Origin of the sequence: Capilliphycus salinus ALCB114379 (assembly GCF_047276495.1) — a bacterium.
In the GTDB taxonomy this organism is placed as follows: domain Bacteria; phylum Cyanobacteriota; class Cyanobacteriia; order Cyanobacteriales; family Microcoleaceae; genus Capilliphycus; species Capilliphycus salinus.
Genome location: NZ_CP178543.1, coordinates 115,343 through 173,013 on the forward strand (window position 1 = coordinate 115,343; position 57,671 = coordinate 173,013).

47 protein-coding genes (1 of these 47 cut by a window edge) are annotated in these 57,671 nt (G+C 42.5%); 18 read left to right on the plus strand and 29 right to left on the minus strand.

The window, feature by feature from the left end; translation table 11 throughout:
* Positions 1-44 precede the first annotated feature (44 nt).
* The 3 genes from ACL6C3_RS00565 to ACL6C3_RS00575 all read right to left on the minus strand — a co-directional run bounded on the left by ACL6C3_RS00565 (position 45) and on the right by ACL6C3_RS00575 (position 2,775).
* The gene (locus ACL6C3_RS00565) at positions 45-938 is read right to left on the minus strand and encodes an OmpA family protein (RefSeq protein ID WP_413164351.1); all 894 of its coding nucleotides are present in this window, start codon (positions 936-938) and stop codon (positions 45-47) included.
* Positions 939-1,111: 173 nt separating this feature from the next.
* Complete coding sequence (locus ACL6C3_RS00570) at positions 1,112-2,173, minus strand: DUF4335 domain-containing protein (RefSeq protein ID WP_413164353.1); 1,062 nt, start codon at positions 2,171-2,173, stop codon at positions 1,112-1,114.
* Positions 2,170-2,775, minus strand: coding sequence for a DUF3038 domain-containing protein (locus ACL6C3_RS00575; protein ID WP_413164354.1), 606 nt, complete (start codon positions 2,773-2,775; stop codon positions 2,170-2,172). The genes ACL6C3_RS00570 and ACL6C3_RS00575 overlap by 4 nt, the downstream gene beginning before the upstream one ends.
* A 330-nt stretch (positions 2,776-3,105) precedes the next feature.
* On the opposite strand from ACL6C3_RS00575, the gene ACL6C3_RS00580 reads away from it, so the two are divergent.
* The 3 genes from ACL6C3_RS00580 (at position 3,106) to ACL6C3_RS00590 (ending at position 5,104) form a co-directional block, all read left to right on the plus strand.
* Positions 3,106-3,621, plus strand: coding sequence for an adenine phosphoribosyltransferase (locus ACL6C3_RS00580; RefSeq protein ID WP_413164356.1), 516 nt, complete (start codon positions 3,106-3,108; stop codon positions 3,619-3,621).
* Between the two features lie 74 nt (positions 3,622-3,695).
* A complete protein-coding gene (locus ACL6C3_RS00585) occupies positions 3,696-4,748 on the plus strand; it encodes an ABC transporter permease (RefSeq protein ID WP_413164358.1) in 1,053 nt (350 codons plus the stop codon).
* Positions 4,749-4,819: 71 nt separating this feature from the next.
* A complete protein-coding gene (locus tag ACL6C3_RS00590) occupies positions 4,820-5,104 on the plus strand; it encodes a hypothetical protein (RefSeq protein WP_413164359.1) in 285 nt (94 codons plus the stop codon).
* Positions 5,105-5,164: 60 nt separating this feature from the next.
* On the opposite strand, the gene ACL6C3_RS00595 is transcribed toward ACL6C3_RS00590, so the two are convergent.
* A complete protein-coding gene (locus ACL6C3_RS00595) occupies positions 5,165-6,382 on the minus strand; it encodes a DUF790 family protein (RefSeq protein WP_413164361.1) in 1,218 nt (405 codons plus the stop codon).
* A 354-nt stretch (positions 6,383-6,736) separates the two neighbouring features.
* Here ACL6C3_RS00595 and hpsE point away from each other — a divergent pair, with 354 nt between their 5' ends.
* Genes hpsE through ACL6C3_RS00610 form a run of 3 tightly spaced genes read left to right on the plus strand, consistent with a single transcriptional unit; the run spans position 6,737 to position 9,663 of the window.
* Complete coding sequence (gene hpsE, locus ACL6C3_RS00600) at positions 6,737-7,684, plus strand: hormogonium polysaccharide biosynthesis glycosyltransferase HpsE (RefSeq protein WP_413164362.1); 948 nt, start codon at positions 6,737-6,739, stop codon at positions 7,682-7,684.
* Positions 7,685-7,708: 24 nt separating this feature from the next.
* The gene (locus tag ACL6C3_RS00605) at positions 7,709-8,743 is read left to right on the plus strand and encodes a hypothetical protein (protein WP_413164363.1); all 1,035 of its coding nucleotides are present in this window, start codon (positions 7,709-7,711) and stop codon (positions 8,741-8,743) included.
* Complete coding sequence (locus ACL6C3_RS00610) at positions 8,740-9,663, plus strand: polysaccharide pyruvyl transferase family protein (RefSeq protein ID WP_413164364.1); 924 nt, start codon at positions 8,740-8,742, stop codon at positions 9,661-9,663. Before ACL6C3_RS00605 ends, ACL6C3_RS00610 begins: the two co-directional genes overlap by 4 nt.
* Here the strand turns inward: ACL6C3_RS00610 and ACL6C3_RS00615 are convergent.
* Positions 9,609-10,802 carry an AAA-like domain-containing protein gene (locus ACL6C3_RS00615; RefSeq protein WP_413164366.1) on the minus strand — a complete coding sequence of 398 codons (1,194 nt, stop codon included), beginning with the start codon at positions 10,800-10,802 and terminating at the stop codon, positions 9,609-9,611. The two genes, ACL6C3_RS00610 and ACL6C3_RS00615, sit on opposite strands and share 55 nt — an antisense overlap.
* Before the next feature lie 26 nt (positions 10,803-10,828).
* Positions 10,829-12,871: an AAA-like domain-containing protein gene (locus ACL6C3_RS00620; RefSeq protein WP_413164367.1), complete on the minus strand. Its 2,043-nt coding sequence runs from the start codon at positions 12,869-12,871 to the stop codon at positions 10,829-10,831.
* A 747-nt stretch (positions 12,872-13,618) separates the two neighbouring features.
* Between ACL6C3_RS00620 and ACL6C3_RS00625 the strand changes: the two genes are divergently transcribed.
* Positions 13,619-18,514, plus strand: coding sequence for a GAF domain-containing protein (locus ACL6C3_RS00625; protein WP_413164368.1), 4,896 nt, complete (start codon positions 13,619-13,621; stop codon positions 18,512-18,514).
* A gap of 199 nt (positions 18,515-18,713) precedes the next feature.
* Here ACL6C3_RS00625 and ACL6C3_RS00630 read toward each other — a convergent pair whose 3' ends face one another.
* The 7 genes from ACL6C3_RS00630 to rlmD all read right to left on the minus strand — a co-directional run bounded on the left by ACL6C3_RS00630 (position 18,714) and on the right by rlmD (position 25,987).
* Positions 18,714-19,517, minus strand: coding sequence for a radical SAM protein (locus ACL6C3_RS00630; protein WP_413164370.1), 804 nt, complete (start codon positions 19,515-19,517; stop codon positions 18,714-18,716).
* A gap of 161 nt (positions 19,518-19,678) precedes the next feature.
* Positions 19,679-20,527, minus strand: coding sequence for a CPBP family intramembrane glutamic endopeptidase (locus ACL6C3_RS00635; RefSeq protein WP_413164371.1), 849 nt, complete (start codon positions 20,525-20,527; stop codon positions 19,679-19,681).
* Between the two features lie 24 nt (positions 20,528-20,551).
* A complete protein-coding gene (locus tag ACL6C3_RS00640; protein WP_413164373.1) occupies positions 20,552-20,965 on the minus strand; it encodes an AbrB family transcriptional regulator in 414 nt (137 codons plus the stop codon).
* A gap of 681 nt (positions 20,966-21,646) precedes the next feature.
* Positions 21,647-22,696: a UDP-3-O-(3-hydroxymyristoyl)glucosamine N-acyltransferase gene (lpxD, locus tag ACL6C3_RS00645; protein ID WP_413164374.1), complete on the minus strand. Its 1,050-nt coding sequence runs from the start codon at positions 22,694-22,696 to the stop codon at positions 21,647-21,649.
* A 166-nt stretch (positions 22,697-22,862) separates the two neighbouring features.
* Positions 22,863-23,336, minus strand: coding sequence for a universal stress protein (locus ACL6C3_RS00650; RefSeq protein ID WP_413164375.1), 474 nt, complete (start codon positions 23,334-23,336; stop codon positions 22,863-22,865).
* A gap of 657 nt (positions 23,337-23,993) precedes the next feature.
* The gene (locus ACL6C3_RS00655; protein WP_413164377.1) at positions 23,994-24,314 is read right to left on the minus strand and encodes a YkvA family protein; all 321 of its coding nucleotides are present in this window, start codon (positions 24,312-24,314) and stop codon (positions 23,994-23,996) included.
* A 272-nt stretch (positions 24,315-24,586) separates the two neighbouring features.
* The gene (rlmD, locus tag ACL6C3_RS00660) at positions 24,587-25,987 is read right to left on the minus strand and encodes a 23S rRNA (uracil(1939)-C(5))-methyltransferase RlmD (protein ID WP_413164379.1); all 1,401 of its coding nucleotides are present in this window, start codon (positions 25,985-25,987) and stop codon (positions 24,587-24,589) included.
* 332 nt (positions 25,988-26,319) lie between these two features.
* On the opposite strand from rlmD, the gene ACL6C3_RS00665 reads away from it, so the two are divergent.
* Positions 26,320-26,805 (plus strand): allophycocyanin, encoded by a 486-nt coding sequence (locus ACL6C3_RS00665; protein ID WP_413164380.1) that lies wholly within the window; start codon positions 26,320-26,322, stop codon positions 26,803-26,805.
* An 89-nt stretch (positions 26,806-26,894) separates the two neighbouring features.
* On the opposite strand, the gene ACL6C3_RS00670 is transcribed toward ACL6C3_RS00665, so the two are convergent.
* Positions 26,895-27,647 (minus strand): YdcF family protein, encoded by a 753-nt coding sequence (locus ACL6C3_RS00670; RefSeq protein WP_413164382.1) that lies wholly within the window; start codon positions 27,645-27,647, stop codon positions 26,895-26,897.
* Between the two features lie 166 nt (positions 27,648-27,813).
* Here ACL6C3_RS00670 and ACL6C3_RS00675 point away from each other — a divergent pair, with 166 nt between their 5' ends.
* A complete protein-coding gene (locus tag ACL6C3_RS00675) occupies positions 27,814-28,164 on the plus strand; it encodes a hypothetical protein (protein WP_413164384.1) in 351 nt (116 codons plus the stop codon).
* Between the two features lie 78 nt (positions 28,165-28,242).
* On the opposite strand, the gene ACL6C3_RS00680 is transcribed toward ACL6C3_RS00675, so the two are convergent.
* The gene (locus tag ACL6C3_RS00680; RefSeq protein ID WP_413164385.1) at positions 28,243-29,403 is read right to left on the minus strand and encodes a pyridoxal phosphate-dependent aminotransferase; all 1,161 of its coding nucleotides are present in this window, start codon (positions 29,401-29,403) and stop codon (positions 28,243-28,245) included.
* A 94-nt stretch (positions 29,404-29,497) separates the two neighbouring features.
* Between ACL6C3_RS00680 and ACL6C3_RS00685 the strand changes: the two genes are divergently transcribed.
* A complete protein-coding gene (locus tag ACL6C3_RS00685; protein ID WP_413164387.1) occupies positions 29,498-29,917 on the plus strand; it encodes a hypothetical protein in 420 nt (139 codons plus the stop codon).
* A 24-nt stretch (positions 29,918-29,941) separates the two neighbouring features.
* Here ACL6C3_RS00685 and ACL6C3_RS00690 read toward each other — a convergent pair whose 3' ends face one another.
* From ACL6C3_RS00690 to ACL6C3_RS00715, 6 genes are all read right to left on the minus strand, one after another.
* Positions 29,942-30,796 (minus strand): mechanosensitive ion channel family protein, encoded by an 855-nt coding sequence (locus ACL6C3_RS00690; RefSeq protein ID WP_413164389.1) that lies wholly within the window; start codon positions 30,794-30,796, stop codon positions 29,942-29,944.
* Positions 30,796-32,031 carry a hypothetical protein gene (locus ACL6C3_RS00695; protein WP_413164391.1) on the minus strand — a complete coding sequence of 412 codons (1,236 nt, stop codon included), beginning with the start codon at positions 32,029-32,031 and terminating at the stop codon, positions 30,796-30,798. The genes ACL6C3_RS00690 and ACL6C3_RS00695 overlap by 1 nt, the downstream gene beginning before the upstream one ends.
* Before the next feature lie 24 nt (positions 32,032-32,055).
* Positions 32,056-33,777, minus strand: coding sequence for an FAD-dependent oxidoreductase (locus ACL6C3_RS00700; protein ID WP_413164392.1), 1,722 nt, complete (start codon positions 33,775-33,777; stop codon positions 32,056-32,058).
* Positions 33,778-33,882: 105 nt separating this feature from the next.
* Positions 33,883-34,302 carry a DNA-binding protein gene (locus ACL6C3_RS00705; protein WP_413164394.1) on the minus strand — a complete coding sequence of 140 codons (420 nt, stop codon included), beginning with the start codon at positions 34,300-34,302 and terminating at the stop codon, positions 33,883-33,885.
* Positions 34,303-34,717: 415 nt separating this feature from the next.
* Positions 34,718-34,939 carry a hypothetical protein gene (locus tag ACL6C3_RS00710; RefSeq protein ID WP_413164396.1) on the minus strand — a complete coding sequence of 74 codons (222 nt, stop codon included), beginning with the start codon at positions 34,937-34,939 and terminating at the stop codon, positions 34,718-34,720.
* A 558-nt stretch (positions 34,940-35,497) separates the two neighbouring features.
* A complete protein-coding gene (locus ACL6C3_RS00715) occupies positions 35,498-36,427 on the minus strand; it encodes a tetratricopeptide repeat protein (RefSeq protein ID WP_413164397.1) in 930 nt (309 codons plus the stop codon).
* 483 nt (positions 36,428-36,910) lie between these two features.
* Between ACL6C3_RS00715 and ACL6C3_RS00720 the strand changes: the two genes are divergently transcribed.
* A complete protein-coding gene (locus ACL6C3_RS00720) occupies positions 36,911-38,008 on the plus strand; it encodes a hypothetical protein (protein ID WP_413164398.1) in 1,098 nt (365 codons plus the stop codon).
* Between the two features lie 23 nt (positions 38,009-38,031).
* Here the strand turns inward: ACL6C3_RS00720 and ACL6C3_RS00725 are convergent, their stop codons facing one another.
* Positions 38,032-39,207, minus strand: a complete 1,176-nt coding sequence (locus ACL6C3_RS00725; protein WP_413164400.1) for a homocysteine biosynthesis protein — start codon at positions 39,205-39,207, stop codon at positions 38,032-38,034.
* A gap of 551 nt (positions 39,208-39,758) precedes the next feature.
* Positions 39,759-39,953, minus strand: coding sequence for a hypothetical protein (locus ACL6C3_RS00730; protein WP_413164401.1), 195 nt, complete (start codon positions 39,951-39,953; stop codon positions 39,759-39,761).
* Positions 39,954-40,332: 379 nt separating this feature from the next.
* Between ACL6C3_RS00730 and ACL6C3_RS00735 the strand changes: the two genes are divergently transcribed.
* The 4 genes from ACL6C3_RS00735 to ACL6C3_RS00750 all read left to right on the plus strand — a co-directional run bounded on the left by ACL6C3_RS00735 (position 40,333) and on the right by ACL6C3_RS00750 (position 46,335).
* Positions 40,333-41,424, plus strand: coding sequence for an ISAs1 family transposase (locus ACL6C3_RS00735; RefSeq protein ID WP_413160293.1), 1,092 nt, complete (start codon positions 40,333-40,335; stop codon positions 41,422-41,424).
* A gap of 236 nt (positions 41,425-41,660) precedes the next feature.
* On the plus strand, positions 41,661-42,986 hold the full coding sequence (locus tag ACL6C3_RS00740; protein WP_413164402.1) for a class I SAM-dependent methyltransferase: 1,326 nt from the start codon (positions 41,661-41,663) through the stop codon (positions 42,984-42,986).
* A 106-nt stretch (positions 42,987-43,092) separates the two neighbouring features.
* The gene (locus tag ACL6C3_RS00745) at positions 43,093-43,641 is read left to right on the plus strand and encodes a type IV pilin-like G/H family protein (RefSeq protein WP_413164404.1); all 549 of its coding nucleotides are present in this window, start codon (positions 43,093-43,095) and stop codon (positions 43,639-43,641) included.
* Positions 43,642-44,100: 459 nt separating this feature from the next.
* Positions 44,101-46,335 (plus strand): O-linked N-acetylglucosamine transferase, SPINDLY family protein, encoded by a 2,235-nt coding sequence (locus ACL6C3_RS00750; protein ID WP_413164405.1) that lies wholly within the window; start codon positions 44,101-44,103, stop codon positions 46,333-46,335.
* 735 nt (positions 46,336-47,070) lie between these two features.
* On the opposite strand, the gene ACL6C3_RS00755 is transcribed toward ACL6C3_RS00750, so the two are convergent.
* The 5 genes from ACL6C3_RS00755 to ACL6C3_RS00775 all read right to left on the minus strand — a co-directional run bounded on the left by ACL6C3_RS00755 (position 47,071) and on the right by ACL6C3_RS00775 (position 52,478).
* Positions 47,071-47,457, minus strand: a complete 387-nt coding sequence (locus ACL6C3_RS00755; RefSeq protein ID WP_413164406.1) for an endonuclease domain-containing protein — start codon at positions 47,455-47,457, stop codon at positions 47,071-47,073.
* 281 nt (positions 47,458-47,738) lie between these two features.
* Positions 47,739-48,359: a Uma2 family endonuclease gene (locus ACL6C3_RS00760; RefSeq protein ID WP_413164407.1), complete on the minus strand. Its 621-nt coding sequence runs from the start codon at positions 48,357-48,359 to the stop codon at positions 47,739-47,741.
* Positions 48,360-48,497: 138 nt separating this feature from the next.
* The gene (locus tag ACL6C3_RS00765; protein ID WP_413164409.1) at positions 48,498-50,963 is read right to left on the minus strand and encodes a glycosyltransferase; all 2,466 of its coding nucleotides are present in this window, start codon (positions 50,961-50,963) and stop codon (positions 48,498-48,500) included.
* The gene (locus tag ACL6C3_RS00770) at positions 50,960-52,027 is read right to left on the minus strand and encodes a TIGR01627 domain-containing protein (RefSeq protein WP_413164410.1); all 1,068 of its coding nucleotides are present in this window, start codon (positions 52,025-52,027) and stop codon (positions 50,960-50,962) included. Before ACL6C3_RS00770 ends, ACL6C3_RS00765 begins: the two co-directional genes overlap by 4 nt.
* Positions 52,028-52,073: 46 nt before the next feature.
* Positions 52,074-52,478 (minus strand): tetratricopeptide repeat protein, encoded by a 405-nt coding sequence (locus ACL6C3_RS00775; RefSeq protein ID WP_413164411.1) that lies wholly within the window; start codon positions 52,476-52,478, stop codon positions 52,074-52,076.
* A 349-nt stretch (positions 52,479-52,827) separates the two neighbouring features.
* On the opposite strand from ACL6C3_RS00775, the gene ACL6C3_RS00780 reads away from it, so the two are divergent.
* On the plus strand, positions 52,828-53,130 hold the full coding sequence (locus ACL6C3_RS00780) for a YkvA family protein (RefSeq protein WP_040484625.1): 303 nt from the start codon (positions 52,828-52,830) through the stop codon (positions 53,128-53,130).
* A gap of 408 nt (positions 53,131-53,538) precedes the next feature.
* Positions 53,539-55,020 (plus strand): carotenoid oxygenase family protein, encoded by a 1,482-nt coding sequence (locus ACL6C3_RS00785; RefSeq protein WP_413164413.1) that lies wholly within the window; start codon positions 53,539-53,541, stop codon positions 55,018-55,020.
* Between the two features lie 132 nt (positions 55,021-55,152).
* Here the strand turns inward: ACL6C3_RS00785 and ACL6C3_RS00790 are convergent, their stop codons facing one another.
* On the minus strand, positions 55,153-56,523 hold the full coding sequence (locus ACL6C3_RS00790; protein WP_413164415.1) for a cobyrinate a,c-diamide synthase: 1,371 nt from the start codon (positions 56,521-56,523) through the stop codon (positions 55,153-55,155).
* Between the two features lie 432 nt (positions 56,524-56,955).
* Between ACL6C3_RS00790 and ACL6C3_RS00795 the strand changes: the two genes are divergently transcribed.
* Positions 56,956-57,671, plus strand: the 5' portion of a protein-coding gene (locus ACL6C3_RS00795) for a cobyrinic acid a,c-diamide synthase (RefSeq protein ID WP_413164417.1). It continues 100 nt past the right edge of the window; only the first 716 of its 816 coding nucleotides appear in the window; its start codon is at positions 56,956-56,958; its stop codon lies beyond the right edge, outside the window.

The window sequence follows — 57,671 nt, forward strand, 5'->3', positions numbered from 1 at the left end:
TCCCCTGTAAAACTGGTGACTGGTGACTGGTGACTGGTGACTGTTTAAGGTGCGATCGCGACTTCGATCCGTCGGTTAAGCTGTTTATGGGTGGGGGAATCATTGGCGACGGTGGGTTGACCTTCTCCATAACCAATTGCTACCCAATGATACTCCGAACCGATCGCCGTTGATAGATAAGCAACAATCGCTTCAGCTTGTTGTAAAGACAAACTGAGATTTTGTTGAGCGTTTCCGGTATCATCGGTATGAGCGGCGACGCGAACAGAAGCGCCTTTGTAGTTTTCCAAATCGGCGATTAAAGTATCTAAAATCACACTCGCGCCCGGACGCAAACGGTTAGTATTGGTTTCAAATAAAACATCGCTCGGAAGCGTGACCACCAAGCCTTGAGAAGCGCGAAAACCGGTTGTTGGTTTTGTCGGAGTTAAGGTTGGGGTGGGAGCGGGAGTAGAAGAATTATTAGTCGTTACGTCTTCGGTTGAGAGTTGTCGCTCCATAATTTGTAGACGTTTTTCGAGGGTTTCGCTGGGGCGACTGATTCCCAATCGAGTTTCTAAAGCGGCGGTCCGTCCGATCAGAGTATTAAGCTGTTGTTGGAGTTCTTGAAGTTGGGTTTGCAGTTGTTGACGTTCTGCTGAAGTCAGTTGAACTTGAGGGCTAACCGGAGAAGGAGAAGTTTCCGAAGCGGGGGAGACAGAAGAAGTCCCCAACTGATAACTGTTCGTTTCGGCTTCTGGAGAGAACAATTTTTCAACTAAGGGTGCTTCTGTGCGGCTACTGGGGTAAACTTGAGCGATCGCCATGCCGATCACCCAGGCGATCGCGCTGCCGACTCCCAGTAATAATAACCGAAACAGAATCGACAGCACCATCACAGAAACGGATGGGCGGGGCTTGGGGGGGCGAATAGTTTTAGGTTGGGGAGATTTAGTCATCGGTCTATTTTTGGGGGTAGAAGCAGGATCAAGACTAACCCAACTCATCCAACCGCGATCCGGTTTGGGGTAGATTGAGGCTCGTCGGTCAACCCAACAAATTTAATCAATATTTTCGGTTAGATTAACTTTCGATCCGGCTAATTGAGCAACAGGCGGGTTAAAAAATCCCCTTAGGAGTCGCCCGAGTCTTCACCGGTCGTCTTACTCCAGGGGGTAATATCTAAAATCCCATCCGGATTAAAAATCACCTGATAATCGGCCAGAGGTTCATCCGGGGTGCGACTTCCTGCGGGTTTGTACAAAAGGTCAGCCAGAGGAATTTGATCTTCTTGAGACTCGGTAATCTCATTAACGGCTTTATAACCCACAATCGCCCCATCGGAGGCGACGCTGACCCGATAAGTTAACGGTTCGGTAAACGTGGGTTCAGTCTGCCATTCTCGGTTAATTTCCTCATACAATAAAGCTTGCAGGCGTTCAATTTCCACCGGATCGTTAATCGACTCCCCAGATAAGTTGGGTTCTAAAGACTCTTCCGGGCTTTCGCTCCCCACAGGCGGATCGCCCGAACCGGTGGCGGGGGGAGTTTCGAGAGATTCAATTTCGCTTTGAGTTTGGGGAACCGGTTCGGAGGGGCGACGAACCTCAGGAACCGGAACAAAGAATAAAGCCAGCGCCGCGACTGCTACACTGGAGAAACCGATCGCCGCAGGTAAAGCCTTTTGAGCGACCGGTTTTTCAGCTTTGAGGGTTCGTTTGGAGACGGGACGCAACTGTAAGGATAACTCGGGTAAAGTCTGAGAATCGGCAAAAAATTGATCCACCGCTTCGACCAAATCAAACAGTTGTACCGTGTTTAAATCAATTTGTTGGATAGAGGGGTTGGGTTGAGAAGGCTGTGAAACGGCTCCATTTTTGGGGTCATTCACCAACAAACGATGCTTATTTTCATCGAGTCGTTGCATCTGAACAATTTCCGGCTGACCGTTGACCGACTCGGGAGAGGGAACGCCGCTGAGAAAGCCTTGAGCGTATTGGTTGACTTGTTTGACCAAACTCTCAAAAAAATCTCGTCCGCCTGTCAGGGGTTGAGGATGACCGACAAAATGACATTCGGCATTCATCAACATCGACATCTGGGGGCGTTTGTCGTTGGGGTTGCTTTTACTATCGCTTAAACCCTGCAAAATCAGCTTACAGTTGGGCAAACTGTACTGGCGTTCTATGGTCATTCTACTTCTCCGTCAAACAAACTAATCCAAAATCTCTGCATTCCGGCGGTGCCTGTACAAAACAGCAATTTTCTCAACAAGTCCATTGCCAAAGCGTCTAACTTCTCATTAGAACTGTAGGCCATTACCCCGGCTCGGCGGGGGTTCATCCGACTGCGGAAGTGGGCGCGGAAACGTTCGAGATAACTTGATAATTGTAAATGCTGTTCGAGGGGCATTTGTTTCTTTTGCATTTGTTCGTAGTCCATCAGCAGTTGACGAATACGAACCGTTAATCGCCGCCCCAAACTACAAATAATCACAACTAAGGCTTTGGCTTCGGTCAACGTTAAAGGGCGTCGCTGGCTGTTGCGGCGTAGGGGGTTCGTGCTGCGAAGTTGCCATAACACCACCCGATTTTTAATAATATCTTGGAGATCCAGTTGGGACACCAACGCCAACATATGTTCGGAACCGCCCAGATACAAGGCTTCAATCGCCAATAGCATCAGGTCAATTTGTAAACGGGTACGGCGAGGACATCCGCGATCGGAAATCGGAAAATCGGGTAAACTGTCCAAAATGATCGGGTTTGATTGGGTGCTGGTCGTTTCTACTTGCATTTAAACTTACGGTTAACGGAATTCACGACGGACGGGCAATATTGACAAGAATATAACTTTCAAGAATTTGTATCTGTTTACGGATACCCGCAATTTCTAGAGTTCATACCTTCAGACCGATTTTATAGTGATTCACTTCAGGGTCAGATTCTCCCATCTGCTCAACTGGGCATAATTAGCGAGACAATGGCGCCAACCCTGTAACCTTCTAGTGTAGGATTTTTGAGGCATCAAATCGCTTGCTCGTTGATTAGCTTACAAAAATCGAGCCGCAAAGCCCATAGTTTGAAGCTGTGGGAGTATCAACCCTAACACCTATCCTAACGATTTATGGATCTCAAGTCTTTGATTCGTGATATTCCAGATTTTCCTCAGCCCGGTATTGTCTTCCGGGATATTACAACTTTACTGTCCCATCCGGAAGGGTTGCGTTATACTGTTGACCAACTCACCGAAAAATGCGCCGCTCTCGCTCCCGATTATATTGTTGGAATGGAGTCTCGCGGTTTTTTATTCGGTGTTCCTCTGGCCTATCAGTTGGGGATTGGGTTTGTCCCGGTTCGCAAGCCGAAAAAACTCCCCGGTCCGGTCTTTGCGGTTGAATATCAGTTGGAGTATGGTAGCGATCGCCTGGAAATGCACCAAGACGCCATGTCATCTGGAAGTCGGGTGTTAATTATTGATGATTTGATTGCCACCGGGGGAACCGCCCAAGCAACCGTTCAACTGGTAGAAAAAGCGGGCTGTGAAGTGGTGGGTTTTGCTTTTGTGATCGAATTAGTGGGTTTGGCCGGACGAAAACATTTACCTGATGTGCCGATTGTGACTTTATTACAATACGAATAGTCACCCCTTGAAGATTTTTCGGATTAGCGTTGCGTGCAACGTTTTTCCGAGCCACTTTGAAATTGAGAATTGCAATGACCAGCGAAACTTTTACTCAAGTTAGAAAACGTTTGGGGAATTCTATTGTTTCGGCTTTGAACAATGAAACGTTGGCTTATATTGCCAAGCGACTTTTACAAGCGGCAATTACGTTGTTGTTAGCTTCGGCTCTTTGTTTTACCATTACTCAGCTTGCGCCGGGGAATTATTTAGATAAATATCAAGAGATGCCCCAAATTTCCCCGGAAACTATCGCCCAACTTCGAGAAGAATTTGGGTTGGATAAACCTGTTATTCAACAATATTGGATTTGGTTAAAACAAATCGTTACCGAAGGTGATTTTGGCTTTAGTTTTGAAAATCGCAGACCTGTAGCCGAGTTGCTGTGGGAGCGAGTTCCCCCAACTTTATTGCTGGCTTTTTCTTCTTTAATTGTTACTTGGGCGATTGCGATTCCGATGGGAATTATTGCCGCAGTCAATCAAAATAAACTTCTGGACCGGGTTTTACAAGTGTTTAGCTATACGGGTCAGGGATTCCCCGCTTTTATTACGGCGCTATTATTGCTTTATGTGGCTCAAAAAACCTCTCCTTTATTTCCCGTCGGGGGAATGACAAGTATTGAGTTTCCCGATCTGTCTTTGGGCGGAAAAATAGCCGATTTAGCCTGGCATATGATCTTACCTACACTTGCTTTAAGTTTAACCAGTTTTGCGGGTTTACAGCGGTTAATGCGGGGACAGTTGCTTGATGTTTTGCGTCAAGATTATATTCAAACCGCACGGGCGAAAGGACTCCCCGAAAATCGGGTGATTTATGTTCACGCTTTAAGAAATGCGGTTAATCCTTTAATTACTTTACTTGGTTTTGAATTTGCGGGTTTATTGGGGGGCGCTTTTATTACTGAAAATTTCTTTAATTGGCCCGGACTCGGCAAACTGGTTTTACAAGCGGTTCGACAGGAAGATTTGTATTTAGTTATGGCGAGTTTGATGTTGGGTGCTGTTATGTTAATTGTTGGGAATCTTTTGGCGGATTTACTTCTAAAAGTTGTCGATCCTCGAATCAAACTCGAAAATCTCAAATAGGAATTTTATCCTAAAAATAGATTGGTTTGGGTGTATTTATACCCTTTTACAAATGGAATAACTGAATTGAAATGTACTCTCAAATTTACTATCTTGTCCGTTCAAAAGTCGATGGTCAATATGTTACCGCCCGACCCAATCCTGATTCGGTTCAAAGCTTTTTATTGCTATTTCCCGAACATTATGAAGCGTTAAGTTATCTCAATAAACACGCCGGTGATGTAGCCGACCGTTTTAGTGTAGAATCAATACCAGGTTCTCAATTAAAAGGGATTTTAAAGCGTTGGGGATTTACGGGAATTGCAATGGTTCAAGATTCAACCGGACCAAGAGTTGAATTTATGGAAGTTAGTTAATTCGGCTGCGCTTTAGCCTAACAACAATCATCCCAGTTGTTGGGCTTCAGCCCTTCTTTATCAACTTTCAATCACCTCTAAAATCGATTTGGGCTGTAACTTATTTTTGAACCAAACAATACGAGCGGGAATATTATTCAGCTTAACTCCCGCTTTTTCTAGGTTTAAACGTTCGGAAATCGCCAAGATTAAATTATCGCAGTCGGAATGACGAACTTGATAGAATTTCTTTTGTAAATATTCCGGGCGCCAATAGCCCACAATTTCTAATAAAAATACACGTCCGTCGGGATGAACCAAACGAAAATCGGGAATCATTACACTTCCCGGAAGCGGAATTAAATCGACTTCTCGTTCAAGTTTCCAGTCCGTTTTTAGGGAGTTCCAACGACTCGCAAAAGACTGTTCTAACATACTATCATAGGGTTTTCCCGGTGGATAATGACTGACTAAACTACAATCAGAATTGAGACTAAAATAGCCTGTCCGCACGACTCCACTATAAGGATCGCGTTGTTGTAAGGTTGCTTTCAGACTCCAACGGGTTACATGAAGTAAGGCGGGAATCATTTTAGCTAATGCTAAACCGTAACGGGTACTGGGTTTAAATAAACTGGTTGGTCCGTCTAACGTGAGGGTAAAACCTTGTTCGGCGTCTCCTTCAATATAACTCATTAATTGAAAGAATTTCAAATAGCGAAATAAGAGTTTATATTCGCCCGGATCGTTGCGGTGGGCGTTAATTTTAATCTCGCTGGCTCGATAAAAAATACCCTGAACTTGAGATAAATTAAACCGATGTAATAAAGCTTCTGGGGTGGCTTCTTCAAATTGAGTTAGGATTCTATTTTCTTGTAAATCTGCATATAAACCCTTTTGAATTTCATCTAAAACAACTTCTCTTTTGAGTTTTTGCGATAAATTTAAAGCCAATTGTTCTAAAGTGTTTTCGGTATTTTCTGGACTGGGTAGGCTGTTAGCGGCTAAGGTAAAAACCTGTTCTCTTAATTCAATGGGTTCGAGAGGGCTGATAATTTCAAAAGTACAAAAACTGCTTTTTAACAAATGAGCAAGTCCCCGTTTGAGGCGATAATTTGGACTGTCTCCTTCAAATTCACTCAGGCGTTGGTTGAGTTCTCCCTGAGTAGAATTTACAGAGTCTTTGAAGCAGGAAATCACCTGATTTGCAATGTCTAAATTTTGAGCATCAATTTTCAAACGCAGGGGAACAATGCTTTCTCCTTGTTGGCGATGACTTAATAAATCACTCGGTAACATTTGCTGATAGTTTAGATTCTAGAAAATAGATTTAACTCAATTTTATCATCATCGAGTTAAGATTTACAGCAAACAATTCATTCTAAAAAGTCTGTAGAATATTTTAATCTAATATTTTAATCTCACCGAATCGGTAGGTTTGATGACTGCTTTACAAAAAACCTCCCCATGTAAAGTTTTGATAAAGAACGTTAGATTTGACTTTGATTTTAATCTATTATTAACTCAAACCCTGTATCTTAAAGTTATTTCATAAAAAACAATTGACTAAAATCTTGAAATATACTCTAATGTTAGTTTATAGTGTAATTCTGTAAAAATAAAACTAAAACCCTGACACTATTAGAGAGTCTTATGATTGATTTTACAGTCGTAATCTGTACTTATAATGGAGAAAATCGTTTACCCCAAGTTCTCGATCTCCTCCTCATTCAAGACCAAACTGAAAACCTGGCTTGGGAAATTTTAGTTGTTGACAACAATAGTACAGACAAAACTAAAGAAGTCGTCGAACAGTATCAGTCTAAATCTCCCCAAACTTATCCTAAAATTCGATATTGTTTTGAAAAAAAACAGGGGATAGCATTTGCTCGGCGTTTGGCGATTAACGAAGCACAAAGTCCTTTAATTGGCTTTCTAGATGATGATAACTTACCCGAAAAAGATTGGGTGTATTCGGCTTATTCCTTTGCACAATTGCATCCTCAAGCCGGCGCCTTCGGAAGTCAACTCAAGGCGTTATATGAAGTCAATCCCCCGGAAAATTTCCATCGAATCGCGTGCTTTTTAGCCGTCGTTAATCGGGGTGAAAAAGCATTCCGCTATGACTTATTAGAACGTTGGTTGTTTCCTCCGGGTGCGGGTTTAGTGATTCGGAAACAAGCTTGGTTAGACTGCGTACCCGAACAACCTTTTTTTACAGGAGTTGCAGCACAGTCTTTACAAAACAAAGGCGAAGATATTGAAATTCTATCTTATTTAAGAAAAAAAGGTTGGGAAATTTGGCACAATCCCCAAATGAAAGTTAATCATCTGATTCCGTCTAGTCGCTTAGAAAAACCCTATCTTTTGAAACTGCTTCGCGGAATTGGTTTGAGTCGGTATTACACGCGGATGCTGCAAATTTCCGCCTGGAAAAAACCGATTTTTACCGTTCTTTTTGTTGTGAATGATCTGCGAAAGTTAATTTTTCATTACGTCAAAAATCATAAAGTTCTCAATACCGATGTCGTGACTCGTTGTGAACTCGAACTTTATTGGAGTAGCTTGATTAGTCCTTTTTATTCTTTTTTTAAAACTTAGAAAACACTTAAAAACACTCAACCCATGATTCAGCCTCACATCTACTTTTACATCCCTCAAGACTTGTTTCCCCTGGAAAAACCTAAAAATTTCAATGAAAATTGGCGGGGGTTTGGTCTGGGAATTTATGCTTGGACATTGCAAACTTATCTGCGTTTAAAAGCGGATGGTTTTCCCTGTGAATTAGTCAATTATTTACCCCAGTCTGGAATTGTTTTAACTCATCGCAACTGTCTTTCTATTCAGAAATCGATTAAACCCGGACAAAATTTATTACTCATTTGTATCAAAGCCGAATCGGATTTTTATCCTTACGCTCAACTTCATGTGGTTCAAAATCCCGAAGAAACAGCGACTTTCAATCCAACATATTATATTCCGCACTGGACGCAACCGGGATTAATTCCTCGGGATTATCAACGGGGAGAACGGTTTGAAAATATCGTTTTTTTTGGTCATCTTAATAACCTCGCTCCCGAACTTTTAAGCGATGAATGGAAAAATACTCTGTCTCAACTTGGCTTAAATTGGTGTCCTATTATTAATAACAATCACTGGACAGATTATCAATCCATTGATCCTCGTTGGAATGATTACAGTCAAGCCGATGCGGTGGTTGCTATCCGCAGTTTTGGAAAAGAAAATAAATATATTAATAAGCCAGCAACGAAACTTTTTAACGCTTGGTTGGCGGGTGTACCTGCTGTTTTAGGTTATGAGTCTGCTTATCGTGCCGAGGGAATACCAAACTTTAATTATTTAGAAGTTACTTCTTTAAATGAGTTACTTTTCGCTCTAAGACAGTTAAAATCTAATCGAACAATCCGACAATATTTAATTCGGAATAGTCAATCAAAACTCAATCAAATTCACTGGGATAAAATTATTAAAAAATGGCGTTATTTTCTCGAACAAATTGCAACTGTGGCGTTTGATGAATGGTGTTCTAAACCCCGTCGAGTTCAAAATATGATTCTTGAAAGTCGCTATTTGTCTTGGATGATTAATCGAGGAAAGTCTAAAATTCTATCTTCTACATTCAAAAAAATAAGCCAATGAAACTCTTTTATTATCAACGTCGGGATGGGTTTAGTAATTTTGGAGATCAACTGAATAATTGGTTGTGGCCCCAACTGTTACCCGGATTTTTTGATGAAGACGAAACAACGGCTTTTATTGGCATTGGAACCCTGTTAAATCAAGTTTTACCCCAACGAGTTCCCCAAGCTAAACGTTTAATTATTTTTAGTACGGGAGCCGGCTATGAACAGCCTTTAAAAACGATAGATAAGAGTTGGAAAATTTACTGTGTTCGGGGAAAATTATCGGCTAAAAAGTTGGGTTTATCTCCGGATTTAGCCATTACTGACGGCGCAATTTTAACGAGGCGTTTATATCAACCTTTACCCGAAAAACGTTATCATTTTACCTATATGCCACATATTCACCACGCAACTTTTGCGGGAGAAATCTGGAAAAATATCTGTGAAAATATCGGATTTTGTTATCTCGACCCCCGCTCCTCTGTTGAGGAGGTTTTATCTACCATTAACCAAACCGAAGTTTTACTCGCCGAAGCCATGCACGGCGCAATTATTGCCGATATTTTTCGGGTTCCTTGGATTCCAATTATCACCAGTCCGAGAATTTTACCGTTTAAATGGAAAGATTGGTGTTCTTCTATTGGCGTTCAATATTACCCCTATTCTCTTTCGCCTTTTGTTGAATCTTATCCCAAATATGCCAGAGGAATTAATTCTTCTGTGAAGGCTTTTAACCACTGGAAAAATAGCTTGTGGCAATTTCCAAATTTTACTCAATTTTGGCAAGAACAACAACAACTTTATCAAATCCAACTGCTAAAAATTGCTGAAACTGGACGACAACAACTCAGTTTAGATTCCCAACTGGAACGCTTGACAGTTCAACTGGAAGAAAAGCTGGATTTGTTGAAAACAGATTGGGGTTCTAATTCTTGAGGGTTTAACTGTTGAATACCAGAGAGTTTATTTTCAACCCATTTGAGGTTAAAAACGTGGCGATAGATAAGATTTTTAACTTTTAATAATCCCCGATGTTCGACAACCAATCCACTTAATAACAGTTCTGTTTTGTCTTCAGTTTTATCGGCTTTCACATCAAAACCTTGTAAGATTTGCTGATAAATTCTGAGGAGTTTTTGAGTTTTTCGCCCGTCGTTGTATATGATGCGGTTTTCAATCGTCCGTAAATGTTCGGGTTCATCTTGAAATTCCCAATCTTTCAAAATAAAATAATGCACTATTTTTGTAATCCATAATTCTTCTTGTCCCTCGGGAATGATAAGCTGTTGATGGGGAGAGTATTGAATAATTTGCCAAACAATTTTACACAGCTTTTGGGTTAAAAAGGGTTGTCCATTGGTCCACAACAGTATTTGTTTTAAAATCCGGTGAGGTTGAAAGACTTTTCCTTCAAACGGTTGAATTAGGGGTTGAATTTCTGTCGGTTTAAACCCTGAAAGTCTGATTTCAGTCGCCCCAAAAAAAGGACTTTTAAGGCGATTTTTGACTAAATCTGAGGGCGTTGTTACCCCGAAGACAGCAAAAGCAAGGCGATTGTATTCAATAGCCGCCCGTCGCTCCGAGTAAAATTGAATTAAACTAAAAAAATCATCGACAGAAAAAGGTAAATTCAAAAGACTATCAACCTCATCGATTAAAAAAATTAGTTTATTGTCTGGAATATAAACGGTTAAAATTTCTCTAAGCAACTGATGAAGTCGCCCCACCGGTTTGAGGATTTGGTGATTTTTCCACCAGGTATTAAACTGGATTTTTTCCAGCAGATCTAGCTGCAAACAGATTTTATACAATAGCCTTTTATACCAGCATTCATGGGTAATATTGGGGTCGCTCAAACTGCTCATATCCAGAGAAATACAGCAGCATCCATCCGCTTCTAAATGACATTTTATTCTAACTAATAAAGAAGATTTTCCCATTTGACGAGCTTCAAAAACCGAACAAAATTCGCCCGATTTCAAAGCTGCATAAAGCTGAGAATCTGCGGAGCGGATCACATAACTGGGATCGTTAAATTTAAGACTACCACCAACTTGATACTGAGAGAGAAACATTAGCACCCACCAAGGATCTAAAAACGTTAACTAACGATATTAGCTTGAAACTGACTAACCGTTACTCGATTTCGTCCTTTTCTTTTAGATTGATAGAGTGCGCGTTCAGTGGCTTGTATAATCGATGTATAATTCTCATCTGCATGGGGAATTGTATTAGAAACTCCTAAACTAACCGTGACAAACTCATCGGGAAAACCCCCGAACTTTTGACTTTTAATTTCAATAGCTAAAGACCTAACTTTCTCGCGGATTCTTTCAGCAACACAGACCGATCCCGACAGGTCGGTTCGGGGGAGTAAAATCAAAAATTCTTCTCCGCCATAACGGGCGACTAAATCATCTGGACGGTTAACACATTCTCGAATTGCTCTGGCAATTTGTCGCAAACAATCATCCCCCGCCGAGTAGCCATAAATTGTATTGTAGATTTTGAAATAATCTATATCACAAATAATTAAGGAGAGATTTGTTTGGTTGCGAGATGCGCGTTGCCATTCCATTTGTAGATAGCTATTAAAGTAACGTTGATTGGCGAGTTGAGTCAACTCATCTAAATTACAAAGCTGTTGTAACTCTAGATTTTCCTTTCTTAACTGATCGGAATCTGCCGGATCTTCTATTTCACTTGTATCAGTATATGGAACCAATGTAGAGAGGGGGATCTCCCCAGAGGTGGGTAAAAGTTGTTTGGTGAAATACAGACGGTACAATGCACAACAAAACTGCATTCTATCGCCTTCTAGCTCAATCAATCCTAAACTTTTTAATCGGTGTGCCATGATCGGTTCTATACTCACCCCGAGATCGGATTGAACCATCTTTTGAACGGTGGCTTTTAATTGGGGTTCCGCTTGAATTATGGCGAGCAAATGGCGCAGATAATCGTTATAAATTCCCGCTTCTGTTGCTGCTGTTTCTAACATTTCTTCAAAGCGATCTTGCGGACTTAGCTGTAGTTCCGATTCTGAATTTGAGTCAGCCGATTGTCCAATAGATCGGTAATGGAGAGGATATTCAGGGAAAGTTAAATGATAAAATGCTAGCTGAATTAAATAAGGATGTCCTCCCACCATATTCATCAGTTGCTCAATTTTATCGCTTCCCATCCAGGTTAATCGGTATTGGCGGGCGAGTTGTTGAACTTGCTGAGAATTAAGCGGGGGTAAAGTGAGCGGTAAACCCACATTAAACGGGGACTGATGCAGCTTGAGAGACTGATAAATTTCCGTCGAGTAGGTGACAACTAAACGGAGTTTTTGCCAAAGATTAACCTGGCGAGCTTGTTCGTGCCAAAATCTCAACAACGGCAAAAAATCTCCGGCGATTTCGGGAAATTCAAACAGGCGGTCGAGTTCCGTTAACACCAAAACAATTGGGGGCTGAATTTGATTGAATAGATAACCCTGAAAATAACTGGTACAACTGACTTTGCTCCCCAATTCTTCATCCCAATACTGTTCGATCCTCGACTCCAAATTTAATTCTCGGGTCACATTAATACTGAACCAACGTAAGAACGTATTCAGATCGCTAAAAATCCGGCGATCCGCCTGTTGAAAATCGATAATTACCGTCTGATAATTGTCCGTTTCAGCCCGAGCCAGCAAATAAAAAATTAGAGAACTTTTTCCCATTTTTTGGGGCGCTCTAATCCGGATAAAACTACCCGGTTGAGTCATTTCTGTGTAGGCGAGTTCCTCAATGGGAGGTCGGGGAATATAAAAATTAGAGTTGTACAATAAAGGACGATTGGGAAATTCGACAACCGTTTTCACTAAAGATTCTGATTGCTTGTGAATCAACTGCTGTTGAGCAAGGGTCAAAGAACGGGACTCCAAAATTTGTCGAAAACTGGCTTTGCTGATTGATTCTCCCCAAGTTTCACTGAGCAATAACCATAACTCAGCGGCGACTTTACGAACTCGTTCGGCACCATAAAAGGCTTCCTTGGCAATTACTGTATAAGTTTTTCCCTCCCATGAGAGACGGAGAATGAGTTCTTGGAGAGAGGTTAAAGATTCTGACCGGGTAGCATTAAGCACCTGTATCACTTCATCAATTGTCATTGAGAAGGCACACGAAGAAATTTTACGATGGTTTAAGGTTTTGAGTATTCAAGGATCTGATACTCGATATTTCATGTTATCTGAAATCGGATAGCGGTTGTTTGTCTCAGTCTAGATCTTTTCTGGGCTTTGCGTAGCGTCTCCGAACGGGAATCACCGCTATGTAAGACTTTGAGCAACGTGGGATCGACTCCTATGATTCAATAGACAACAGTGAACAGCTTTAATCTTCTCATACCTGGCTCATAAATCTTGTAGCTGTTTCTCCCGAAATCTGAGACTGGGGCGATGAGAATGGCTACAAAACTGGCTTGACAATATTTTTTTTTTGTGATAGTCTCGCGATTATTTTCGGGGACTTAAAATAGAGTATAGTTCTTAGAAATGCTCACAAGAACAGACTTAGAAAAATTCGTTACAACTGTTTCCAAATTTCAATTAATCCCGTTACCCAATTTGGAATTAATACCCAAGTTCCTCAAAAATCTACCCCAAAAATTCGCAGGGGACTGAGATAGAGCTACAATTTAAACGGGAAAGAATAACGCTGATAAATTTCTCAAACCCATTAAGACACCGTTTGAGAAGCAGTTATCTCTAGAGTTGATGACTTCTTTAACAAAGTCTGGGTGCAGTTGTCAACTCCCGAACCCCAACCCTCAAAAAAACCTCAACCAACAGGAAAACAACATCAGGAGTGCCGATCCCCCTTGTCTTCCCCACCCGATCGTCGGTCGTTCAAATCCTATGTGGAAACTTCTAATACCCTACCTGTTTATTCCAAGTCTGAGTGATCTGAGCAGCCTTTACAACTCAAAGCCTTTTTCCCCAATCTTCTTACACGCGGGGGGCGACATTTTACTGGCTCTAACTTATTACCTGATCTTAGCCCTACTCATCTACTGGGTTCAGCAACGACCAGATTTTCCCGAGCGCCGCGCCTACATCTGGCTCGGTGTTTTTCTGTTGGCGAGCGGAACCACCAAACTCCTAGACCTGTGGACCTTCCAATTTGGCGATCGCCCTGCTCTCGAACCGATCCGCTTTTTGCTGATCTCCGCCTCCGTCTACAGCGCCTTCATTTTACTCCCCAGACTCCCAAAAGTTCTAGCATTACCCACATTAGAGCAATTTGCCACCATTAACGCCACCCTACAAGTCGAAATTCAGCAGCGCTATCTCGCCGAAGATCTCCTCAAAAAATTAGTCGCCGGAACAGCAGGCGTTACCGGAACCCAATTCTTTTCGACTTTAGTCGAACACCTAGCCACCATTCTCGCCGTCCCCAACGTTTTAATCACCCAAATCAACCCAAAAAACCCCTCTCAACTCAAAATCCTCGCTTTTTGGTCCGACGGACAACTCCACGCGATCGCCAATATACATCGAAAAGGAATGCCCTGCGAAACCGTCATCCAGACCGCCTGTCTGCAATTTTACCCCGATCGCCTGCAAGACCAATTTCCCCAAGTCCCCCTGCTAAAAACCCTAAACTCCGTCTCCTATTTGGGCGTTCCCCTCCTAGACGGAAACCAACAGGCCATCGGCACCCTGTCCATCCTCAGCGATCGCCCCCTCAGCAACGAAGCCAGCACCCAAGCAATTTTAACCCTATTCGCCGCCCGAGTCGTCGCCGAAATCCAACGTCTAGAAGCCGAAATCGCCCGAAATCAAGCCTACAACCAACTCGAAATGCGGGTTGAACAAGCCACAGCCGGACTGCGATCGCGAACCGCCGAACTCGAAACCGTCAACACCAACCTCGAACGAGAAATTCAAGATCGAGTCGCCGCCGAATTTAGCATCCTCACCAGCGGCATTCGCCTTCGCAAACAACAAGTCGGACTGCTCGAACTGGCCCAAAGTCCCCACATTTTCGAGGGAAACCTCACCCCCGCGATGAGAGAAATTACTCAAATCGCCGCCCGTACCCTCAATGTTAGCCGTTCCGGGATCTGGTTTTACAACCGAGATCAATCCGAACTTCACTGTGCCTATTTGTACCCCAACTCCACCTATTCCCCCAAAAAACCAGAACTGACCCTTTCGCGCGCCCAATGTCCGAGCTATTTTGACGCCATCAACGCCCAACGAGTCATCGGAGTTGCCAACGCCGACAGCCACGAAGACACCCAACCCCTGAGCGCCATCTATCTCCAGCCTCACGGTATGATCGCCTTACTGACCGTTCCCATTCGCTTCCAAGGCCAAATTGTCGGCATCATCAGCCTCGAAGATCGCCACAGTCGAGACTGGGCGGTAGAAGAACAAAACTTTACCAGCTACCTGGCTCAAATGACCTCTCTCGCCTTGGAAAGCCAAGAGCGCAAACAAGCCGAAGCCGCCCTGCGTTCCAGCCAACGGTGGGTGCAGCAAATTGCCGACGCCTGTCCCGGAATTTTATATCTCTACGATCTCTCCCAAAACCGCAACCTCTACGTTAACCGCACCGTTGGCGATCTTCTCGGGTACGACACCGCCGAAATTCAAGGGATGGAGCGGAATTTCTTTCAAGCTTTGATGCACCCGGAAGACTTGGCCGGATTATCCGATTATTACGCTCAAATGGCGATCGGTTGCGAAGGAGATGTGTTTGAAATTGAGTATCGCATGAAACACCGGGACGGCCATTGGTTGTGGTTGGTGAGTCGGGATACGGTGTTTACTCGCAGCGAGTCGGGACAACCCCAACAAATTCTCGGCACCGCCAACGATATTACCGAAATTAAACAAGCCGAAGCTCAACTGCGGAACTCGAAACAACTGTTGCAATTAGTGATTGATAATATCCCCCAGTTAATTTTCTGGAAAGATTGCAATTCAATTTATCTCGGATGTAACCGCAATTTTGCCCAATTGGTTGGACTCCATACCCCCGAAGAAATTGTCGGGAAAACTGATTATGATTTACCCTGGGCGAAAAAATCTCTCATCTCTCGTCGGGCGCTTGAAAATGATTTATTAGAATATCATTTAATTGAAGCCCAGTTGAACCTGGAAGGAAACCCCATCTGGCTCGATACTCATAAAATACCTCTCCACGATGTTGAGGGGAATTTTATTGGGATTCTCAGCACCTACGAAGATATTACCGAACGCAAACAAGCCGAAGAAAAACTTCGCGCCAGTCAAACCAGTCTCGCCACCGCCCAACGAGTCGCCCATGTGGGAAATTGGGAACTCGATTTTCCCTCTCAAAAGATTTCTTGGTCTGAAGAATTATTTCGGATTTTTGGTCGCGATCCCGCTCAAGGAGAACCCCGTTATCGGGAATTAATCAAATTGATTCATCCTCAAGATCGATCGCTTTGGCAACATCATGTTAGACATTTTTTAAAGTTCGGACAATTCACAGAATTTGACTGTCGAATTCTTCGACCCGATGGTTCGTTCCGTCATATTGAAGCGCGAGGACAGGGAATTTTAAATCATCAAAATCAACTGATTCGTGCGGTGGGTACGACGCTTGATATTACCGAACGAAAGCGTTCTGAGCAAGCTTTGCGAAACATGGCAGAACGAGAACGGGCTTTTTCTAAAGTCTTGCGTCGGATGCGCCAGTCTCTCGATTTACAGACTATTTTTAATAGTACCACTGCCGAACTTCAAGAAGCGCTCAATAGCGATCGGGTTGTTATTTATCAATTTTCCCCGGACTGGAGTGGAAAATTTGTGGCGGAGTCGGTTGGGGAACAATGGCGACCTTTATTGAATTCTACCGCTCCCAGTTCGACGGTTGAAAATACTGTTAATGACGATCAATGTACGGTTCAAGATTTGGTCAGCATTCAAGATACTTATCTCAAGGATACTCAAGGCGGCTTATATCGACAGGGTGTTACTTATCTGTGTGTTAATGATATTTACAAAGCCGATTTTTCTGATTGTTATATCGAATTATTAGAACAATTTCAAGCTAAGGCTTATATTACGGTTCCGATTTTTTGCGGAACTCAACTTTGGGGACTGTTGGCGACTTACCAAAATTCTAGGTTCCGAGAATGGGAAGAAGCCGAAATTCGGATGATGGTTCAAATTGGAATTCAGTTGGGGGTAGCGGTTCAACAAGCCGAACTTTTAGCCAAAACTCAACAGCAAGCTAAAGAACTTACACTCGCCAAAGAAAGCGCCGATACCGCCAACAAAGCCAAGAGCGAATTTTTAGCCAATATGAGTCACGAACTTCGTACTCCTTTAAATGCAATTCTGGGTTTTACTCAGTTGATGAACAACGATATCAATCTCTCGGAAGATGATCAGCAGTATCTTAATATTATCAGTCAATCCGGCGAATATTTGCTCCATTTGATTAACGATATTTTGGAAATGTCGAAAATAGAAGCCGGACAGGTTCTCCTCAATGAAAATAGTTTTGACTTGCACCGTTTGCTGAATAACCTTGAAGAAATGCTTCAGCTAAAAGCCAAGTCTAAAGGTTTAAAATTACTCTTTGATTGCGATACCAATGTTCCCCAATTTATTCAAACGGATGAGAAAAAATTGCGCCAGGTTTTAATTAATCTCTTGAATAATGCGATCAAGTTTACCGAGTCCGGTTCCGTCACCCTGCGAGTGCGATCGCAAAGGGGGATTTATCATAATTTTACCTGCTGTTGCGAACCCAAACACATCACCAAGCTGAGTTCTCTATCCCCCGAAAATATCCCTTCAGAACCCCCAACAAATTCCCGGGATTCTGTAGATTTAATTCCGGTTTATTTTGAGGTTGAAGATACGGGATTGGGAATTGCTTCCCACGAACTTAATCAATTATTTGAAGCGTTTACTCAAACCGAAACGGGTTTAAAATCCAGCGAAGGAACCGGGCTGGGTTTGCCCATTAGTCAGCGCTTTGTACAACTGATGGGTGGAGAAATTACCGTCTGTTCTCAACCGGGTGTCGGGAGTATTTTTGCCTTTGAAATTCAGGTTAAACAGACCGATAAAAATTCGATTCAACGGGTTGATTCTAACCGAAAAATTTCTGGTTTAGCCCCTCAACAACCGATTTATAAACTTTTAGTTGTTGAGGATAAATTTACCAATCGTTTACTTTTATTGAAGTTGCTACAGTCCGTTGGATTTGATGTTAAAGAAGCTAAAAACGGACAAGAAGCTATCACAATTTGGTCAATTTGGCAACCGGATTTAATTTTTATGGATATCAGAATGCCGGTGATGAATGGTTATGAAGCTACCCAATATATTAAATCTACACCCCAGGGAAATCAAACTATTATTGTCGCCTTAACCGCCAGCGCCTTTGAAGAAGATCGTCAAATGATTTTATCTGCGGGATGCGATGATTTTATTCGCAAACCCTTTCAAGAAGAAGAACTCTTAACCACCATTAGCCAACATTTGGGTGTAGAATATCTCTATGCAGATTCAACCGATAATTATGATTCTTCTGGATTAAAGACCAACGCTGATACCGATTTTATTTTGGATTCTCACGCTTTAAACGTTATGCCCCAAAATTGGATTAAGCAACTTCATTATACCGCTTCTCAGTGCAGCGATGTGTTAACCTATGAATTGATCCAACAAATTCCCCCAGAAAACGCACAACTCGCCCACAAATTGAGGGAATTAGTCGATAATTTCCGCTTCGATCGCATTATGGAACTTTCGGAAAATTGATAGTAAACAGTTTTGTAGGGGCGGGTTCTGACTCTATCTATATTTTCCCAGAAATATCCGGGGCGGGTTTATATTCGTTATCTGTGGGTAACAGACATTAATTGAGAACCCGCCCCTACGTTTAGGATTATTAATTAGTCGGACATGATATAACATACATTAATTGAGAACCCGCCCCAACATCACTGGTAACTATTTATTATTTTGAATAGACCGTCCTAACTGGAATACCGATCTGGGTTTGAATCTCTTCGGCTAAGGCTTGTAAAACCGCCTCAGAGACACATTTTAACTGACGAACTTCGTAGGGGCGAACATCGGCTATAGTATGATTTCCTCGCCCATCGAGTTGGCGTTTAACCGGTTTGGGACGGGTGGGAGTATTCAGTTGAATTTCTGTCGGTTTGATCGCTTTCATCTGGCGAATATATTCGGCTTTGACAGATTCATCCCAAGCTGATAAAATCATGGTTTGTATGCCCAATTCGCCTTGATACTCGGCACAAAATTGTTCAATTCCCGCCCAAAGGTTCTCAAAATTTACTTCGCGATCGGGTCGGTTTACCCGTCTTAACCCTTCTGCTGAAACCGCATCCAGTTTAACAGAAACGCGATCGGCTAAACCCAAATCCGAACGCACTTTAGCATCATTTAACAAAGTCGCATTGGTTAACACTAAAGTCGGGCGATGGGTTAATTGTTTAATCTCGGTTAAAATTTCCCCTAAATTCGCCGCTAACGTCGGTTCACCGCTTCCGCTGAGGGTAATTACATCCACATCCCAAGGCGCGAACGCTTTTAATTCTTCTAAAATTTGGGAAGTGGGAATATATTCTTTGCGATCGCTTGTGATCTGTTCAATTTCTCCGAGTTGACAATAAACGCAGTTAAACGAACAAGTCGAGACAACACCAATAGGATCAATCCCCAGCGATCGCCCATATCGCCAAGAGGAAACCGGCCCGTAAACCGTCGAAAAGGGAACAGGGGTAGAATTTGCCATAATCGCTTCTCCTAGCCGCATCATGCCTGATATGATATCCGATTAATTAATGTCTGTTATCGGGTCTGGGCGGATTTATCTAAATCTCTCAGTCGTAGTCAAGATATTGCACCAAGCCGCCCCTACATAATAATTATTGATCGGTCCGATATCATATGATTTCAATTGTAGACAAGCCACAATAGACCTGCTACCGCCAATAGCATTGTTATTCCCATCACTCCCGCTAACGGTTGATCGCCGATACCAGTCACCCATTGCGGCGCCCGACGAGTAGAAGTTAAGTTACCCAAAGTTTGTATACTGGTGATTCCCCAGATCCAACCGGCGTGTAAGCCGATGGCTAAACCGAGATTCTGATTATAAACACAGGCGAGAGTCAGTACCATCCCCATTAACCAAAGTCCGGGTAATTGGGGAATAGTCTGTTTAAACTCCCAAATTAAATGAGTCAGAGCAAAAATAACACTGGTAATTATAGCGGCAATTACAACGGTGTAATCTTGTTGCAGGTGATATTGCACAAACCCCCGGAAGACAAATTCTTCTGTTCCACTAATCCATAATGCCAGCAATAGGATAGACAACAGCGAACCCCAAGCCGACAGAATTTTAGATAAGAAGTTATCCGGGGCGAGTTGAAATTGGGGTTGGGGTTGCCAAGCGATCCAACCCAAAATCCATTCAACTCCAAAGAATACCACCAAGCTGAGGATAGAAATACTCAAGCCGGAAATAAGGGAAATTCCTGTTGAGAGTTGCCACAGCCAACCATAATCAGCAAATGACTGATTTTCGACTCTCGATAGGCGATCGATAATCAAAGGAACAATCAGATACAGTGAAGCAAGCAAGATAGGCTTTTGTTTCTCATCTAAGGGTTGAGGCGGATGCCAATTTAATAACATCGCCGTTGCGATCGCAATTGGCAACCATAACAGTCCCCAAACCCCAAAAAATAGAGTTACTTTAAAGATCGCAGGCCCGTTCACCAGTTCCGAGAGGTTCATCTTCTCTTAGCGATCGTTAAATCTTTACTCTTCTTCATCATCGACATCAACGCTACCATTTTTGTCTTCATCTTCACCGACTTGAATCAGGTGAATATGCTTGTAGCCCAACTTAATATCAAATTCATCACCGGGTTTCAATCCCATTTCTTTGGTATAGGTAGAACCGATCACGATTTGACCATTTTTGTGAACGCTGACCATGTAGGTGGGAGCGCGTCCGCGACCATCGCTGGTCCCATCTGGACTCAGAGGAATTCCCCGGGCTTTGAGAACTGCATCGTAAAAATCGGTCAGATTCACGCGGACTTGATCATCTTTTGTGACACTGTAATATCCACAGAGTCTAGCTGTTTCTCGGCGGGGAAGGTGAGAAAGTTCTTTGACTTTTTGAAGTAAAGCCTTTCCGGTCAGCGGTGCTGTTGCTGCTTTAGACATCGTTTGCCACAATCTCCTTTTGTGATTGAAAACATTAAGTCAGACCTGTGTATGTTTTAGGCTGCTACAAATAATATATACTTAAATTTATCAATTTGACAAAATTTTTTTAGGTAATCTTGTAAAGATTGTGATGATTAGGTACACTCATTGCTCAACAGAAGAAAAATTACTCGCCGTTTGGGGATTTGATCGCAAAATCGAGAGGGAAAATTCTGCCCGAGGGATCGGCTGTCCGGGCTGAGAACGGACAATTTCAGCCGGGGCTTATAGGCATCCTGACTTAATTTCTGGTGGCTCGTTCGCCCCCGACTGGCTCTATTTTAAAAAGGACAAATCCGCTATGAAGTCTGGATACTAGGGGAATTCAGCATCAATTTTTGCTCGACAGCAAGGGCGCGATCGCAATGCGCTGTTCGCTGTGACTTGCCTATATTAGCTGAGTTTGTCTTGACAACAACAGGAACCAAGACCGAGCCAATGTCAATCGGCTAAGAAAATACACTTAATTTGCTGAATTACCGATAAACAAACCCTCCGGCTTTCTTTTGGCCTTTATCTGCGCCGAACAAAAGAAAGCCCCGGACCCAAAGCGCGATCGCTCCTCGGGTTTCTAAGGTTTTGTGAACTCCTGGGGTTAAGTTAAGGATTTTGTAAAAATTGACAAGAGTGTATCAATTCCTACGGACGATCATTCAACTGACGTTGGAGTTCTTTAAAGGTTTGGTAAATTTCGGGGAGGCGCTTGCGAATTGCAGAAACTTTTAGGTAAAGTTTATTGGGAATAGCAGGAGAATCAGAAACAATCTCTCCGGCTTTTACACTGCTATGAATACCGGCTTGGGCTGTGGCGATCGCCCCGTCTCCAATTTCGGCTTGATTGGCAACTCCCACCTGACCGGCTAAAATAACCCGATTACCGACCACGACGCCCCCCGCCAAGCCGACTTGGGCTGCAAACGCACAATTTTCTCCGACCCGACAGCCGTGACCAATATGAACCAAATTGTCGAGTTTGGTATTTTTTCCGATGCGGGTTTCGCCGACGGCGGGGCGATCGATGGTGCTATTACATCCGACTTCGACGCCATCTTCTAACACCGTCACCCCCGACTGTTGCATCTTAAACCAGCCTTCTGGGGTGGGAACGAACCCAAAGCCTTCAGCACCGATCACCGCCCCGCTATGAATCACACAGCCGGCACCGATTTGAGTCCGTTCGTGAATAGTACAATTAGCGTGAAGAATGCTACCATCGCCTATTTTCACCTGAGGATAAACGGTAACATTGGGATGAATACAAACCCCATCGCCGATGGTTACACCCGCTTGAATGACCACATGGGGGCCGATATAGACTTCATTGCCAATGGTGGTATCGGGATCGATAATGGCCGAAGGGTGAATACCCGGTGTGGATCGAAAGGGTTGATAAAATAGGGCGATCGCTTCAGCGAAGACTAAACGGGGTTGAGACGTCGTGGCCCAAGCAATGCCTCGTTTTGTCGCTTCAGTTTGTAGGGCTTCATCGACGGGCAAAATTAGGGCGCTGGCGGCAGTTTTTTCGACGTGGGCGGCAAATTTCGGCCCTTCAATATAACTTAGCATTCCCCCTTGGGCGCGATCGATGGCATCGATTCCCGACAGATCCGGATCGGTTGACTCGGCGGTTGTTAGGCTATGCTGAGTGATAGAAGCACTGAGTTTTTTAACGATTTCACTAAATTTCATCGGCGACTTGATTTTATAAGAATTCACAGATCATCCCCAAAAAGAAAACCTACCGTTGTAGGTTTGCTCGGATAATGTTTTTCGGGGTGAGCCGCTCAGAGGAATTGTCTGTTAAATTGCAGCCCAAGTTCCTCGGATCGAATTTGATTCATTAACTCCGCGAAGGTTATTGTACGATTAAAACGGAACAATGAGCATGATGAAGCGTGTAATTGCTGACACTTCCTAAAATTAACTCGCTCAAGCCGGAATAACCTCGACGTCCGATAATAATCAGATCCGCATTCCATTCTTTAGCCGCTTCACAAATTTGATGACCCGGTTTACCCATCGGTTGAGAATATTCGCTGGCGACTCCGGCTTCTGTCGCTTGAGTTGCGTAGGTTGTCAGTCTTTCTAAACCCGTTTCAATGTACTCTTGCCATCGTTTTTTATAGCTTTTGATCGTTTCTAATTCTACCATCTCGTAGTAGTTTAAACCGGTTATTCCTTCGACAATGGGACTCCCCTGTTCGTCGTGAGACAGAACATGAAGTAACATTAACTCAGCTTGATAGAATTTTGCCAATGATAAGGCTTTCTCAAACAGGCTTTCACTCACGGTTGACAGATCGATAGCCACAAGGATTTTTGTAAACATCTGGCGACCTCCCATCGGTTTGACAGTGGCATTGAGGAAATAGAATGCAGAAAATCTCACCGACAGCGGGAAAACCTCGCCGTTATTGTTTTTCGGGTCAGTTTCCCTCAAAAGCGGTGATTTCCTTAACCAGAACCTCGGTTAGCGTGCTGATCAAACTCATACCATTTCTTTCTAATCATGCAACTTTTGATGATCCCCCCCAACCCCCCAATCCCCCCTTGATCCCCCCTTATTAAGGGGGGTGGGAGCGTAGGCGAAGCCGGGGAGATCAATTAGATGCAGCTTCATAAAGAATTGGTATCAGGTTACTGTCCGATGAATATAGATCCGAAAAAGCTCTCCGTTTCTGGGGGTGATTCCTAGAAACAGAATCCGTTTTTTTGTAACCCAACCGATGCTCTAGAAGTTTTACCTAGACTATTCCAATAAAATCATACTATAAACTTGAGAATTCCTTCTCTTTGTGTAAGTTTTCTTAAAACTTTTGAGAAGAAACTACAAAAGTCACGGCTGTCCGGTTTTGGGTTTCGGGTTTGTAGGGACGCTGTGAGGTACCACCCAAAAACCCGGTTTCTTATGAGTTACTGGGTTTTTTATTCTCTACTGTCCCACAGATAACGAATAGAACTCTCCCAAGTCGAGAAAATTCATCATTCATTCTAGGGTTTCGGCTTCAACATCAACAACGGTTGAACTTGAAGACGAACTTTGATTAACTTCTGTGTTGGGGTTGTCTTCGGAAGTCTGACCGGTTAAAGAACGGGTATAATCAACAAACATCTGATACACTTCGGAAAACAAAATTGTCAACAAAACCACATCATCAACTTGTCCTAAAATTGGGATGAGGTCGGGTGAGATATCCAACGGACTCAGTAAATAGACCAACGTCCCTAAAATTACCCATCCCCGATATTTGGGGTTGCGGATGACAGTGCGATAGAGGTTATACAAAGCTTGAATAGAAATACGCATGGAATCAATAAAGGCAACAGGCAAGAGGCAACAGGCAACAGTTTTGTAGGGGCGGGTTCCGAATTAATTCATAACCTCCCACAGACAACTGATATAAACCCGCCCCAGAGTCGGGGAAAATTTAATAACGGGTTGGGACTGGTTCGGAATTGATCTCTGTCTATTATCAATTATCTGTATAAACCCGCCGCGACTTCCCCATCTTCCCATGTCCGGGGCGGGTTTATCAATGTTATTGGTGGGAAAACATCGATTTTGACGGAGGCGCGCCCCTACAGTGTTAACTGTAAAAAGGCGACACATTCAACGTGAGGGGTTTGGGGAAAGAAATCAACGGGTTGAACTTGGGTTAGGTGATAAACTCCATTTTCACAAAGTATTTTCAAATCACGGGCGAGAGTTGCGGGTTTACAACTAACATAAACAATTTGAGTCGGTTGTAAGTTTAACAAACTCTCTAGAACTTGGCGATCGCATCCTTTGCGGGGCGGATCTAATAAAATAATATCAGGTTTTAGACCCAAGCGAGATAAAACCTTTTGTACGGTTCCCACTTCAAACGCGACATTATCAATCCCATTTAACCGAGCATTTTGGTAAGCTTGCTGTATGGCGGAGGCTTGTACTTCTATGCCAATCACCTGTTTTTGTGGGGTTTTTTCTGGGGACGAAGCGAGTAACTGTAATTGTTTGGCAATGGGTAGCGTTAACGTTCCGATGCCACAATAGGCGTCAATGACAATTTCCGATCCTTGTAAGTTTAACTGCTTTTGAATGACTTTCAAAACCGTCTCGGCGGCTTCTGTATTCACCTGAAAAAACGTTTCTGGGGTCAGATGAAACGTCAACCCGGCAAATTCTTCTCTGAGAAACCCTTGACCCTTGATACCCTGAGTCTTTTCTCCAAAAATCACGTTCGTTTTATCGGCGTTAATATTCAGACAAACCCCAACTAACTGAGGATATTGTTGTAACCAAGTTTCGGCCTGTTCTTCGAGTCGGGGTAAGGGACGAGTGGCGATCAGGGTTAATAAAATTTCACCGGTTCGCCGTCCGATCCGCAGCGACAGATGTCGGATAATCCCCCGATGTTCCTGTTCATTATAAATCGACCAGCCCTGCTTTTGAATATCTTGTTTAATATTCGCCAAGAAGGGATCGAGATGTTCATCTTGTACCGGACATTGGTTGAGATTAATCAGACGATGAGAGCCTTTTTGATAATATCCCGCCCGGACTTGACCTGTCGATGACCGACTCAGGGGATAGGTGGCTTTATTGCGATAATGCAGGGGCGAAGGCGAGGCTAAAATGGGGCTGACAGGCGGTTGGGGAAAGCCGCCAATATGTTCTAACGCTTCAACGACTAAATGATGTTTGGTCCTCAGTTGGGTGTCATAATCGATATGTTGCCACTGACAACCCCCGCATTTATCGGCAACAATACAAGCCGGACGAATGCGTTGGTCAGAAGGCGTCAGGAGTTGCTCCAGTTTCGCGATCGCGTATTGGCGCTTAACGTGCAGCAGACGGGCTACAATGCGATCGCCAGGAACCGTATCGGGAACGAACACCACCCGTTGTTGATGGCGTCCTAAACCGTCGCCTGTGTCGGTTAAGTCAGTAATTTCCAGTTCAAGTTGTTGACCCGGTTTCCAGTCAGTATCAGTCATGTTAAAAAGTTGGGGATAAAATAGAAGTCGTGAGGTTCACGTAGGGGCGGGTTCGGCAAAAATCTCTGTCTTCCCAGAAACAATTTATATAAACCCCCCCGAAAGTTCACGTAGGGGCGGGTTCGGCAAAAATCTCTGTCTTCCCAGAAACAATTTGTATAAACCCGCCCCGGAGTATTGCCTCTTGCAATTCGCGCCTATTTGGTCTTGCTTTTACACAAAGGGCAATAAGAATTATTACTCACCCCTTTGTTAAAATTGGCGACATCTTGGTTTGTGTATCCGAGAATCGCTAAACTACTTAATGTTATCTTGACAAATTCTAATTACAGATGACTGTAGTAAGCCAAGTTATTCTCAAAGCCGACGATGAACTCCGTTATCCTAGCACTGGTGAACTCCAAGCGATCAGTGACTTTTTAAAAACGGGGGAACAACGGGTGCGGATCGCCACCACGTTGTCTGAAAACGAAAAGAAAATTGTCGATCGCGCCAGCGGTCAACTCTGGAAAAAGCGTCCTGACTTCATTTCCCCTGGCGGTAACGCTTTCGGACAACGGGAGCGAGCCTTATGTCTGCGGGATTATGGTTGGTATCTGCGCTTAATTACTTACGGGATTCTTTCGGGAGACAAAGACCCCATTGAAAGCATTGGCTTAATTGGCGTCAAAGAGATGTACAATTCTCTCGGGGTTCCGATGCCCGGAATGGTTGAGGCAATTCGCTGTTTGAAGGATGCTTCTTTAGCACTGTTAGATGAAGGTGATGCTGGTGAAGCGGCGCCTTATTTTGACTTTATCATTCAAGCGATGTCTTAATCTTTTTCTTTTCGGTATTGCCACGCCTCGCCTGTATTGGCGGGCTAAGAAACCCGCTTTCTCTGAGAAGGCGGGTTTTTCAGGTGTAATTATTGAAAGGGTTTACAAATGGCTTCGGTGTTAATTTTACCTTGATATTCACAGGAAAATCCATCTTCACACCATTGTTTTAGATTAATATTAGGAAGTTGAACGACATTAGAACAATTGGGTTGAACAATTTGACTAATGAACGCCCAAATTAAAGCCCGAGTTACATCAAGTGCGGTTTTAATAATAGATTCTCGGTTTCCCGGAATTCCAGTTTCAGGAACGAGTTTAGGTTCTACCCAAATTCCATGAGATCCGAGAATAATTTGCGCCATCCACAGCGCCCGAGTCAGATGACTTTTAGAAGTTATTAACTGAATATGACGGGCTTTCCACCGACTCAGAAGCGGTTGAGAAAAGACAAAATTACTAAAGGTTGAATTGGCGCATTTTTCTAACCAAACCTGTTCGATAGGGGCGTTATTTCGTTGAAATAGTTTTAACGTACAGGGGTCATCAGAACCCGTTGAAATTAAAATTCGAGTGTTGGGAAACTGTACCGCCAACTCCGAGACAAAAATTTCTCGCTTGATGCTTCCACCCAAAACAAAAAAGGTATCCACAGGTTTTTGGGCGGCTGAGGGTAAAGCTATTAATTGAGGAATAAGTCGCAGTGAAGTTACAATGAGCAAAATTCCCAAAATCATCAGTAGAACTTTTTGAGAAAGTCTACGTCTGAATACTGAGGGTTTGCTTGGGTGATGGCTCATAAAAATTAAGTGAATAATGAAGCTATCTCGATTGTAATTCATCTAATATGATATCCGGTTGATTAATGCGTGTTATCGGGTCGGGGCGGGTTTATCTGAATCTCTCAGTAGTAGTCAAGATATTGCAGAACCCGCCCCTACAGAATAATTATTGATTAGTCGGATATCATATAATTTCATCTAACATTAGATTAATCTCAAAAAGACCATGAAAATCTTAAAACTTTCTATCGTTCATCCGGTTATGATTTTGTTGGGTATTGTTGGCTATGGGGCTGTTGCGGATGTGAACGCACAACCGGCTTCATACAACCGAAAAAATCCTTATCCTCAAGAGGTGACTGAGGCTTATTTGGGCGCTTGTATGCAAGGTTCAATGGCTCAAGGTTTGACCGAACAACAATCAAAATCTTTATGCAATTGTACCTTAGAACAGTTTCAAAGTCGATATACTTTTGAGGAGTTTGTTCAAGTTTCCGAGGAAATGAATCAAAGTGGTGAACCTCCCGCCGAAATTTTCGATATTGGGGTGGCTTGTGCAAGCAGTTTAACTCAGTAGTATTTTAAAAATCGGTTGATTTCATAAACTTTAAATCAACAACCCGGTTTCTTGTCTAAACCGGGTTTTTTGGGATAATCAAACTAATTGTTTTAATCCTTTTACCAATCGTTGAATTCCTTCGGTTGCGGTTTCTTTTTGTAACGCTCCGTAAGCAACCCGCAAATAACACCCCTCGGTTATTCCGAAAGTTGTACCGGGAATAACGGCAACTTTAAACTCTTGAATCAGTTTTTCAACTAATGTCATTGCGGGTAAATTTGTGTCAATCTTCAGCAACACATAAAACGCTCCGTCTGCTGAGGGAACCGTACAAAATGAATCCAGTTGACTCAGTTCTTCTAACATGATTTCTCGAACTTCTGCAATTTCTTTGATTTTCGGTTTGCAATAATTTAATCCCGCTTTTAACGCTCCTATTGCTGCATACTGAGAGATAACAGGCGGACAAATTAAAATAGTATCTTGAACTTTTTGGATGGGAAAACGTAGATGTTCGGGAATGACCATATAACCAATTCTCCAAGATGCAAACCCGTAGGCTTTGGAAAGGCTAAACAGGGAAATCGTGTGATTTTCGCTGTTATTAATAGAACCGGGTGAAAAGTGTTTAATATTGTTGTAAGTGAAATATTCGTAGGCTTCATCATTGATCTGATAAATTTCATGTTGGCGACAAATTTCGTTAACTTCTCGCAGGGCTTTTTCTGAATAAACCGCCCCGGTTGGGTTATTCGGAGAAATCGTTACAACCGCTCTTGTTTTTTCGGTAATCGCTTGTTTAATCGCTTCTGGGCGGAGTTGATAGTGTTCGTCTGTTTCTACTAAAATAGGCTGACAATTTGCCATCATAATCGCCATTTCGTGGTTGAAATAATAGGGCGTTTGCAGAATAATTTCATCCCCCGGAGAGGTCATCGCTAAAACCGCATTCATAAACCCCATATTGCTCCCTGCGGTGACAACAATACAGTTTTTATCGGTAATTAAAATCCGATTTTCGGCTTGGAGTTTGGCGGCGATAACCTCTTGTAACGGTTGAATTCCGACAACGGCTTTGTATTTATGATTGTCTGAATTTGCAAAATTAGAAATCGCTTCAAAAGCCTCAGTTGGCGGGTTATAATAAACTACACCTTGACCCAAGGATATTGTACCGGGATGGGCGTTAATCAGTTCACCAACGACGGGAATAATCGGAGATTGAACAAACTGCATTCGAGAAAATTGATGATTCATAGACCTTGATAATTTGCAGAAACTTTAATAAAATAAATTTTGAGAGAAAAGAAAATAAGAGTAAATAGACTGTTAAACTTAGATTAACTTTAACATGAAATCAATCACCCGAAAATTAACCCGATTTTTTGCAGCCGGCTGTTTGGGCGGTTTAATCAACAGTCTCGCGGTTTGGCTGTTTGGACTACTCGGAATTACCACTTCTGTTGGTGTTAGCATCGCCCCCCAATTCACCCCATCTTGGCTTTATCCTCGCATTGTTTGGGGTGGCTTGTGGGGATTTTTATTTTTTCTTCCGGGATTAACCTATAAACCTTTTTTCAAGGGATTATTATTGAGTATCGGGCCAACTTTAGTACAGTTATTTATCGTTTTTCCGTTGAAAGCCCAAAAGGGAATGATGGGTTTAGACTTGGGGAGTTTGACTCCGGTGTTTGTGATTCTTTTTAATGCTATTTGGGGAATTGTAGCGGCGTATTGGATAAACTATGTGAGCGACAGACGGAGATTTTAACGTTGGTTATTTCCGAGAAAACTATCAATCATTTTCCCAAAGTTCGGAGGATTGAGCGGACAGCATCGGATAGGAAATTCCTTGTTTGGCAAACGTTTGTTTGGCTCGTTTAATTAAGTCAGTTTTATAAATAAATTCATCCCGAGCATCAATGGGATAAGATTTGAGCTTGAAATTAGTTCCCCAAGGTTTTTCATCCATAATTACCAAAATTGGGAGCATTAATTGTGTGTATTTACTCGTATAGGCTACCTTGTACAAAATTTTCATCACTTTGTCAACATCAACGCTATGTTCAAAATAAAAATTGGCGACAACTTGAGCTTCTACATCCCCTTTATTGGAATTTGAAATGGCTTCTGTCCAGATTTTATTATGGGGAATGGAAACAACATTATCATCCGGGGTTTGTAAACGAATTCCTCGCAAACCATAATCAACAATTTCCCCATATTCATCTCCTATTTTAACCCGGTCGCCGACTTGATACGGACGTTCAAACAAAGCAATAATTCCCGCAATTACCGAACTAATATAATCCTTAAACGCAAAACCCAAAGCCACTGCAACAGTTCCGGTTAAAGCCAGAACATTGCTAGAAGAAAGCTTCAAAAATAATCGGATTAACAAAATACTGGCTAAACCCAGTAAAAACGCTCTCCAAAACGGTAAAGATTGCTTGACACTCAAACGAAATCTCAGAGGAACTTCTTCTGCTAACCAATGAATTAACTTATCGATAGCAAACATTCCCACGTAAGCAACCGCCAGAATAATAATAGCTTGAATAATTTTAGAAGTTGTAATTTCTGAAAGGAGTTCAGAAGCATCTTCTAAAGTATTGTCAGCAGCTTGAGCTAAAAAATATCCAAGTAGCATTAATCCTTTTCTCCGGCTAAAATTTGATTGTCAATTAAATCTTGTTTAAGTCGAGAATAATACCCGGGAGTTAACTGTAAGAATCCCTGTTTATGCAGAAGAATTCCTGTTTTTAATAATGCCTGTACTTGAATTCTAGCCTCCCTTTCCCCCTCTCCTAAACTCACGGCTAAAGCAGACAAACTGATTTCTCCATGTAAGCCAACGGCAGATAATAAATATTGATCCTCTTTCGTCAATTCGGGTAAGTTGGGGAGAGTTGCTCGCTTGAGAATTAAGCGTTTTTCGGGTTGATTTTCCTGGAGTTCTACGGTTGTTGAGTCTGTTTCTTCTTGCTGTTTAATATATCGCAGGGAATCTAACCAAAGATAAGCAGCAGGCTGACTTAATCCCTCAGAAATATCCGCTAAACGCTCAAAATATTGCTTTTCCTCTTTAGAAATCCAGTTTTGATCTTCATCCCATTCGTTGGCTTGATGCTCAGAATTTTCTTCATTATAATCCCCAAATTTTATCGGAAGACTTTCATAAAGGGGAGTTAACCATTGTTTTAATTGAACTGCATTCAAACTGGGTAAAGGAAAAATCTGTTCAAAGCAACTATTCACTTTATAGAGATAGTTAAAATAGTTCCAAGCCCATTGATTACAACCCACTATCCAAAATCGAGAATGATCTTTGAGAATTAAATCAAACAAGTATTCGACACTATCTAATCCCTCAACACAACGTAAAAAACATAAACTCAAATCGGGAATAATCACTAAAGATTGTGAGTTGTTGTGGTTCTGACTTTCCGCCAAGTTCTCGGAAGATTCAATTTCGCTTTGAAGCTGACTTTTAAGTGTCTCATAGTCGTCAGGACGAGTTTTCCAAGCTAGAGATTTTATCGGTAAAGCTTCATCATTAACTTCCTCTAAGGTTTGCTTAAAAATAGCTTTTGTCGGCTCAACTGGACTAAAAATAATAAACAAATGATTGGCAGAATTTTGATTTTTTTCCCAGGGCGTTAAAACCTCTGAAAGTTTCGTTTTAATTGCATTTTTATAAGCTTCTGGCAAGGATAAAGACTCTATTTTATTTTGATAATCTGCAACTTCTTCTGGGGAAAGGGAAAGATAATTCTGCTCATTAAAACGGGCTTCAAGTTCGGCAGCTTGAGCCTCTATTTTGGCTTGAGCTTTCGGAAACCAAGCCTTAACTTTTTGAATCAGATTTTCGATCTGGAAGTTCATCTGAATAATTGGTTTCAGATTCGATTACACTTTATCAAAACGGCTACCCGTATCTAAACTCACTGGCCCCGCTCCAAAATATGATATCATTAATAATGCTCCAATTAGCGCTAGATTCTTAAGAAATGCTGTTGTTTCTCCGGGGTCGGCGAGGAAGTTATGAAACACTAATGTTGTCGGAATTAAAAATAAAATTAAAATGACCGCTCCGATTCGGGTTTTGTATCCCAATATTAATGAAATTCCCCCGATCAATTGAAAGATAATATTTCCCAGTAACATTAATGTCGGCAACGGCAAGCCCCGGGCGGCAATCATTTCTTGGGTGGCGGCAAAACCAAAAATTTTAGTGATGGCTGAATACAGAAAAATACTCGATAAAAATGCCCGTCCAATTAAAGGAATATATTTCATGGGTTTAGATCCTTGACTAACAGTTGAAATCGGTTTATCATTAAGAGGAAAAGATTTAAACTCGGGATAAGGCGGAATAATCGGCTGAACAAAGCGAGACTTTTGTAAAAAATCGCGAATCCAACAATAAGCAACATTCAGACGATTGCTTTTACCCGGCAGATAATACAAGTGAATTCCCAACCAAATTAACCATCCCGAGATGCCTTGAAGTTGTAATTCGTCCTTGCTCACAACCCCCGCATTTCGGCCAATAATTGCCGCTCGACCTTTATCAATATATTCAAAAGGTTGAGGAGGTTCGCCCCGCATTTGTCGCAGAATATTATGAGCCGTTGCTTCCCCTTGTTGTAACGCTTCCGGCGCCACTCCCGCTAAGGGTTCATCGCCCAATTTTACATAAGCAACATCCCCAATGGCGTAAACATGATTACAATTGGGAATTTGCAGGGTTTGCTCTACCACAATTTTTCCTTTGCGGGCGGTGGAAAGGTTTTTAGTATCGGTGGCGGGGTTGGCTTCAACTCCAGCCGTCCAAATAGTCGTTGCTGTCGGGATTATCGTACCATTTTCTAATTCTACACCTTCTCGACTCACACGCTGAACTCGGGTCAAAAATTGCAATTTTACGCCCATTTTCTGTAAATGTTGAGCGGTATATCGACTCAGTTTTTCCGGGAAACTGACCAATAAGCGATCACGAGATTGCAGTAAAATGACTTGAGAAAGTTGTCGGAATAGGGGATATTTTTTAGCCAACAAACTGTTCATAAGTTCGCACAATCCCCCCGCCATTTCCACCCCGGTTGGTCCGCCTCCGACGACGACAAAAGTTAACAGCATTTTACGCCGTTCTTCGTTCAATTCTTGCTTGGCTTCTTCAATACAACCGAGCAAATGTTGTCGCAATTTTACCGCATCTGAAAGCGAAACTAAAGGTTTCCCGTATTCAGAAGCGCCGGGAACTCCAGAAAATTGGGGCTGACTTCCCGTCGCCAAAATTAAATAACTGTAGTCAATTTCTCCCGCTTCTGTTTGAGCAATTTGACGTTCAAAATCAATGTCATTAACTTCCGCCTGTAAAAATCGGGCTTGCGGGTAATTTTTCAAGATGCGACTCACGGGATAAATCACCTGTTGGGGTTGTAAAAAACCAGTGGCGACTTGATAAAGAAGGGGAATAAAAGTGTGATAGCAATTGCGATCAATTAACAGAACGTTCACTCCCGCACGGGCGAGAAGTCGGCCAGCGGTGATTCCACTAAACCCGGCGCCGACAATAACAACCTGAGGGCTTCGAGACACGGTAATCGGTTCGGCTCCTAACCGCATGGTTTTTTATACTGTAGCAGACTCAGAATTTTTAAAAGATCTATCTTTATATCAAGTCTGGTTGAATACCCATCATAAAAGTGTGGAGAGATCAAGAGATTTTGACTAAGAGATAATCCTGACTTCATGTAGAGTTTCAATCCAAACCCTGGCACCACAAGGGAGAGGTTTATCGGGACAATAGACGACACGACATCCTCCCGGTATTTCGACAATATGCCCATAAGTATTGGTGTTGCGCGTTTTGACGGTAATCACGGGAAGTTGTTCCTGGTGTTTTTGATTTTGCCGAATTCTTTGAGAATTAACGTGAACAATCGTTTTTGGAAGCGATCTTGGATTGCACCAACGGGGATCAGGGCCTCTTGTCCCTCGCTGAATGATGGGTTCGCCGTCAAACAGGGGAATGAGCCACATTTTCCCGGTCTTATAAGCACCTTGGACTCGGCCTGCGCTCAGGAGAACTCGCAGTCGAGCGGTAGAGATTTTTAAAATATGGGCTGCTTCTGTGGTACCGACTATCATTGGACTATAAGGGAATCGCAATAGTTTTGACAATGGTCTAAGTCAATGATAAATGATCTGCGGATCAATGGTCAAGGATCTGCTATTCGGTGGCGCGGAGTAGCGCGGTTCGACCGAAGCCTGTTCACGGTCGGTGGTACGGTTCAGGTGTCTGTTCTTCGTTGAATATACAACCGGATTTGATATTAGGAGGTTGTAAAGTTTCAGTTTAACGCGGCTAACCCCAGAAATCAATCGACAAAAAAAACCCCTACATAAAGTCGGGGTTAAACTATACGGGAAATCTTAAATTGATTAGAATGATTGGCAATAGAAAAATTGCTTTCCTAAATTTTGATAAAGTTCTCTCTATTTTGAGTCGTTGATTTCCTCAAAATTTAAAGAAATTAAACTCGGAGAATGCAAATTAAATCGATCAATCGATAACGATATATCCACCTCGGCGGATGTTGTCAAAAACTCGATTGATTTTTTTTCGGTCTTCGGGCTTAAGTTCAGGATTAGAGAACATAAAAGACAGCAGCTTTTGTTGGTCTCTTCGCGTGATTTTTCCCGTTGTTAAAATCGGATAGAGAATCGACTCTATCTCAGAACTTGGGTGTTGTGGTAAAATTCCAGACCCCTGCATTTCTTTCATCTTCCCCTCTTTCTGTTTAACTTGTACCCAGGCGATGCAGTCTCCAGTTGGTGGCTTTTGGTCAAATTTACGGAGTTATATCAATTTAAGTTAATATAACTTCAGGTGGAATTCGGACTGCGAACGCCGATTGTGAATCCGTTAATCAGGCTCTAAGCCTGTTGGAGGTGGCAACTGGCTTAATCTGGTTGATTGAGCATTGAAACTGCTTGAGCAATATGCCGCTATTCTATCGGGTTTACTCGGCTCAAGGCTACGGGGAAAATACGGATTTTGATTTGGGTATTTGACCCAATACATTAGAGAAATTACGGATGAAATTTGAGGTCGATCTCTGATAAAGTTACAGGCGGGCGATCTGTTCAAATTTTGGGCTGATTCTCAAGGGGGTTTGAGTGACGGTCAGCAAGCCAAAAAAATACACCCTTTCACGGGGAAAGAGTGCGTTGATAGTAGCTGAGTGAGTGTGATGGGTATTAGAGTTCTGTATTGACTTATCTCTGGGAAATTGCCGCTTATGCAGGTCGAGCGCTCAGTTGATAAAAATTAGTGGTAATCTTAGTTGGCCGGTTCGGGAACTTCCTCGGTATTTTCCACCGCTTCCGGTTCCGGAGTGCTTGGAGTCTCCTCTGTCGTCGGAGAAGCCGCACCTTCAACCGACTGAGGAGGAGTTGTTACCATCCCTGCGGCTTGTTGAATTTGGTCTTTATAGGGAGCGGGAGCCATATCGGAGGCTTTGGCAAATAGGGGTTCAGCTTCTTCGAGATTTCCTTGATCTTTGAGAACCAGAGCTTTGGCGAGGACGGGACGAAAATCTTCTTGATTATTGCGGATCGCTTCATCGTAAATGGCGATCGCCTCATCATAGCGTTTTTGTTCGGCGTAGACTTGTCCGAGAATCAACTGAACGGAAGTTTCATCAATACTTCCCGGTTGGGCTTGATTGGCTTGGGGAGCCGCTTTAATGGTATCTTGTAACAATCCAATGGCAGCTTCGGGGCGTTTTTGAGCCAAAAGTAAATTAACCAAACCTTGTAAAGCTTGAATTTGTCCGGGCTGTTGAGTGAGAATTTTTCGATAGGTTTGAGCCGCACCCTCAAGATCGCCCGTATATTGTTGAGACTGAGCCAGCAGAATGCTATATTCAAACTTCTCGGGATACATTTGGGAGAGCTTTTGTAACGGCTCAACCACAGCGCCGACCTCGCCCTGACCCATGCTAATTAACTCTAAGTTAGCTTCGAGAAAACCCCGCAGGGCGGTTTCATTGTCGGGTTCTCGCTGCAAAACCAACTCGTAACCTCGTGCCTGAGCCTCCAAGTCCGCCTGTCTAGCTTGAGCCGTTTGAGCGGGGCTTGGGGTAGTTTGACTGTTGGAACGGTTGGCGCCGACTATACTCCCAATAATCGGACCCATAGAAAATCCGACAAAGGCAATTACAGACAGAACCAATATGACACCAATAAACCCACGACGTTTGTCTACCATAAAAATAAAACCCCTGCGATCTCTCCAGTACCAGAGATTCGCCTCTAAAGTTGGATAAACCCATTTGTGCTTGCAGCTAATATAGTAGCAGACCCATTACTCAAATATCTGTTAATCAAGATTGATCATCAAGATTGATCCCAGATATTTGCTGACCTGAGGTTTGTTAAAAGCGTTCGGATTCGTCCGTTCGCCAAATGGATTCAGTAAAATAGGCAAATCGACAAAGCAATAACCAGCGGTAGCCTGCGACTTCAACCCGTCCACTGACAATCGTTGACAAACAACTGTTCTGTCGAGTTTCATGCCTAACTAGCCTAAACTGTAGAGAGGTCGGGGTGCAGTTTTAAACAGTCTCCAACTCTCGTCGATGGGTCACAGTTCCATGTCAAACTTCAACTCAGTGTCAGGTGACAGGGTTGTAGATCCACTGAATTTTTTAATATTCCTCAATGGGATATGTCTGTGCTGCTATCAGGTTCTATGAGTCCTTCTCCGAATCTATCCTCCCAAATGCCTAATTCCTCCCAATCTCATCCGATTCAATCGAGCGAGTCTGCCGTTGATATGTCCGAAGATCAGCCTATAAGTGCAAAGCAAACGAGTGAGAGTCCCCCATCGGATCAGACTGCCATCTCCGAAAATTCTTCTTCGGAACAACAGGTCAACGCATCCTCCGATGAAACTTCACTCTCCCATGAGGACTCCTCCGAAAGCGAGGATCAGCTTCTCAATGGTTCCAGTCGTCTGTGGCATCCGATTCCCCCTCCGAGTGAACCTCGGCAATATCGAGCAATTGGCTTGGTTCGGGGTAGATATACCGCTTCGCAAGATCAGTTTACCCAAGGAATTTTACTCACCACAGACGGAACGGTGATCGATGCGGTTCTTCTGGGTCGAGTGATGAGTTTGGTTAAAAAACATATTGACCTAGAGCAAGAGCATTTGTGGGTAGTTTATCCCCGCACTCGTCAAAAACAGGATAACTTACACGTTCAAATTATGGGGGTTTGGGAACCCGAAACCCTCAAAAAAGACGATGACGCCGAGGATTCATCCACACCGGAAACGACGGACTCCGATCAACCTTCGGAAACCGCCGAAGCCACCCCGGTAGAACCGCCAACCCCCACCCCAGTCGATCCCAACGCCTTACCGGAGATCGAACACGGTTATTTTTCCATTCGGGGCGAAGTGGTTTATCAGTCTCAGGATGAGGAAAAATACATTATTGTTAAAATTCGTCAGTCTTCTCGGAGCGACCAAGAAAAGCCCAAGTTCTTCAAACTCAAACTCGATGGCTTCGCCGGCCCGAAAGCGGTGGGACATTTCTGGGATTTACACGTTCAACTCGAACAAGACAACCTGGTGATCCAGGAAAGCCACGATATTGGCATGATTCCCGTTAAAAAAGGCAGGAAACCCTTTCAACGTCGGGGAGGCGGCCCCCCCAGAGGAGGCGGTCGAGGAAACTTTTCTCGTTCCTCTCGTCCTCCCGGTAAACCTCAAACGGCTTCGGCTCCCAGTCGCTCCGGCCCCATCTCTAAACCGGTTAAGCCCAAACCCAAAACCGAAAGTTAACCCTCTGCTTCTGTAGCCGACTCTCAATCTAGATTGATTTGAGATCCCCAGACGTCTTGCGGGAGAAAGGCTCTATCCATCGGAATTCCGGCGACGGGTTCGGTTAGGGTAAATTGTCCCAATTCGATCCACTGTTTGAGTTGTTGGGCGACCTGACGGGAACGGGCTAAACTGGCTACAGGAGCAGTCCGCACCGGTTTACCTTCGATGCTGATCCGACCTTTTTTCAGTTGAGCATAACTGACCAAACCAAAGGTCGGACGCACTCGCCGAGGGATGGAAAAATCAACGACAGGCGCGACGATATCTTTATCCTGAACCGCACAGTGAGCCACAACATCTTCGCGCAGTACGGGTAAAGGAATTCCCATTCCAATCATGATCGATGGCCCGTAGTTTCGGAAGTAACAGCCCCGCACCCAATAGGGATTCATCTGTTTGGCATCCCCGATCACCGCTAAAGTTGCCGCAGGGCCGATTGGAGTCCGGTTCGGTAGACGTTTTTGTAAGGGAAAGTGTTGCGTTCCTTCCCAGGTAATATAGCCAATTCCGCCCCCCAAGAAGATACGAGTGCCGATCCCTACAACTTCTAAGTCGGGATCGTTGAGGAGGGGTGAAATCGCCCCCGGATTGGAATAGACGGCATTTCCCAAACGGGGTTGCAACGGCCCGAGATAGGTAAACAGTTGGCGATCGCCTCCATTTACGCCAACAATAAAATTTTGATACAGGTTTCGCGGGTTAAATAAATAAAACTGATTGATTGTGTCCCGGCTGATGGTGGTTTCTAAGGTATTGCGGGGATAACAGTCCGAGACCAATCCCGTTGAACGCAGCGAAACAGGCTTTCCGGCGATTAAATCTTCGATCACGTGTCCCCCTCCGCGATCGCCGAATTCATCCCCATTCTCGGCGATTTGAGTGGCTCCCAGATACAAATCGACCGCCCCAAACCCACTGTAAGCCGGTACGCCATCGAGCCAACAGTTGCGAATATTAATCGGAGGATCGGTCTGTCCCAAATTAATGATCGCCCCGGAAGATTCCATCGGTTCAAAGGTGCCTGTGGTAATCACATCCACCTCTTGAGCAACTTGGGCGACACTGGTTTCGGCTACTCGGGCTTTGACTTCCTCTGCGGTTAAGACAACGGCAGCCTTATGGCGAATTTTATCATTAATCTCGGCGATCGTTCTCATGGTTGAATTGAGGCAATAGGCAACAGGCAGGACTGTTGTAGGGGCGGGTTCGCAATCAATCTATCATTTCCAGCCAAAAATTGATATAAACCCGCCCCTTTACAGTCACCAGTCACCCTTCGGGTTCAGCAGTCACCAGTTTTTTCAGGCAACAGGTAACAGTTTTGTAGGGGCGGGTTCGGCCTAAATCTCTGTTTTCCCTGCAAATAACTTACATAAACCCGCCCCCAACCCGTTAACAATTTTTCCCCAACAACCGGGGCGGGTTTATATGGGTTGAGTGTGGGAGATGATACATCAATTGGGAACCCGCCCCTACAGGACACCCAACAACCGGGGCGGGTTTATATGGGTTGAGTGTGGGAGATGATACATCAATTGGGAACCCGCCCCTACAGGACACCCAAAACCGGGGCGGGTTTATATCGGTTATCTGTGGGTAACAGACATCATTACACCAAGCCGCCCCTACACCCAAAACCGGGGCGGGTTTATATGGGTTGAGTGTGGGAGATGATACATCAATTGGGAACCCGCCCCTACATGAGTGTTTACTGTTCACTGTAATCGCGGGTGGCTCGCCAGGTTAAAATTATCGCGATCGCTATACTGGGAAAAAATACGGCGATTAATGTATTTGTTACCGATAACGGTATGCTGAGAGATGGCCCTACATATTTAATCAGAACCGATACTATTGCTGAAAGTAATAAGACTTTGAGGAGAAATCCGACTTTATTATCCATAAAGGAGAGGTTAAGCGGTTAAATCGGGTTGGGATAATTCTATTCGTACAGATTTTATCACTTAATCCCAATTTTCGATTTTGTTACCTCCACGAACCCCCACCAACCTCCCCAATCCCCCCGTCGATCCCCCCTTGCCCCCCTTTTTAAGGCAGGGCTGTTTCATTCTAAAATTTTGCGATCGCGAGGAGCTAAAATTGGAAGCAGTTTCACCCCTTTTTTCTTCAGAACACCTAAAATCTTAGAAAAACATAGCGATCGCCTGACTCAAACGGCTTGTTCCACTCTGATTCTTAAAGGCGGGAATTGAACAATAAAACTGGCGATCGCGCCGGATGTAAAATGATAGCAATCGCCAGTTTTTTCTTAAATTTTATCTATGGATAGTCTAATTAAAGAACTTAAAAAAGTCAAGGACTTTCGCCGCCGCCAGGGCAGAAGGCATCCATTATGGTTGGTGCTATTGATAGTAATTTTGGCAGCGATGCAGGGATACTTAGGGTATAGAGCGATGGGAGATTTTGCCAAAGCCAATCAACAGCTAATTGTTAAAAAATTTAAGATTTCATCCCCAAAAGTTCCATCTTCATCAACCATAAGACGAGTTCTGATGGGAGTAGACTGGTCAAATCTTCAGGACATTTTTAATCAATGGTCTAGTAGTCTATGTGAATCTGATGATTTGAGGGATTGGGTCTGTATTGATGGCAAAAGCTTAGGCAGCACTGTAGACAATTTTGGCAACTCTCATCAAAACTTTGTTTCATTTGTTTCCTTGTACAGTCAAGAATATCAAGTTGTATTGGGATTAAATTGCTTTGAGAACAAACGCTGTTCAGAAATTAAGCAAGTCCAAGAAATCATCGAAGATTTTCCCCTGAAGAATCAAGTATTTACTCTGGATGCTTTGCACTGCCAAAAGCAAACCGTTAAAAAAATTATTGAATCAAAAAATCACTACTTAATCACCGTCAAAAAGAATCAAAAAAAATTGTATCAAGCTCTAGAGTCTGTCGCCCACAATCAAGAGCCTTTGAGTATCAAGATAGAGCAAGATAAAAGTCATGGTCGCCAAATTCAACGCCAAGTAGCTGTCTTCAAGAGTATAGATTCCCTGAAATCTAGTTGGTATGAAATTAAAAGCTTAATCCGAGTTGAAAGATGGGGTAAAAGAGGTAAAAAGGACTATCATCAAGTCGCTTACTACATCAGTAGCGTTTGGGAAAAAGCCGATTATTTTTCTGAAAAAATAAAAGGTCATTGGCAAATTGAAAATCGCTTGCATTGGGTCAAGGATGTGATCTTCAAAGAAGATGATTCTTCTATAGCTCACTTTCAAGCACGAACGAATTTATCGATTCTTCAAACTATTGCAATTAATCTTTTTAGACTTTTAGGCTTTGTGTCAATTACAGAGGGTCAAAGATGGCTTAATAACAGGTGGTCTAGGCTTTGGATTTTGTTAGAATGAAACGGCCCTGCCTTTTTAAGGGGGGATCAAGGGGGGATCAAGGGGAGAGGTGGAGAGGGGTTGGGGGAGAGGTCGAAGGGGGAGAGGTCAACAGAGATCATATTTCACTAAAAAATGGTATCATCAAAGTTTGGCGATCGCGTAACGTGCGGTCTGGCGATCGCGTAACACAACAGATACAAGGTTAAATAATATTTCACGTTTTTCAGATTAAAAATATTGGGAGTAGGTGAATAATGCAACAAAAAGACCCCGAATTAGTTAACAAAATTCGTCAACAATTTGACTCGGCACCCTATCCGAAAATCCCCTTAGAAAAATCTCCCAAAGAAGCTTATGATATTCTCTACCTTCACAACTTAATTACGTCCTATTATTTAAGAAATCAAAAAGTTATTAATACCGAAAGCAAAGTTATATTAGATGCGGGTTGCGGGAGCGGTTATAAATCGTTAGTTCTCGCGGAAGCTAACCCGGGCGCGAAAATTGTCGGGATTGATTTATCGGAAAAATCGGTTGATTTGGCGCAAAAACGATTAGAACATTACGGCTTTACCAACTGCGAATTTCACGCTATCCCGATAGAAAATTTACCCAAACTGGGGTTAGAGTTTGACTATATTAATGCCGATGAAGTGCTGTATTTATTGCCGGATATCGTCGAAGGGTTGAAGGCGATGAAAGCGGTGTTAAAGCCGGAAGGAATTATTAGAAGTAATCTTCACAGTTACTTTCAGAGAGCGTCCTATTATCGGGCGCAAGAACTGTTTAAGTTTATGGGGTTGATGAATGAAAGTCCGGGTGAAATGGAGATAGAAGTCGCTAGAGAAACGATGAATTCTCTCAAAGACCAGGTGTTGATTAAAAGGCAAACTTGGACTGAAAGGGCGAAAGAAAGTGATGAAGCGATGCTGGCGAACCACTTATTAATGGGGGATAAAGGTTCAACTATTCCCGAACTTTTTGCGGCGTTGAGAGAGGCTGAACTCGAATTTATCAGTATGGTAAATTGGCGGTATTGGGACTTAACGGGGTTGTTTAAAGAACCGGATAATTTACCCGCATTTCTGGCGATGAGTTTACCCGAACTTTCGGTTGAGGAACAGCACCATTTATTTGAACTGCTGAACCCGGTTCACCGTTTGTTAGACTTTTGGTGCGGTCATCCGGGTGCCGCTCATCCGGTTGAACCCGTGTCGGAATGGAGCGATCGCGACTGGAACTCCGTCACCGTTCATCTACACCCCCAACTCAGACATTCTAAAGCCAAAGAAGATTTGATTCAATGCGTCCAAACCCGCAGACCGTTTGAGATCAGCAAATACGTTCAAGTCCCGACAATGGTACCGCTTCACCAAGAAAGCGACGTGGTGGCGGGTTTGCTTCCCCTCTGGGATGAACCCCAACCTTTTCTCAGTTTAGTGGAACGATGGCAAAAAATCCGAACCGTTGACCCCATCACCCTCGAACCCGTGAGTCAACAGACCGCTTTTGAGCAAGTCAAAGAACTCTTGAGCGACCTCGATCCCTTTCTGTACGTGCTTTTGGAGCGTTCCGCCTGAAAAATCAAAAAATTTTCTGGGGGGTGATATGAAACTGAAAATGACTGGGTAAGTTAGGGATACGAAAACAACAGATCCATTATCCTTCCCCTAAGGAGAAACTACTATGAAGACTGAATTTAAAGCAAAATTCTTACAACACGTTGCTAAAAGAAAAAAAGAAGAGGGTTTCACCCTAATTGAACTTCTGGTTGTTATCATTATTATCGGTATTTTGTCCGCGATCGCTTTGCCTTCTTTCCTCAACCAAGCGAACAAAGCGAAAGAGTCTGAAGCGAAACAATACCTCAGTGCAATTAACAAAGGTCAGCAAGCTTTCTACACTGAAAATGGTAAATTTACAGAGGGGATTTCATCTCTCGGTGTGGGTATCAAGACAGCAACAGAGAACTATACGTATCAATGTGAGGTAGGTGGTACTGCTATAGTTAACTGTACAGCCACACCTTTGCAGGGTTCTGCTCTTCGGGGCTATCTTGGAGCAGTTTATTTGATACAGGTTGATGACCAGGGTGGTGGAGAAGCAACATCAAGAAGCGTACTGTGTCAGTCTAAGGATACAGGTGAAGCTGTGCCTAAGTTTGGGGGACAAGATGGTAGTTTTCAAGCTGATGCTGATCCCAAGTGTGCAACTATAGATATGGAAGATGTCTAGATTCATCGTGAACGCCTTTACCGCTTTCGTGATTTGAGACAATTTTCTGGTAATGTAGGTGGGTGGCGGTTGCTACCCACTGTTTTTTTGTCAGTAGGTTGGGTTGAGGAACGAAACCCAACAATGTTTTCGGTTGTTGTTGTGTTGTTGGGTTGTTGTTGGGTTGCGCTACAACTTAACCGAACCTACTAATTCTAACAATGTTTTCGGTTGTTGTTGGGTGGTTGGGTGGTTGGGTTGCGCTAGCGCTTAACCCAACCTACTAATTGCAATAATATTTTCGGTTATTGTTGGGTTGTTGTTGGGTTGTTGTTGGGTTGCGCTAGTGCTTAACCCAACCTACTAATTGCAATAATGTTTTCGGTTGTTGTTGGGTTGTTGTTGGGTTGTTGTTGGGTTGCGCCTGCGGCTTAACCCAACCTACGGTATGATCATAAATAATGGGAACATAATATAACAATGTCTTCTTCCGACTCACAAACAATAAATTGGCAACAACAAGCCAATCAATGTCTACTCGATGGAAATTATCTACAAGCAAGCCGTCTCTACGAAGCCGCGATAGAAACCGAACCCGATGTAAAATCCCATTACTGGAATTTGGGGTTGATGCTGCTGTTGCAGGGAGAAGAAGCCGAAGCACAGACAACTTGGCTGTTTGCAATGGCGGAGGGGGAACCGGAAGAAGTTGAACAATGGACAATCGAATTAATCCAGGTTTTAAAAAAGGAAGCTCAACGGCGAGAATATTTAGAAGATTGGGCTGTTGCTTGGGCAATTCGGCAACATATTCGAGAGATCGATCCCACAGATATCAATAATCTATTAAATTTAATTGCATTGAGTGTTTTACTCAAAACCTATACCGGAGAAGAACTGACTTCATTGGGAGTTTTTGAGCGGCTTCAGTCTACTTCAGAAACAGCAGAAATTGATACTCAATTGTTGTTCTTAGTTTTACAAACCGTTCTCAATTATGCCCCTCTAGATCCTCAATCCTTAGAATTCACCAAAGCTTGTTTGCCTTATGTTTCCGGTCAAAGCGAGTTGATCGATTTATTAAAAACAACCGCGAATAAAATTTCGATGACCCATCATCAGGCGGAGTTGGCAGTTGAATATGCTGAATTGGCTTTCCAGTTGCAACCGGAAAATAAAACGATTTTGTTTCTGACAACAACCCTTTATCAAAAAGCAGAAAATCTTGACAAAGGGATTGAACTTGCAAAGCATTGTTATGAGGTTTGTGAAGATTTAGCAGATAAAGTTTATGCAAATCACCTAGTTTTAAAAGGCTTAATATCTGCCGGAGGTGGATATGTGGCTGAAGTGAGTTCTATTTTAGAACGCCATCAAACGTTACTCAAGTCTTTGATAGAGTTAGACCCCACCGAACTCCCTCAAGACATGACAATGCGACTGTTTTCAACCCTATTTTTTCCGCCCTATTTACAAGATGATCCGCAGCTTAATAATAAATTACGGCAACAAGTCGCTCAAATTTGTCAAAAGAATATCGAAAGATATGCTGATACTGCGATTTCCCAATACAAACAAAAACTTGCTTCCCGTCCACCGATTATAAATACCGATAAACCTTTGCGGGTTGGTTATATTTCCTATTGTCTGCGAGATCATTCGGTTGGATGGTTGGCAAGATGGCTATTTAAGCACTATAACCGAGAAAAGTTTCAAATTTATGCTTATTTAATTAATGCAGAAGGTCGAGAAGATAGTTTGCAAAATTGGTATGTGAATCAAGTCGATCAAGCCTATCAGTTTCCTGTAGGTCATCGAGGCTTTACCGATCAAATTAGTGAAGATGAGTTAGATATTTTAGTCGATCTCGATAGCCTAACTCTAGATCTAAGTTGTGAAATTATGGCAGCCAAAACGACGCCTGTTCAGGTAACTTGGTTGGGTTGGGATGCTTCAGAAGTGCAGACGATTGACTACTATATTGCCGATCCTTATGTATTGCCAGAAAATGCTCAGGACTATTACAGCGAGAAGATTTGGCGGCTTCCACAAACTTATATTGCAGTGGATGGTTTTGAAGTGGGAACGCCAACGTTGCGACGGGATGAGTTAAAGATTCCCGGTGATGCGGTGATTTATCTCAGTTCTCAGATGGGTTATAAATACCACCCGCAAACCGCTAAAATGCAGATAGAGATTCTTAAAGAAGTCCCGAATAGCTACTTTTTGATTAAGGGTTTCAAGAAACAAGATATCGTCAAAGAGTTCTTTATTCAACTGGCAAAAGATGAGGGAATTAACCCCGATCGCTTAATTTTTTTATCGGGTGTACCAACGTCAGCCATTCATCGAGCCAATTTAGCGATCGCAGATGTGGTACTCGATACGTTCCCCTACAATGGCGCGACTACGACGTTAGAAACGCTGTGGATGGAAGTCCCAATGGTGACTCGTGTCGGTCAACAGTTTGCGAGTCGCAATAGTTATACCATGATGGTGAATGCGGGAATTAATGAGGGTATTGCTTGGACCGATGAGGAGTATGTTGAGTGGGGTATTCGTTTGGGAACCGATGAAGCGTTGAGACAGCAAGTAGCTTGGAAGTTGCGAAAATCTAAACAAACTGCTCCGTTGTGGAATGGAAAACAGTTCACCCGGGAGATGGAAAAAGCCTACGAACAAATGTGGCAAATTTATCTAGATTCTCGGGGTTGATGTTGACCTCTCCCCCAATTGTGGAGATTGCCCCCTGTATTTCTACTCCCCTCTCTCAATTTTGGGAGAGGGGTTGGGGGAGAGGGCGACAAGGATTGAGATTGCCCCCCTAGCCCAATTGTGGAGATTGCCCCCCTAGCCCCCCAATTCTGGGGGGAATAAGATATTCTAAGTTTCCTATTTTGTCAAATTCCTATTCTGCTGTATTTCTGCTCCCCTCTCTCATCTTTGGGAGAGGGGCTGGGGGAGAGGGCGAGAGAGATTTAGATTGCCCCCCTCGCCCCCCAATTCTGGGGGGAATCAGATATTTGACAGTTTCCTATGTTCCTTCAAGTCCGATTGTGCTGTATTTCTACTCCCCTCTCTCATCTTTGGGAGAGGGGCTGGGGGAGAGGGCGAGAGAGATTTAGATTGCCCCCCTCGCCCCCCAATTCTGGGGGGAATCAGATATTTGACAGTTTCCTATGTTCCTTCAAGTCCGATTGTGCTGTATTTCTACTCCCCTCTCTCATCTTTGGGAGAGGGGCTGGGGGAGAGGGCGAGAGAGATTTAGATTGCCCCCCTCGCCCCCCAATTCTGGGGGGGAACAAGACTCTTTTCAAGTCTTCAAAGTATCCACAACATTTGTGCTGTTATACTCCCCTCTCTCATGTTTGGGAGAGGGGCTAGGGGTGAGGGCGACTACTCCCCTCTCTCAATTTTGGGAGAGGGGCTGGGGGAGAGGGCGATAGGAATTTAGGGAGGCGGGGGGAAATCTGCTTGTGCTATTTGGAGAATACGAGTAGGAACAGTTTGCAGGTCGCTGAGAACTTCTTCGTTGGTAAACCTCAACACTCGATAACCAAACGATTGAAGATGCTGTGTTCGAGCCTCGTCATAGGCTGTCTGCTGAGTATGAATGTCTCCATCAACCTCAATGACTAATTTGCAGGATGGACAATAAAAGTCAACAATAAACTGTCCTACAGGATGCTGACGGCGAAACTTGAGTCCTGCCAGTTGACGACCCCGCAAGGCGCTCCATAATTGCGCTTCAGCAGGAGTTAGATTTTGCCGCAAATAACGAGCAGCCTGCTCAGTTTGCGGATTAGTTCCACGAATTCTAGGAGAATCTTTTGACATTAGTGTTGCCCTCTAAATTCCCTGACCCCGCCACCTAAATCCCCCGCCCCCTAAATCCCCCGGCTCCCGTGACCCCCGCCCCCGTGACCCCCAATTCTGGGGGTAATGGGGGTATTCTGGGGGACTTTGAAAGATGGGGGTATTTCTGGGGGACTTTGAAATTTCCCCCCAAAGTTGGGGGGATAAAGGGGGGCTAATTTAAGCTAATTTATATATATATCATAGTCGAAAAGGAGAGAGGTTTGGGGTGATTCAAGGGATTTAGGTGGATGATCTTAATACTATAACTCCCGAATTGGACTCGATGCAAACACTTGATCGCAGGTTAATTCTAACTCGGGAAAAGTGGAAGAAACAATGCGATCGCTTCCGGTAAAAGACTGGACTTGATATTCACCCTCAACCAACTGATAAACAAAAATTTTCGGCCGTTTAGGATTTCCTAAAAGGGTGCGAGAACCAATCGCCAAATAATCAACAATCCAATATTCAGGAATTCCCAAGCGTTGATATTCATCCCGTTTATCAATATAATCATCCTCCCAATTGGTAGAAACCACTTCTACAGCAAGTTGAATGGGTTCTGTTAAGGCGCCATAGGTTCGGACGTTGCTATTCCAAATTTCCGCTTTCACCATACCAACATCAGGATTTCTTCCCCGTTCTTCTCCCTCTTGAGTTATGGTTTTAATGATGATATCTTTATCAACGATATAGTCTAAATTCAGGCGATCGCTTTCTCGATCAAAACAACGAACTAGAAACCGAGCCACATTTTTATGAGCGCGAGTGGGTTCGGCTTTTACGAGTTCTCCGTTTACCAGTTCATACTGTCCGAAACCATCGGGATACTGTTCTAAAAATTCGAGAAAGGTCAGCTTGTTAGTCGCGGTTAATGTCATGGCTTTTAAAGAAAAAAGCAGTTTTCATAAGCTGTCTATAGCAGTTTTCAATCGAATGAGATACGGACGATCCCCCTAAATCCCCCTTCACAAGGGGGACTTGAAATTTTAAGGTGTACCTCACCAGCTTGAGAAACGCTATACTTCAACGGTTGGAATATTTTCGGCTTGAGATTGTTTAATCGCGTCTTGATTCTCATGTTCTAGGACAATTCGACCCTGTAAATGAGGGATTAAAGCCGACCATTGAATCTCGCTCAATTGTCCGATTAATACAATATTCGGTTCGTCAGCAACCTCTAATTCTTCCTCCATAATCAGGTTCATTACAATGCTAGAAAGACCTAAATCCGCTTCTTCGTCGGAAATATTGCTATTATCTATCAACAATGTCATTCGACTGCTATCAGGATGAGTGATTACAGATTTGATAACTTCTGCTAAATCTGAACCGAGAGATTCTTCATCTTGAGTCCAATCTGGAAAAGCGATAAAGTTGTTGGTTTGTAGTCGATATTTTTTAAATAACTCTACTGTTAATTTTTGTTTGACTAAGGCTTCGTTACCGTCTCGAATTTTGAGTAATTCATCAAACTTTTCTTCTATCAAATCAATAGAACGATCAATATCAAATTGTTTGGCTTGCTGTTGACCAGCGATAGTGATTTGTTCCCATCGTTGAGGATTATTAACCAAATTCATCAGCGTTTCAGCCAAAGCCTGAGCATTCCCCGCAGAGAATTGTAAGCCGCTCACACCTGGCTCAATTACTTCTCCTGAACCACCTGTTCCGCTTGTAATTAGGGTTAATCCGGCGGCCATCGCTTCCACTTGCGAGCGACCAAAGGGTTCTTCCCAGACAGAGGGAAAGACTAAAACATTATGAGTTGCAAATAAATCAATCAATTGAGTCCGAGATAAATATCCACAAAAATCAACTTGATTCTCTATTTCTTGTTGTTGTGCATATAATTTTAGACTTTGAAAAAAATCCGAGTTAGGAGCATCTCCGGCAATAGAACAGTGAAAATCAATATTGTTTTGATGTAGAATAGCTAAGGCTTCCAGCAAAACTTGAGGGCCTTTATAGGGTAGCACTAAACTAGCAAAAACAATCCGTAATTTATCAAAACTCGGCAAGCAACACATCTGAAATTGGCGAAGAAATACACCAGGATAAACAACGCCAATATCGTTCAAAGGATAACCTTTGCTCAAGACTTTTTGTTGACCATACTTGCTATTAGCACCCACCCAATACAAAGGAGTATCTGGTGTGTATTCTACTGCATACCCGGGCTTTTCAAATCCCAATAAATGAATAACAGGAATGGCTCGAGCGAAGAAAGGTTGAAATACTGTATTGCTCAGAAAGTCGATATTTCCGACCAAACAAAAATCCGGCTCAAAATAATTAATGGCTGCTTGAATAACTCGATCATTATGTTGTATTATTTCAGCGATTTTAGTTTGTTCCTCAAAAGGTTTAGGAGGTAATTGTTCATAAGTTCCACATAAGAGTAAATTTCGAGTAATATTATTTTCCTCGGATTTGATAACTCCTAAGTATGGTGCATCTGAAGTTAAGATATAAATATGATGTCCTCGTTTACGGAGAACATTACCAAAATCACAAATTCGACGACCATATCCTCCAAGTTCTTGGGGGGGATAGAGATTATTAATAATCAAAATTCGTTTGGGAGGAATTTTCGCTACGGGTTTTTCTCCCAAGCCTATTGAAACATCAACTTTCGTTTTATTACTTCTGAGATTAACACTGTATTGATAAGCTAGATTTGCCTTTTCTGCTTTCCCTTGCTGACGATAACATCTTTCTAGCAGCAGCCAAACCAATGTATTTAGGGGTTGAATGGTAACAAGATGTTCTAGAATATCTGTCGCTTCTTGGAATTGATTTAGCTCTACTAAAACTTTAGCCAATTGTTCGATTAAAAAACAATCACGCCTAGAGTGTCGTAAAGCTTGTTTAAATAAAGATTCTGCTTCTTGATAATCTTCAATTTTTACAGATAATAAACCCAACTGAGTTAGTGCAGTAACGTCCCCAGGATTATCTTTTAATACACGTTGAAAAGCGGAGACAGCTTTCAAAAAGTTTTGTTGGGAGAGTAACCAAGTTCCCCAATCTGTTTTATTCTTCCATTTATAGACAAGAGGATGATCGCAAACTTGGATAAATCCTCGCCTACCCAACTGAGCATCATAGGAATCACTATCTAGAGAATCACTAATCATCAATTCAGTCAGATTGATGCAAGTTAATATAAAATCTATACTGAGTGCATTTAATTCCCGTTCGGTTAATATTATTAAGTCCCAATTGAATAAGGGAAGTGTCGTTAAACTTGACTGAAATGTAACTCGACTTTGTAGCTGATTGAGAGTTGATTCATATTCAAAATTATTCTCATTTCCCGTTATTGCTGAAATCACATGAATATCAAGATTTGACCAATTTGTTGCTTGTTCAATAATTTGAGAATGAACCCTCGAACCGAATAAAACTTTAAGATTGCCACTTCTACGATGAAGTGTTTCAAGATATTCCTGCACCAAATTAGACTCTACATCTTGACTCATTTATAATTCCCCAATTCAGAACGAACAATTCGATAATGTCTCAATTTACCCACTTGAGTTATTAAGTTTTCGTTATGAAGAAAATATCCACTGTATAAACTTTCAATAACTCGATTACAGTCGTGAACAAAAACATCTGTTTCTCCCATGGTAGCAAGTTGAGATGCCATATATATACTTTTCATTCGTCCTGGAGAATGTTCGGCATATCCCCCAGGTGCATCTACAAAAATAATATCCCATTTGATTTTATCAATAAAATTGGGTAACTCCATAGACAAATTATCTATTCCCTGACTATACTGAACTAATAAGTTTAATCCTTGTTGAACGGTTGTATTATATTTAACTAAATAGGCTTCTATATTTGCTATTTCACGGGTTATTTCACCAAACCAGTCTTGATTATCTTCAAGAAATACAGTTTTTCCACCCGAGTTTATATTCAGCCAAAAATTACTATCTTTGCCTACCCCAAATACTAAAAAGTTACAGGGAGATTTACTGGAAAGTCTATCTGTTAGGTAACAGTATTCATCAACAGACATTTGACCCGGATTATTTTTAACAAGCTGAAAAATTTCAGATCTTGGACTATAAGAAGGTCGGGAAATAAGACTCTCCATCTGAAAACTCAAGTTAGAGTCTAATTTAAGAGTCGGTAAGTTAGCAGCTACCCGATTTATTATTTCTTCATTTTCATAATTAAGTATAATTCGATATTGAAGACAAGGTAATAAAGCCGACCACTGTCTTGCACTGTAGTTTTTAATCAAACTAATATGAGGTTCTTCTTCAACCTGTAAATTTTCTTCCATCAGTAATTGCATTACAATACTTGATAAAAATATATTGGCATCTTCCTCGGAAAAGTTGCCGATTTCTATGACCAAGTTGATCTCTGATAGATTTGAACATGTTAAAAGTTTTAAAAAGACTTCTTTTAAATCATTTATTATTAATTCTTCTGGCTGATTAAAATTGGGAAATATTATAATATTAAAAGCCTTCCAATCTAAGGAAAGCAGAGAAAAATTTGACCTGTTCTCGGTTTTTTCGCTCATCAGCTTGTGAAAGAGTAAATTTTAAAAGGTTCAATTCTTTGTCTATTTATTGCTGTAAATCGGAAGCCGATTTCAACTCCTCAAATAACGCCTTATAATCTTCTCTCTCTGGACTCAACTCAAGCAACTTCTCTAACGGTTCAATCGCACCTTTTGAATCATTCATTTTTAGCCGAACATTCAGCAAACCTTCCAAAGCCGTCAAATTATCCGGTTCTCGCTGCAATACAATTGTATAAGCTTTTTCCTCTGCTTTTAACTGCACTTCAATAGACTCAACCTCTGCGGTTTGGGGTTGATTTTGTTGTTGCAAAGCATTCTTAAACACGGGAGCAAGAGTGAATAAAGTTGAACCGCCAAACCCAATCGCGCCAATCAATGCAACTAACTTTTGTTTACGCTTGAGATTGCGTTGACGAGACTGCATATATTCTCGTTCTGCACTGGTCATATCTGCCTCTGGTGGGTTGCTACAACTGCCTACTTTCCTAAAGTACCCAACTTTTGATCAAAAGCGATCGCGCTGTCCGACAAGTTACGCCTTCAACCCAACCCACACCCTAAACTCTTACCGATAGTCTGCGATCGCATTATACTTATCTTACCGCCAAATCGACATCAATTAAATAAAAAGTATAAGTTCATCCAAAAAACGTTAGCCGCACCCTACACCGCCTTTCGGGTTAATTCCGAAAAGAAACCCGGTGTAAGTACCCGAATGTTGGGGGGGGAAAATCTACACTTCCAGATAAACAGAGGAACTGTAACTATATAAATATACGAAACAACGAGGTAGCCGGATGCAAAACGTAATTCAATCCTTCTATAACTGGTATCGTCACACCCTCCGCAATACCAAATACCGTTGGGTATTGATTCTGGGAACGTTACTTTACCTGCTGAGTCCGATTGATATTGCTCCTGATTTTATCCCTATTGTAGGATGGATTGATGATGGAATTGTTGCGACTTTGTTTGTAACAGAAATCTCTCAGTTATTGTTAGAACGTCTCAAGAGTAGTCAAAAAACAACCTCTACAGAAGTAGCTGAAGGCGAGGTTGTAGACGCTGAAAAAACGGTTGTTGATGTTACCGCAAGTTAGGTAATGTTCGGGGGATGGGTGAAGCCGCAGCGAGTTGACTGTCTGAGAGAATTTACATCCCCTTTTCAGTTTAAAGTTTTGTATTATTGTTGAATTTGTAACTGAATTTCTATAAAAACCCGGTTTCTTTGAGAAACCGGGTTTTTGAGGTATATTTGTATCTTGAAGAACAGTTGTAGGGTGGGTGACAACTGAGAATTAAATTGTTGAACATAAACATTTTTGATGTCACCCACCCTACTGTTCAAAATAAACATTTTTGATGTCACCCACCCGACTTGAATCGTATCTTTGATAACAGATTCAAGTTTAATTTAGATTGTTGTTAAAAGACAATAAACAATTGTCCCTATCTCTAGATTGTGGGTTTAAAATTTTAGCCACCTCTAGAGATATTATTTTTTAAATATGAAACGGTCGAACTTTTCCAGACGAGATTTTCTGAAAGCTGCTGCATTTGCTTCTTTTCTTTCGACTGTTGGGGGTCATTCTCTGTTAGCTTTATCTGCTCCCAGTCGCAAATTAATTTCAACATCCGAATGGTCAAGCGATAACATTTTCTTACAAGGAATTAACGCACCCGTTTTTCAGGAACTTGATGTTGATAGCTTAAAAATTACCGGGGAAATTCCGCCAGATTTGAACGGAATGTACATGAGAAATGGCCCCAATCCTTACTTAAAACCCGTCGCTTATCAATATCCCTTAGAAGGCGATGGAATGATTCATGCGGTTTATCTTAAAGAAGGAAAAGCCAGTTACCGAAATCGTTGGATTCTCACCAAAAGCTTACAGCAAGATATGGAGGGAAAAGAACGACAAAATATGCCGCTTGTGAATTATGCCAATACTAATATTGTATCCTATGGAGATACTTTATTGGCGTTGTATGAAGTCGGATTACCCTACAAAATTTCTGGCGAATTAGAAACGTTGGGAGAGTGGGATTTTGATGGCGAACTCGAAGAAGCAATGACTGCACATCCCAAGGTTGATCCGATAACGGGAGAGTTACATTTTTATCGTTATTCTCTGTTAGCTGCGCCTTATTTGGTGTATTACGTCGCCGATAAACAGGGAAAAATTATTCGGAAAACCCCCATTGAAATGGAATCTCCCGCCTTAATACATGATACGGCGATTACTGAAAATTACATTATTTTCTTTCATTGTCCTTTAGTTTTCAATGTATTTCAAGCGCTCGGCGGTGGACTTCCGTTTGAATGGAAGCCGGAATATGGTACAAAAATCGGGTTAATTCATCGCAAGAATGTTGATCAAAAACCGATTTGGATAGAAACAGAACCGTTGTGGATGTGGCATTTTATGAATGCTTACGAACAACAGGGAGAAGTTGTGGTTGATTTCGCCTATCATAATCAACTGAAATTAGAACCCTCTACCGTAAATTCTGGACAAGAGATTAAATCTCATTTACAACGATTGATTATTAATCCCGAACAAAAAACAGCCAAGCATGAACCTTTAGATGATCGAGTTGTTGATTTCCCGACGTTTGATTTTCGGAAAACCGGACAACCCTATCGCTTTGGATATACGCCTCATATCGATGTAGAATTAATGGTACAAAAGAACATTCCGAACTATTTTTCTGAACTGATTCAATATGATTTGGAACGGAAAGTTTCTCACGTTCACCGCTTTAAACCCGGACGTTATTGTGGTGAAGCGAGTTTTATTCCCAAACAAGGACAAGAGGGTGAAGATCAGGGATATGTGGTCACATTTGTCTTTGATGAAAACACAGGAACCAGCAGTTTAGTTATTCTTGACCCCGCCAATTTTGCAGGTGAACCCCTGGCTGAAATTCATCTTCCGGTTCGGGTTCCGAGTGGTTTTCATGGCAATTGGATTTCAACAGCAATATAATAGCAAAATAGATTGTTACGGTTCCTGAATTGTTGCAAATTAATTGTTGTACGAGGTATTTCTGGGGGGAATAAAAACCCGGTTTCGTAGAAGTTGCCGGGTTTTTAACCTCTATCTCAATCTACGGTTAGTTTACTGAAAAATAGAACATTGCTGTAAAAATCTCGTTGGAATTTCGGGATTGTTTCCCCAGTGTAGATGCAAATAAGACGCATGAAGATTCGCGAATGACCATCCTTCGGTGATGGTTTGATTGTCTTTATTTTGACGGTAACGCTTCATTTTATAAACCGGATTTGGGGATTCTGTTGTCAGGTCGGAGCGATGAAATTGATGTCCGAAAATAGTGGTTTCTTGGGGAAATAAAGGACTGTTTTGTAAGGTTGTTGCTTGATAATATCCCAATTTTAATCGTTTTCCCATGAACGCTTTTGTGGGAAGAACCCCCACCATTTGCCAAGATTTGTTCTCAAAATCGATTATTTCTTCACATAAGTACATCAATCCTCCGCATTCGGCGTAAGTTGGTATTCCTACGGAGATTTGATCTCGAATAGCTTTAATCACTGATAAATTTTCGGATAACTGTTTAGCAAACATTTCGGGAAAACCACCGCCAAAGTAAAATCCTTGTATGTTTTGGGGAATTTGGCTGTCGTTGAGAGGACTCCAAAAGATTAATTCTGCTCCGAGTTGTTGTAAAATATCCAGGTTATCTTGATAATAAAAACTGAAGGCTTGATCGCGAGCGATGGCAATTTTAACCGAATGCTGAACACAGGGGATGGTGAGAGTTGGTTGAATTTTAACTGGTTTTTCGGTTTGGAATAAGGGAAGGAGTTTTTCCCAGTTAAAACTGTTTTCGGCTAATTTAACGAGTTGTTCAATTAAGGTGTTAAGTTGGGGAAGTTCATCGGTGGGGACTAAGCCTAAATGTCTCTCGGGGAGGTGTATTTGATCTTGTCGTCGGATTATCCCAAGGATGGGAATATTTAAGGGTTCTAGTGCTTCTTGTAAGAGTTCTAGATGGCGATCGCTTGCAACTTTGTTTAAGATTAAACCCGCAAATTTTAAGTTATAATTTAGGGTGGTAAAGCCGTTCACAATTGCCGCCACTGAACCGGATAATCGACTGCAATCTATCACGAATAATAGGGGTAAATTGAGGATTTGAGCAATGTGAGCGGTTGAGGCGGTAGGGGTGTGATCAATCAGGGGTGAAACGCCGTCAAATAACCCCATTACTCCTTCGATGAGTGCATAATCGGCTTTTTGAATATGATCAGTAAAACACTGTTTGATATAGGCTTCTGAAGTGAGAATGGGATCGAGGTTGCGACAGGGTTTTTGAGTGACAAATTGATGAAACATCGGGTCGATATAATCGGGGCCAATTTTAAAAGATTGGATATTGAATTGTTTCTGTTGGAGGTAAGCCAAAAGCGAAAGGGTGACGGTTGTTTTACCCGATCCACTTCGATCAGCAGCAACGATCGCACTCATGTTCGATTTCTCCATGAAAATACTGAGACTTGATGTATATAATTTTACTACTAAAAGCTTGGTATAAAATTAACAAGTCAAGTCTGGTATAAACAACGAGAAAATCCCCTTGACTTTGGGGTGTAAATTTTGAGACAATAGTGTTAGAATTTCAAAAATTGATGGGCTGTAAAACAAATGAATTGGATAGAACTAAATATAAATAGAAGTTGAAGTTAGATTAGCAAGGCGAACTAGAAGGCGGAAAGTTGATGATTTGGGGGTAAATTTTCTCGAAATGATTGAAGCGATCAAAAACACATAAATTTGTGATTGATATCACACCGAGACTCAGCCAAGACTATCTAACCAGCAATTCAACACCAATCAAATTTGGTAACAGTTTCCCATTTTGACCCCAGAAAAAACCACAGAAAGCTTAAAGTGAGAGCCATGCTAAAGTACAAAAGAAAGAATTTCCTGGAACCCTTAAAAACCAATGCGCTGTTTGATCGGTTGCCGGCCGAGGTTCAGCAGTGGGCCGAAAGTTTACCCTGGACCGAACGGCGCTACGTTTTATCGTTGTGCTATATTCTTTGTGCCTCATCTCCCGAGAAACAAGCCGAGTTTTTAGACGAATATACTGCCGATGGGTTGGTATCAAAACTTTTAGAAGATGTTGATACTCTGCAACGAATTAAGCAGTATTTAAGCTGGTTTAAACTCGAGACCAATCTCAACGAATCTCTATTAAGAAATTACATCAGACAGTTTTATATTCACTCGGCTCAAGATGCTCGCTGTCAGCCGGAGGAATATCTAGAATCGGCTTTAAGATTGGCTTTAAACCCGGAAGATAAAGATAAAGTTTTTTATTATATCTTGGGATTTGAACTGTTGAAGTTGATGTTTAATATGAGTTGGCTACAGCACGAACGCTTATCCAGACTGCAACGAAATCCTGATGATTTCATCAGAAACTACATTAAACCGATTCAAAATACACACAAACTCAATGGGATCGTCGTTCCCAAAGATGAACGAATATTTTTCGCTCGGAGAGATTATTTCGTCAAAAAACCCAATATTTCCAACCGCAAACTCACCGAGTTAATTCTGGTCACTTTTACCACCGAGCAAGTGATTGGTTGTGGTTTTTCCGTCACCCG

Bases quoted from the DNA above. Each gene is read 5' to 3' on its own strand.
- ACL6C3_RS00565 (WP_413164351.1), bottom strand. From the start codon at position 938: ATGACTAAATCTCCCCAACCTAAAACTATTCGCCCCCCCAAGCCCCGC.
- ACL6C3_RS00570 (WP_413164353.1), bottom strand. From the start codon at position 2,173: ATGACCATAGAACGCCAGTACAGTTTGCCCAACTGTAAGCTGATTTTG.
- ACL6C3_RS00575 (WP_413164354.1), bottom strand. From the start codon at position 2,775: ATGCAAGTAGAAACGACCAGCACCCAATCAAACCCGATCATTTTGGAC.
- ACL6C3_RS00580 (WP_413164356.1), top strand. From the start codon at position 3,106: ATGGATCTCAAGTCTTTGATTCGTGATATTCCAGATTTTCCTCAGCCC.
- ACL6C3_RS00585 (WP_413164358.1), top strand. From the start codon at position 3,696: ATGACCAGCGAAACTTTTACTCAAGTTAGAAAACGTTTGGGGAATTCT.
- ACL6C3_RS00590 (WP_413164359.1), top strand. From the start codon at position 4,820: ATGTACTCTCAAATTTACTATCTTGTCCGTTCAAAAGTCGATGGTCAA.
- ACL6C3_RS00595 (WP_413164361.1), bottom strand. From the start codon at position 6,382: ATGTTACCGAGTGATTTATTAAGTCATCGCCAACAAGGAGAAAGCATT.
- hpsE (WP_413164362.1), top strand. From the start codon at position 6,737: ATGATTGATTTTACAGTCGTAATCTGTACTTATAATGGAGAAAATCGT.
- ACL6C3_RS00605 (WP_413164363.1), top strand. From the start codon at position 7,709: ATGATTCAGCCTCACATCTACTTTTACATCCCTCAAGACTTGTTTCCC.
- ACL6C3_RS00610 (WP_413164364.1), top strand. From the start codon at position 8,740: ATGAAACTCTTTTATTATCAACGTCGGGATGGGTTTAGTAATTTTGGA.
- ACL6C3_RS00615 (WP_413164366.1), bottom strand. From the start codon at position 10,802: ATGTTTCTCTCTCAGTATCAAGTTGGTGGTAGTCTTAAATTTAACGAT.
- ACL6C3_RS00620 (WP_413164367.1), bottom strand. From the start codon at position 12,871: ATGACAATTGATGAAGTGATACAGGTGCTTAATGCTACCCGGTCAGAA.
- ACL6C3_RS00625 (WP_413164368.1), top strand. From the start codon at position 13,619: ATGTGGAAACTTCTAATACCCTACCTGTTTATTCCAAGTCTGAGTGAT.
- ACL6C3_RS00630 (WP_413164370.1), bottom strand. From the start codon at position 19,517: ATGGCAAATTCTACCCCTGTTCCCTTTTCGACGGTTTACGGGCCGGTT.
- ACL6C3_RS00635 (WP_413164371.1), bottom strand. From the start codon at position 20,527: ATGAACCTCTCGGAACTGGTGAACGGGCCTGCGATCTTTAAAGTAACT.
- ACL6C3_RS00640 (WP_413164373.1), bottom strand. From the start codon at position 20,965: ATGTCTAAAGCAGCAACAGCACCGCTGACCGGAAAGGCTTTACTTCAA.
- lpxD (WP_413164374.1), bottom strand. From the start codon at position 22,696: ATGAAATTTAGTGAAATCGTTAAAAAACTCAGTGCTTCTATCACTCAG.
- ACL6C3_RS00650 (WP_413164375.1), bottom strand. From the start codon at position 23,336: ATGTTTACAAAAATCCTTGTGGCTATCGATCTGTCAACCGTGAGTGAA.
- ACL6C3_RS00655 (WP_413164377.1), bottom strand. From the start codon at position 24,314: ATGCGTATTTCTATTCAAGCTTTGTATAACCTCTATCGCACTGTCATC.
- rlmD (WP_413164379.1), bottom strand. From the start codon at position 25,987: ATGACTGATACTGACTGGAAACCGGGTCAACAACTTGAACTGGAAATT.
- ACL6C3_RS00665 (WP_413164380.1), top strand. From the start codon at position 26,320: ATGACTGTAGTAAGCCAAGTTATTCTCAAAGCCGACGATGAACTCCGT.
- ACL6C3_RS00670 (WP_413164382.1), bottom strand. From the start codon at position 27,647: ATGAATTACAATCGAGATAGCTTCATTATTCACTTAATTTTTATGAGC.
- ACL6C3_RS00675 (WP_413164384.1), top strand. From the start codon at position 27,814: ATGAAAATCTTAAAACTTTCTATCGTTCATCCGGTTATGATTTTGTTG.
- ACL6C3_RS00680 (WP_413164385.1), bottom strand. From the start codon at position 29,403: ATGAATCATCAATTTTCTCGAATGCAGTTTGTTCAATCTCCGATTATT.
- ACL6C3_RS00685 (WP_413164387.1), top strand. From the start codon at position 29,498: ATGAAATCAATCACCCGAAAATTAACCCGATTTTTTGCAGCCGGCTGT.
- ACL6C3_RS00690 (WP_413164389.1), bottom strand. From the start codon at position 30,796: ATGCTACTTGGATATTTTTTAGCTCAAGCTGCTGACAATACTTTAGAA.
- ACL6C3_RS00695 (WP_413164391.1), bottom strand. From the start codon at position 32,031: ATGAACTTCCAGATCGAAAATCTGATTCAAAAAGTTAAGGCTTGGTTT.
- ACL6C3_RS00700 (WP_413164392.1), bottom strand. From the start codon at position 33,777: ATGCGGTTAGGAGCCGAACCGATTACCGTGTCTCGAAGCCCTCAGGTT.
- ACL6C3_RS00705 (WP_413164394.1), bottom strand. From the start codon at position 34,302: ATGATAGTCGGTACCACAGAAGCAGCCCATATTTTAAAAATCTCTACC.
- ACL6C3_RS00710 (WP_413164396.1), bottom strand. From the start codon at position 34,939: ATGAAAGAAATGCAGGGGTCTGGAATTTTACCACAACACCCAAGTTCT.
- ACL6C3_RS00715 (WP_413164397.1), bottom strand. From the start codon at position 36,427: ATGGTAGACAAACGTCGTGGGTTTATTGGTGTCATATTGGTTCTGTCT.
- ACL6C3_RS00720 (WP_413164398.1), top strand. From the start codon at position 36,911: ATGAGTCCTTCTCCGAATCTATCCTCCCAAATGCCTAATTCCTCCCAA.
- ACL6C3_RS00725 (WP_413164400.1), bottom strand. From the start codon at position 39,207: ATGAGAACGATCGCCGAGATTAATGATAAAATTCGCCATAAGGCTGCC.
- ACL6C3_RS00730 (WP_413164401.1), bottom strand. From the start codon at position 39,953: ATGGATAATAAAGTCGGATTTCTCCTCAAAGTCTTATTACTTTCAGCA.
- ACL6C3_RS00735 (WP_413160293.1), top strand. From the start codon at position 40,333: ATGGATAGTCTAATTAAAGAACTTAAAAAAGTCAAGGACTTTCGCCGC.
- ACL6C3_RS00740 (WP_413164402.1), top strand. From the start codon at position 41,661: ATGCAACAAAAAGACCCCGAATTAGTTAACAAAATTCGTCAACAATTT.
- ACL6C3_RS00745 (WP_413164404.1), top strand. From the start codon at position 43,093: ATGAAGACTGAATTTAAAGCAAAATTCTTACAACACGTTGCTAAAAGA.
- ACL6C3_RS00750 (WP_413164405.1), top strand. From the start codon at position 44,101: ATGTCTTCTTCCGACTCACAAACAATAAATTGGCAACAACAAGCCAAT.
- ACL6C3_RS00755 (WP_413164406.1), bottom strand. From the start codon at position 47,457: ATGTCAAAAGATTCTCCTAGAATTCGTGGAACTAATCCGCAAACTGAG.
- ACL6C3_RS00760 (WP_413164407.1), bottom strand. From the start codon at position 48,359: ATGACATTAACCGCGACTAACAAGCTGACCTTTCTCGAATTTTTAGAA.
- ACL6C3_RS00765 (WP_413164409.1), bottom strand. From the start codon at position 50,963: ATGAGTCAAGATGTAGAGTCTAATTTGGTGCAGGAATATCTTGAAACA.
- ACL6C3_RS00770 (WP_413164410.1), bottom strand. From the start codon at position 52,027: ATGAGCGAAAAAACCGAGAACAGGTCAAATTTTTCTCTGCTTTCCTTA.
- ACL6C3_RS00775 (WP_413164411.1), bottom strand. From the start codon at position 52,478: ATGACCAGTGCAGAACGAGAATATATGCAGTCTCGTCAACGCAATCTC.
- ACL6C3_RS00780 (WP_040484625.1), top strand. From the start codon at position 52,828: ATGCAAAACGTAATTCAATCCTTCTATAACTGGTATCGTCACACCCTC.
- ACL6C3_RS00785 (WP_413164413.1), top strand. From the start codon at position 53,539: ATGAAACGGTCGAACTTTTCCAGACGAGATTTTCTGAAAGCTGCTGCA.
- ACL6C3_RS00790 (WP_413164415.1), bottom strand. From the start codon at position 56,523: ATGAGTGCGATCGTTGCTGCTGATCGAAGTGGATCGGGTAAAACAACC.